The following is a 55,183-nucleotide window of genomic DNA, read 5'->3' on the forward strand; positions in this document are numbered from 1 at the left end:
GTCGGGTGACAGGCTATAAACTGCCTGCTGCTTTGCGGATTACCGTCGGGGATGAGACCGCCTGCAACGCGTTGGTTGCGGCGGTGAAAGCGTTCAAGGATGGCGCAGCATGAGCGCGCCGATCTACAACCGCATCGCGCTGATTGGTCTTGGCCTGATTGCCTCGTCCATGGCGCATGCCATTCGCCGTGGCGGGCTGGCAAGCGAGATCACCGGCTATGCCCGCAGCGCTGAGACCCGCGACACCGCCCGCCGGATCAACTTGTGTGATCGTATCTGCGATACGGCTGCGGAGGCGGCGCAGGACGCTGATCTGGTCGTGCTCTGCGTACCCGTGGGGGCGATGGATGCTGTGATGGCGGACATTGCGCCGGTGCTGAAACCCGGTGCCACGGTTTCCGACGTGGGGTCGGTCAAACGCCATGTGATCGACGCGGTGCAGCCCCATATCCCTGAGGGCGTGCATTTTGTGCCCGCGCACCCATTGGCCGGGACGGAACATTCCGGACCCGAGGCGGGATTTGCCGAGCTTTATGACAATCGCTGGTGCTTACTGGTGCCGGTCGAAGGCAGCGATCGCCCGCCGGTGGATCGCTTACGGCAGCTCTGGGAGGGGATGGGCGCCAATGTTGATGAGATGGATGCCGATCACCATGATCTGGTTCTGGCTGTCACCTCCCACGCGCCGCATCTGATCGCTTATACAATGGTTGGGGTCGCTGACGATCTGCGTCGGGTGACCGACAGTGAGGTGATCAAATATTCGGCTGCGGGGTTTCGGGACTTTACCCGGATTGCGGCCTCCGATCCGACCATGTGGCGCGATGTCTTCCTGACCAACAAGGATGCGACTCTGGAGATTTTGGGCCGTTTCACGGAGGAACTGTTTGCCCTGCAACGGGCGATCCGCACCGGGGACGGCGAACATTTGCATCAATATTTCACCCGCACCCGCGCCATCCGCCGCGGCATTATCGAGGCGGGGCAGGATACGGCCGCACCGAACTTCGGCCGCGAGACCAAGTCATGAGACGCGGCTGGACGGCTGGGCTGAGGGCCCTCTCAATCGCAGGTGGGCTGACCGCTCTGATCGCGGCCAGCGCCGGTGCTACGGCAGCCAATGCACCGGAAACCTCCCTGCGGCCCAATGCGCGCCCCGATCTGGTGTCGGGCGCGACGGTGACAGCTGCTGCGCTCTCCGTTACTGCGGAGCTGCGGCCTCAATCGCGTCCGCAGTCGGAGCAAGCTATCGCCCTGGCCGCGCTGAGCCTGCCGCTTGTGCCCGCAGGGCCCGACGCCTCTCTGCGTCCACATTTGCGGCCCGGTGATCTGGCGGAAAAAATCCTGTTCGGCAAACGCAAACGCCGCAAGACCTCTGTCTGCGGCGATATCGATATTCAGGGCAGCAAGGTTGGTACCGTGCCCGGTCGGCTGAACGGCTGTGGGGCAAAGAATGCCGTGCGCGTTCGCTCGGTCGCCGGGGTGACGCTCAGCCAGCAGTCGGTGATGACCTGCGACACCGCGCGCGCGCTCAAGAAATGGGTCGAACGCGATGTGATCAAAGCCTTTGGCCGCCGCGACAAAGTCGTCTCTCTGCGGGTGGCGGCGCATTATTCCTGCCGCACCCGCAACAATCGGCCAGGCGCCAAGATTTCCGAACACGGTCGCGGCAAGGCGATTGATATCTCAGGCTTTGCACTGGAAAGCGGCAAGGTGATTACCGTGCTGAAAGGCTGGACCGCGCGCGCCACGCGGAAGGGGCTGCGCAAGATGTGGAAAGGTGCCTGTGGTCCGTTTGGCACCGTTCTGGGGCCGCTGTCAGATCGCTACCATCTGGACCATTTCCATCTGGATGTGGCGCGCCATCGCGGCGGCCCATACTGCCGTTAACGCAGGACCAGACGTGGCGCCGGGCCAATTGGCAATGGCCCGAGCGCGACATAGCCGGATTTGAGCGTCAGCGGCAGATCAAGGTCCCGGTGATTTCCGCCAAGACCGGCGAAGATCTGCAGCACCTGTTCGATGCCTGCGCGTGCGCGGGGCGGTAGGTTGCCTGCTGTCTCTGCCAATTGCAGGATGTCCTGCCAGTTCTCGACCTGCAGTGCGAGGTCGCCCTCCGGCAGGCCGGTTTCATCAAGGCTGATTTCACCAGTGGCTTTGATCCGCATTGGTCCCCAGCGGGCTTCGGCGAGATGGAGTTTGATGTGGCGGGGTTGCGGGCGCCGCAGTTCAATCGCATTGCGGTCCCAGCGTGTATCGAAGGTGACCGTCATCTCGGCAATGACTGTGTCCAGCCGTTCGGGCAGCCCCTCTGTTGCGGCAAGACGCTGGCGCAGGAGCGGATGTGGAGCCAGGCCAACCGCATCTGCGCGGATCTGGTAGCGGTTTGACGCGTCGGTCTGGGTCATATCCAGCTGAAAGGCCTGCGCGCCAAGATCGGTGTTGCCATCACTGCGTACCGTCCAGGGGCCGGCGGTGATGTGTAGCTGTTCCAACTCCCGTGCAGATCCGGGGGCCAGCCGCAAATCGGCCTGTAGCCCGTTTGCCTGAAGGATCGCCGTCTCATCGAAATATGACAGCCGCTGTGGTGTCGGTGGCAGATGCAGCGTCAGCGTGCCGGGCCAGAGTGCCAGGCTGCGGATATCCAGCCAGTCGGCGCGCCATGCGGTGCCGGTGCCCGGGTCAGCGAGGGTGGGGGTGGTGATGCGATGATGATGATAAAGCGGAAAGCCCGAGGTGCGCAGCGCCCCGTAGTCGGCCTGCCAGCCCTGTCGCCGCTGCTCGGCAAACCACTCGTTGAGCCCCTGACGCAGGCCCCAGCCCGCGATAGTCCAGTAGAGGCTCCAGCTGCAGACCACGATCAGCAGCAGTTTTGTCCATCGGATCATCATTCGGCCTCTTTTCTGGACGTGGGATTTGATGTTTATAGACCGCGATCGAAAAAGGGCCAGCGTCATGACCATGTGGGTATTTGGATACGGATCTTTGTTGTGGAACCCGGGCTTTCCGGTGGCCCGCCGCGAAGTGGCTACTCTGCCGGGTTATGCCCGGTCCTTCTGCATGAAATCCATCCATCATCGCGGCAGTGAGGAGAAGCCGGGTCTGGTTCTGGCACTGGACGCGATAGATGGTGCCGCCTGCACGGGGATCGCGCTGGCGGTCGAGGCTGGCCACGAAGAACAGACATTGCTGGAACTGCGGGCGCGGGAGCTGATCTCCTCGGCCTATGTGGAAAAAGATCTGACTGTCCAGTTGGCCAGTGGTGGTGAGGTGACGGCCGTCACCTATGTGATCGACCCGGATCATAATCAATACTGTGGTGGCATCAGTCTGGAAACTCAGGCGCGGATCATTGCGGAGGCGGTCGGCGGGCGTGGTCCCAATACCGAATACCTCTTCAATACTGCGGAGCATCTGGCCGAGATCGGGTTGCGCGATGCTGATTTGGATTGGCTGTCGGCGCGTGTGCGGGACCTTGCATCATAAAGCCTTGGCTCTTCTGAGGTTTTGCCTATAGGCTCCGGTTCTGCAAGAACACCAAAAAAGTGTCAGGAGCCACAGCTATGGCGCAGCCAGACCGCGAAAGCAGGCCGCAGTTTTCCCAACCGGTACGCCAGATCATCATGATGCTGATTGCCCTCGGGCTGTCGGGGTTTGGGGCATTCGTGGCGCTGCCGCGGGTCTTGCCGGTGTTCGAGGCCAACCCCTGGCTCAACGGCTTTATCGGCCTGGTGTTTGTCTTTGGTGTGATGGCCTGTTTTTGGCAGGTGCTGCAGCTGATCGGGTCGGTGCGCTGGATCGAGGCGTTCGCTGCCGGGGTCGCCAGAGAGGATGTTCGTCCGCCGTCGATGCTGGCGCCGCTGGCCTCTCTGCTGCGCTCACGCGGGGCGCGGATGCAGCTGGGGTCTTCTTCGACCCGGTCGATCCTGGATTCCGTTGCCACCCGCATCGACGAAGAACGCGAGATCACACGCTACATCGTGAACCTGCTGATTTTCCTTGGCCTTTTGGGGACATTCTACGGCCTGGCCACCACAGTACCTGCGGTGGTGGACACCATTCGCAGCCTTGCTCCGCAGGAGGGAGAAGAGGGTATTGCGGTATTCAATCGCCTGATGACCGGGCTGGAGGCGCAGCTGGGCGGTATGGGCGTTGCCTTTGCCTCCTCATTGCTGGGCTTGGCGGGATCGCTGATCGTTGGCTTGCTGGAGCTGTTTGCGGGCCATGGTCAGAATCGCTTCTACCGGGAACTTGAGGAATGGCTTTCCTCCTTCACCCGGGTCAGTTTTTCCTCTGGTGAGGAAACGGGCGGCGGTGACAATAGCGCCCTCGCCGGGGTGCTGGACAGTATGACCGAGCAAATGGATGCGCTGCAGGCGATGTTTGTGCAATCCTCTGAAGGGCGCGCCGGGGTGGATCAGAAGCTATCCGCACTGGTGGATGCGATCACCGACATGAACCGGCGGCAGGATCAGTCCGAAGGCACGGCGCGCGCGCTTGAGCGGGTGGCCGTCGGGCAGGAGGCCCTGACCGAGCTGATGCGCGCTCAGGGGGATGTCGGTCTGGACGCCGAAAGCCGGATGCGGCTGCGCTCCATCGATGTGCAGATGTTGCGCATTCTTGAGGAAATCTCGGCCGGTCGTCAGGAAAGCCTTGCCGAGTTGCGCAAAGATATCGACCTCTTGGTCAAAGCCTTTGCCAGACCGCGTGGATTGGGCCGCAGCGCGCGCGGATCTGAGGATTAAGCCATGGCCCTGTCACGTCGCACCGGACAGCGTTTTCAGGCCTCAATCTGGCCGGGATTTGTGGATGCGATGACCGGGTTGCTGCTGGTCCTGATGTTCCTCCTGACCATTTTCATGGTGGTCCAATTTGTCCTGCGGGAGACGATTTCCGGGCAGGAAAGCCAGCTGGATGAGCTGGCAGCGGAGGTGGGGGCGCTGGCCGATGCGCTGGGCCTCGAAGAGCGAGCGAACAGCCAGTTACAGGCCCGGCTCGGTGCGCTGTCGGCCACGCTTGGGACCACCCAGGGTGCGTTGGAAACTGCGGAAGCAGAGCTTGCAGCAGCGCAGGGCGAGATCAGTGATTTTGAGGCACAGGTCGCCCAGTTGCTGCTGCAACAGCAGGAAGCCAACGCCACCATCAGTGATCTGACCGCGCAGCGCGCGGCGTTGCAGGCGGCGCAGAGCGATCTGGAAGGGGAGCGGGACGCGCTGTCGCAGGCTCTTGCGGCCAGTCGCGATGAAATCGATGCCCAGACTGAGGTCGCGCGCCTTGCCGCAGCCAGGCGGGAGGCACTGGAAGCGCTTGTCGCCGATCTCGAAGGGCAGGCGTCTGAGGCAACCGCAGCAGTCTCGCAGTTGGAAGCTGACCTAACCGACGCTGAGGCGGCCCGTCTTGCCGAGGCGGCTGCCGCGGAGGCGCTGCGTGATCGGCTGAAGACGGCAGACGCGGAATTGACGGCGATGACACTGGCGCTGGAAGAACAGCGTCAGGCCGCTGAAGATACGCTGACGTTGCTGGCGGCAGCGGAAACCGCCAAGGGGCAACTGGATGCGCAGCTGGCGGACGTGCTGGAAGCGCTGGATGTCGCAAAGGCCGCAAACGCGGACCGCGACGCATTGGCCGAGCGTCTCACGCGTGTTCTGGCGCAGTTGGAAACCACGCAGACCAGCGCCGATGCACAGGTCGCCGCCTTGCAGGCAGAGCTGGATCAGTTGCGTGAGAGCCGGGACGCGGCAACATCTGAGCTGGAAAATACAGCAGCAGCGCAGGCCGAGACAGAACAGCGTCTGCTAGAGGCTTTGTCTAAGCTGGAACAGGCTAATGCCGCCGCCGCCGACCGGGAGGTGCTGCAACAACGTCTGCTGGCAGCGCTGACGGAGGGCGAAGAGCGGGCTGTGGAAGCCGCAGAGCTGGCCAGCCTCGCCGAACAGCGTGCAGCCCTGCTGGCGCAGGCCCGTGCGAGCCTCAGTACGGAGCAGGCGGTTTCGGAGGAAGCGCAGCGACAGACGGCACTGCTGAACCAGCAGGTTGCGGCACTGCGAGAGCAGCTCGGCGGGTTGCAGACGCTGCTGGATGACTACAAGGCCCGTGACGCCGCACAATCGGTGCAGATGCAGAACCTCGGCCAGGATCTGAATGCAGCACTGGCGCGGGCCGCCGCAGAGGAACGCCGCCGCCGTCTGCTTGAAGAGAGCGAGCGCAAGCGACTGGAAGCCGAAGCAGAGCAGCTGAGCAGCAAGGCCCAGGATCTGGAACAATACCGGTCGGAATTCTTCGGCCGCCTGCGGGATGTTCTGGGCAATCAGGAGGGGGTCCGGATCGAGGGGGACCGCTTTGTCTTTGCCTCTGAGGTATTGTTTTCCCCTGGGAGCGCAGATCTGTCACCGGCCGGGCGGGCGGAAATTGGCAAGGTCGCGGGTATCCTGCAGGCTGTTGCGGCGGCGATCCCGCCTGAGATCAACTGGATCATCCGTGTGGATGGTCACACCGACGACACGCCGCTTGGTATCCATCCGAAATTTGCCGACAACTGGGAGCTAAGCCAGGGCCGCGCCTTGTCGGTTGTACGCTACATGGTGCAGGCGCTGGGCATTCCGCCCGAACGCCTGTCTGCCAATGGGTTTGGTGAGTATCAGCCGGTGAACCCTGCGCCGACGGCGGTGGCCCGGGCGCAGAACCGGCGGATTGAGCTGAAGTTCACCGAGCGCTGACCGGGCCTGTATTATCGCTTTGGCGGTCTGCTCACTGGCCGGGCAGCTGTCGGCTCAGGCCGTTGTTTGCGCCGCGCCGACAGGCGGGAGATCAGCGCTTTGGCCTCAGTCGGTGGTTCCTGCTCAATCCGCCTGTAGTTGCTGCCATCCCGCTGACGCGTCAGCAGTCCACAGGAAATCATCGTCCGCCGCAGGGTCGCGGGATCCTTGAAATCATGTTCGGCCAGCAGGATCCTGTTCACCTCCGCCTCGCTTAGCAATGTGTCAGTCGGGAATACCGCCCACAGACCAAAGAGCGCCAGCGTCTGCACCGCCCGCCGGGAGGGCCAGCGCAGCAACCGTCCCGAAGCATCAAATTGGGTGAGCGTGCGTTCGATCAGCCGGTGATCGGCGGGTGCAGCCGTCTTGGCCTGCGCCAGACGACCAGCAGCGGCCTGCACGGCGCGCTGGTGTTGCAGGTTCTGAAATCCGGCGGCGCGTGCCAGCATATTCATCAGCGTCAGATGGGGCGGGCTGGCCTCCCCCAATTGACGGGCCAGAGCACGGGAGAAATGCGACAGGTCATCGACCTGTAAGGGGAGAGATTTGCGGGTCATATTGCATCCAATCGGCGCCCGTCCTGGTCGTTGGTCGCTGGCTTGACGACGCGGCGCCATCTGCAATGGAAACCGTTCGATTGGATGGCAGGTTTAGCTCTCCCTTGCAGGAGCAGCGACGCCTCGGTGTCTGCCGACCGTGGCCTTAGATTAGCGCGTCACCAAGGCGAGGCCAAGAGGGCTTTGCCATGGCCCTCCCTCTATTCAACGGTCATGTCCTGCCGGTGGTCATCAATGACCTCTCCGTCACGCAGCAGCGTCGCAGTGGCGGTGTAGCGACCGGGTTGTAGCCCGACACCGTGGATCCGTTTGCCGGCCGCGCGAAACAATTGTGCTTGGGTCTTTTCCAGCCGTTCAGTCTGCTCCAGAACGGGGCCATCCGGCCCGTCGATCCGCAGCATCAGCTGATCACCACTGCGCGAGCCGAAGGCATAGGCCCAGAACACCACTGCGCCTGATCCGGCGGGCAGGGGGGCCTGATCCGCTGTTCCGGCCTTGATGGCGGCGAATTTCGGGACATGATCGGCAAACCCACTGCCGAGAAAGCCGCCGGCCTGATAGGTGATGTCGTCCGCCCAGAGCGGCGCGCCTATGTCAGTGCCGCAGTTTTGCTCCATGCGGGGTCCAAACGGATCAACAGTTTTGCCATCCTTGCGCACGGAGAGGTGCAGATGCGGGAACTGGGTGTTGCCGGAAAGGCCGATCTGCCCCAGTGGGGTGCCTGCGGTGACCTTGTCGCCTGACTGCACAAGAATGGAGCCGCGTTTCATATGGCAGTACTGGGTTTCCCAACCCTCACCATGGCGCAGCAGAACCCCGTTGCCGCATTCGCGCCCCTTAATGGCTGGATCGCCGGGGCCGGTGGAATAGCGATCCTCCATCCCGTCGCGGCTGCCGACCACGGTGCCATCCGCAGCGGCGAAGACGGTGACGCCAGCATTCATATCGCTGAGATAGGGCAGGGCAATGTCGGTGCCCTTGTGCCCATCGTAGGTAAGTGGGTTGCAGGTGAAGTCCTGTGTTGCCGGTCCCAATGCGCGGTCGACATATTGCTGGATCTGGCAGCTGTCGCCCAAAGTGCAGTCAACGGGCCAATCCAGAACGAGATCGCTCGCCGCGACTGGCGCGGCGAGCGATGAGATAAATGCCAAAGGCAGAAGCCGCATGGGGTTACTCAGCCGTCAGAAGGGGCGGCTTGTCTCCGGAGATGCGCGGTTTGGCTGGGCCTTCAATCCTGAGATCCAGCTTGCCATCCTTGATGCCGACCTTAACAAGGCCCCCTTTGGCGAGTTTGCCGAACAGCAGCTCCTCAGCCAGCGGTTTCTTGATGTGTTCCTGAATAACGCGACCCAAAGGACGTGCGCCCATCCGGTCGTCATAGCCCTTGTCCGCCAGCCATTCGGCTGCCTTGCGGGTCAATTCGATCGAGACATTGCGATCCATCAGCTGGGCTTCCAGCTGCAGGACAAATTTCTCGACCACCTGCAGGATGACATCCTTTGGCAGCGGTGCGAAGGAAATGACTGCGTCCAGACGGTTGCGGAATTCCGGCGTGAAAGTCCGCTCAATCGCAGCAGTGTCCTCTCCCTCGCGCCGGTCACGACCGAACCCGATGGCGGCCTTCGCCTGCTCAGATGCGCCGGCGTTTGAGGTCATGATCAGCACAACATTGCGGAAATTCACCGTACGGCCGTTGTGGTCGGTCAGCTGGCCATTGTCCATCACCTGCAACAGGATGTTGAAGACATCCGGGTGTGCCTTCTCGATTTCATCGAGCAGCAGCACACAATGGGGATGCTGGTCAACGCCATCGGTCAACAGGCCGCCCTGATCAAAGCCGACATAGCCCGGAGGCGCGCCGATCAGACGGGAGACCGCGTGTTTCTCCATATATTCCGACATGTCGAACCGCAGCAGTTCCACGCCGAGCGTATCGGCGAGCTGTTTGGCCACTTCTGTTTTGCCGACACCGGTGGGGCCTGCAAAGAGGTAGTTGCCAATGGGTTTTTCTGGCTCGCGCAGGCCCGCCCGCGCCAGTTTGATGGCGCTGGACAGGGCGTCGATTGCGGCGTCCTGACCAAACACCACGCGTTTCAGCGAGCGTTCCAGATCCTTCAGCACTTCGGCGTCGTCCTTGGAGACGTTCTTCGGCGGGATGCGGGCGATCTTGGCGACAACGGCCTCGATCTCCTTGACGCCGATGGTCTTGCGGCGCTTGCTTTCCACCACCAGATGCTGGGCGGCGCCGGCCTCATCAATGACGTCGATGGCCTTGTCCGGCAGTTTGCGATCATTGATGTAACGGGCCGACAGTTCGACCGCAGATTTGATCGCATCGCTGGTAAAGCGGATGCCGTGATGGTCCTCGAAATAGGGTTTCAGGCCCTTCAGGATTTCAATGGAATCCTCAACCGAAGGCTCATTCACGTCGATTTTCTGGAACCGGCGTGACAGGGCGCGGTCCTTCTCGAAATGCTGACGGAATTCCTTGTAGGTGGTGGACCCCATCGTGCGCAGCTTACCGCCCTGAAGCGCAGGCTTCAGCAGGTTGGAGGCATCCATCGCCCCGCCGGAGGTGGCCCCGGCGCCGATCACAGTGTGGATCTCATCGATGAACAGCACTGCGTCGGGGTGATCCTCCAGCTCGGTCACCACAGCTTTCAGACGTTCCTCAAAGTCGCCGCGATAGCGGGTGCCTGCCAGCAGCGCGCCCATGTCGAGCGAGTAGATGGTGGTTTCCGACAGGACCTCAGGGGTTTCACCGGCGACAATCTTACGTGCCAGACCTTCGGCGATGGCGGTTTTGCCAACGCCGGGATCGCCGACAAGAAGCGGATTGTTTTTGCGGCGGCGGCACAGCACCTGAATGCAGCGCTCAACCTCGTGGCTGCGCCCGATCAGGGGGTCAATGTCACCTTCGCGGGATTTCTCATTGAGATCGACGCAGTATTTCGCCAGCGCGCTCTCTTTCTTGTCACCCTCGGTGGTGGGCTGGGGCTCATCCTCGACCTCCGGGGAGCCGGAGACCGGGCGGGATTCACCGAAGGCCGGATCCTTGGCCACACCATGAGCGATAAAATTCACCGCATCATAGCGGGTCATGTCCTGATCCTGCAGGAAGTAGGCCGCGTCGCTCTCACGCTCTGCGAAGATGGCCACCAGAACATTGGCGCCCGTGACTTCGGTACGGCCGGAGCTTTGAACGTGGATGGCCGCGCGTTGGATCACGCGCTGGAAGGCAGCGGTGGGAACCGCTTCTGAGCCGTCGATATCAGTGACCAGATTGGCGAGATCCTCATCGACAAATTCAACAAGGGTCGCGCGCAACTCGGTGAGGTCCACGCTGCAGGCGCGCATGACGCGCGCCGCCTCAGGCTCGTCCAGCAGGGCAAGCAGCAGGTGTTCCAGGGTTGCAAATTCATGACGCCGTTCGTTTGCCAGCGCAAGCGCGGCGTGAATGGCCTGTTCCAAAGTGCTCGAGAATGAAGGCACGGGCGTGCTCCTCTTGGTCTTGGGTTGGCGGTGAGGCTGCGGGACGGATGCCTAGCCTTCCACAGTCCAACCATGTCCTGATAGTATTAGAGTTTGGTTGATACGTGCCCGGCTTCAAGTTCTTTCTTGCAATTTCTTGTCACATTTATCGTGACTGTGCCGTGAAAAGGGGCCTGGCGCGGTCAAAACTTGTCCTTTCGCGCCCGGATTTCGGCAAACACCTCCGCAGCGGAGGCCCCCGTCATGCCAACCGCCTGTTTGAGGCTGTCGAGATGGGCCCGCAGGAAAGGGTTGGTGTCCAGCTCCTCCTGCAACTGTGAGGGCACGGTTGCTTCTCCTTTGGCACAGGCGGCATCAATAGCTTTGCAGCGGTGTTGCAGCGCGGCGTTGTCCGGCTCGATCGTAAGTGCGAAACGGGCATTGGACTGGGTGTATTCATGGCCGGAATAGACCGTTGTTTCTCCCGGCAGGGCTGCGAGTTTCTGCAGACTCTGCCACATCTGGTCCGGTGTCCCCTCAAACAAGCGACCACATCCCAGCGCCATCAGGCTGTCAGCGGTGAAGACTGCGGCTGCGCTGGGAATGTGAAAGGCGATATGTCCGATCGTATGTCCGGAAACATCCAGCACGCTGACTTCCTCGCCCAGGCAGGTGAAGCTGTCGCCTTCTGCCACTGCCAGATCCAGATCGGGCAGGCGGTGGACATCGGCGCTGGCACCGATGACCTGCGGATCATAGGCCGTTCGCAGATCCGCGACGCCGTCGATATGGTCCCAGTGATGATGCGTGAGCAGGATCTGGTCCAGCCCCCATCCGCGCCGCTCCAGTTCGGATCGGATGGCCGCGGCTTCTGGGGCATCCACAAGCGCAGTGCGACCGGTTTCGGCATTGTGCAGCAAAAAGGCATAGTTGTCGGAGAGACAAGGCAGGGTAACGATCTCAAGGGGCATGGTCATTCGCTTCTCGATAGGTAAACTGACGGCGACTGGCCTCAGATTGGCCCAAGCAACGGACGCCCGCAATGCATCTTGATGTTCAGGATCTGAGGAATTTCTATTATCGCAGCACCCTGGGGCGGGCGGCGCAGGCGTCGATCCGTGGGCGGCTGCTGGAGTTGTGGCCCGAAGCCGCAGGGCAAACGGTTGCCGGTTTTGGCTTTGCCGCACCTTTGTTGCGCCCCTATCTGGCCGAGGCGCGACGGGTGATTGCGCTGATGCCGGGACCACAGGGGGTGATGCAGTGGCCTGCGGGAATGCCCAATGTCTCGGTTCTCTGTGCGGAGACTGCCTGGCCGATTGAAACCGGGCATGTCGACCGGCTGGTGCTGCTGCACGGGCTTGAGACCTCGGACCGGCCGTCGCATCTTCTGGAAGAATGCTGGCGGGTGCTGGGACCGGGCGGGCGCGCCGTCTTTGTGGTGCCCAACCGTGCCGGTCTCTGGGCGCGCTCGGATGTGACCCCGTTCGGGTTTGGGCGGCCCTATACGCTGAGCCAGGTGGAAAATCAGCTGCGCCTGCATCAGTTCACCGTGGAGCGGCATTCTGCGGCGCTCTACCTGCCGCCCAGTCAGCGCCGTTTCTGGCTGAAGTCTGGCCCATTGTTTGAACGTATGGGGGACCGGTTGCCGGCGATGCTGGGGGGCGGAGTGTTTTTGGTTGAGGTCAGCAAGCAGGTGCATTCTCAACGTGGTGAGATGACCCGGCTGCGCCCGCCCAGTCCGATCCGGGTTTTGGAAGGGCTGTCCAACCCGCTTCCGGAACCGGCCTGAGCCTGCGCGATGTCTCGAACGTGATCACCTTGGCCGGTTTCTGCGCCGGTTGACGGTGGGTCGTCAGCGCAGGACGCTGCGTCGCGGGTGCCCTGGGCTGGACAGACGGCGCAAAATCGGGCGGCCTCAAATAGGCAGGTCTTAATCTCGGCGCTGTGGGTGAGGTGACGTGACGGGAGCCCGCCCCGAGCGGTTGGCGGCTTGATTCCCCGCTGATGGTTCAAAATCGCGCTTTCAGCGCTCATTTTCGACGGTTTGGAGGTTTTTTCACCTGCAAGGCGCGTTTTTTGCTGATTTGGAATCGCAAAATTGACCCCTAAAGTTGGTTTTTTTGACGCATGTTCTGTCGTTTCATCGGGTGTTATCGTCTAATCGTTTGAAAACGCTTGGAACTTCCTTTTTCGCCTTGCCGTCCAAGGCAGTTGATAGGTTGCCAACGCTCTGCTACATCCACGCTGATTTTGACGCCCCACCAAATTGTGGGGAGACCTCACGCCCCCGGACGCCGCCTGCACTAGGTCAGCCAACCGGGGCCAATATCGGAAGGGTGGACGTGTCCGAACCAGCTTCGATCTCCGCAGGCATTGCCGCGCGCTATGCCACCGCGATCTTTGAGATCGCCGAAGAGAGCAAGGCGCTTGATAGCCTTGAAACCAGCATCAATGACCTGTCTGCCGCTTTGGCGGATAGCGAAGATCTCCGCGACCTGATCACGTCACCCCTGGTGTCGCGTCAGGAGCAGGGAACAGCGATCACCGCAATTGCCAAGAAAATGGGCCTGGACCCGGTTTTGAGCAATGCGCTGACGCTGATGGCCGAAAAGCGCCGCCTGTTTGTGGTTCCTGCGCTGATTGACGCCCTGCGCGTACGCCTGGCTGAAACCCGTGGTGAGATTACCGCCGATGTCACATCGGCCAAGGCGCTGACCAAGACCCAGAGCGAAAAACTGGCCAAGACATTGGCCGAGCGCACTGGCAAGAAGGTCGTGATCAATGCAACCGTCGATGAAAGCATCATTGGCGGTCTCGTCGTTAAAGTGGGCTCGAAGATGATCGATAACTCGATCCGCTCCAAGCTCAACTCCCTACAGAACGCAATGAAAGAGGTCGGATAAATGGGTATCCAAGCAGCAGAGATTTCTGCGATCCTGAAAGACCAGATCAAGAATTTTGGTCAAGAAGCTGAGGTGGCAGAGATTGGCCGCGTGCTGTCCGTTGGTGACGGTATCGCCCGTGTGTACGGTCTCGACAATGTCCAGGCCGGCGAGATGGTCGAATTCCCCGGCGGCATCATGGGCATGGCGCTGAACCTCGAAGCCGACAATGTCGGTATCGTTATCTTCGGCTCCGACCGTGACATCAAAGAAGGTGACACCGTCAAGCGCACCAACTCCATCGTGGACGTTCCCGCTGGCCCCGAGCTGCTGGGCCGCGTTGTCGATGGTCTGGGCAACCCGCTGGATGGCAAGGGCCCGATCAACGCCAAGGAGCGTAAGGTTGCTGACGTAAAAGCACCGGGCATCATTCCGCGTAAATCGGTTCACGAGCCGATGGCAACCGGCCTCAAGTCCGTTGACGCGATGATCCCGATCGGCCGTGGCCAGCGAGAGCTGATCATTGGTGACCGTCAGACCGGTAAAACTGCCGTTGCTCTGGACGCGATCCTGAACCAGAAAGTCTACAACGACGCCGCTGGTGACGATGAATCCAAGAAACTGTACTGTGTTTATGTCGCGATCGGCCAGAAGCGCTCGACCGTGGCTCAGCTGGTGAAAAAGCTGGAAGAAACCGGTGCGATGGAATACTCGATCGTGGTTGCCGCAACCGCGTCCGAACCGGCTCCTATGCAGTTCCTGGCGCCTTACGCCGCGACCGCGATGGCCGAATACTTCCGCGACAGCGGCAAGCACGCGCTGATCGTTTATGATGACCTCTCCAAGCAGGCCGTGGCCTACCGCCAGATGTCCCTGCTGCTGCGTCGTCCGCCGGGCCGTGAAGCCTATCCTGGTGACGTTTTCTACCTGCACTCCCGTCTGCTGGAGCGTTCCGCAAAGCTGAACGAAGAATTCGGTGCAGGCTCGTTGACCGCGCTGCCCGTGATCGAAACCCAAGGCGGCGACGTGTCCGCGTTTATTCCGACCAACGTGATCTCGATCACCGACGGTCAGATCTTCCTGGAAACCGAACTGTTCTATCAGGGCATCCGTCCTGCTGTGAACACCGGTCTGTCAGTGTCGCGTGTGGGTTCCTCGGCGCAGACCAATGCAATGAAATCCGTTGCTGGTCCGGTTAAGCTGGAACTGGCGCAGTACCGCGAAATGGCAGCCTTTGCACAGTTCGGCTCCGATTTGGACGCCGCGACCCAGCAGCTGCTGAACCGTGGTGCCCGCCTGACCGAGCTGATGAAACAGCCGCAGTACGCACCGCTGACCAACGCCGAGATCGTTTGTGTGATCTTTGCAGGTACCAACGGTTACCTCGACAAAGTCGACGTGAAAGCAGTCGGCCGTTACGAGGCTGGCCTGCTGGCGCATCTGCGCAGCAAGCATCAGGACCTACTTGACTGGATCACCACCGAAGATCCGAAGATCAAGGGTGACGCAGCCGACAAGATCAAAGCAGCTCTGGACGCGTTCGCAGCTGACTTCGCTTAAGGGGGGATCAGGCGTTGCCTAACCTTAAAGACCTTAAAAACAGGATCGCGTCGGTCAAATCGACCCGCAAGATCACCAAGGCCATGCAGATGGTCGCGGCTGCAAAACTGCGCCGCGCCCAAGAGGCTGCCGAGGATGCGCGTCCCTACGCCGAACGGTTCAACGCCGTTATGGCCGGGCTGGCCGCATCTGTTGGTGGCAGCGATTCTGCACCCAAACTGCTTGCCGGCACCGGTAGCGACCAGGTTCATCTCCTGGTCGTGCTGACCGCCGAACGCGGGCTTTGCGGGGGCTTCAATTCCAATATCGCCAAGCTGGCGCGGGCCAAGGCCCAGGCGCTGGTCGCGGCGGGCAAGACTGTCAAGATCCTGACGGTTGGCAAAAAAGGCCGGGACGCAATGAAACGCGACCTTGGCGATTATTTTGTCGGCCACGTGGATCTGAGCGAAGTCAAACGCCTTGGCTACGCCAACGCGCAGGACATCGCCAAGGATGTTCTGGCCCGCTTCGACGCCGGGGATTTCGATGTTGCTACGCTCTTCTACGCGAAGTTCGTGAACGTTGTGACCCAGGTGCCGACTGCCCAGCAGGTGATCCCGGCGTCCTTTGATGCCAAGGAAGACGACGCTGCGACCAGCTCTGCCGTCTACGACTACGAGCCCAGCGAAGAAGCCATTCTGGCCGATCTGCTGCCGCGCGGTGTCGCAACGCAGATCTTTGCAGCGCTGCTGGAAAACGGGGCCTCCGAACAGGGTGCCCGGATGAGCGCGATGGACAACGCCACCCGCAACGCGGGCGAGATGATCGACAAGCTGACCATCGAGTTCAACCGCTCGCGTCAGGCCGTGATCACCAACGAGCTGATTGAAATTATTTCGGGCGCTGAGGCGCTCTAAAAGAAAACCGGAGACGAAACATGGCAAATGCAAAAGGCAAGGTGACCCAGATCATCGGCGCCGTTGTGGACGTGCAATTCGACGGCCACCTGCCGGCGATCTTGAACGCGCTGACCACCGACAACAATGGCAAGACACTGGTTCTGGAAGTTGCCCAGCACCTGGGTGAAAACACTGTCCGTACCATCGCGATGGACGCGACCGAAGGTCTGGTTCGTGGTCAGGCCGTCGCTGACACCGACGCACCGATCTCGATCCCCGTCGGCAACGCAACCCTGGGCCGGATCCTGAACGTTGTGGGTGAGCCCGTTGACGAGCAGGGCCCTGTTGTGGCTGCGGAAACTCGCGCCATTCACCAGCCCGCGCCCGAGTTCAGCGACCAGTCCACCGAATCCGAAGTGCTGGTTACCGGCATCAAGGTGATCGACCTGCTGGCCCCCTACGCCAAGGGTGGTAAAATTGGTCTGTTCGGCGGCGCCGGCGTTGGCAAAACCGTTCTCATCATGGAACTGATCAACAACATTGCAAAAGTGCACTCGGGCTTCTCCGTGTTCGCGGGTGTTGGTGAGCGGACCCGTGAGGGCAACGACCTCTACCACGAGATGATCGAATCCAACGTTATCAAACCCGATAACCTGGAAGAGTCGCAGGTTGCTCTGGTCTATGGCCAGATGAACGAGCCTCCGGGTGCGCGTGCCCGTGTTGCTCTGACCGGTCTGACCCTGGCGGAACAGTTCCGTGACCAGTCCGGTACCGACGTTCTGTTCTTCGTCGACAACATCTTCCGCTTCACTCAGGCGGGTTCCGAGGTTTCGGCTCTGCTTGGGCGTATCCCTTCCGCTGTGGGCTACCAGCCGACACTGGCCACCGACATGGGTGCGATGCAGGAACGCATTACCTCCACCAAGAACGGTTCGATCACCTCGATCCAGGCTGTGTATGTTCCCGCGGACGACCTTACCGACCCGGCACCGGCAACCACCTTTGCCCACCTGGACGCGACCACCGTTCTTAACCGTTCGATCTCGGAACTGGGTATCTACCCGGCTGTTGACCCGCTCGACTCCACTTCGCGTCTGATGGACCCGTCCATCGTTGGCGAAGAGCACTATGCCGTGGCGTCCGATGTTCAGCAGATCCTCCAGCGCTACAAGTCGCTGCAGGACATCATCGCGATCCTGGGCATGGACGAACTGTCCGAAGAGGACAAGCTGACCGTGACCCGTGCGCGTAAGATCCAGCGCTTCCTGTCCCAGCCGTTCGACGTTGCAAAGGTCTTCACCGGCGCAGACGGCAAGCAGGTTCCGCTTGAGGACACCATCAAGTCGTTCAAGGCCGTTGTGGCCGGCGAATACGATCACCTGCCTGAAGGCGCCTTCTACATGGTTGGCGGCATTGATGAAGTGATCGCAAAAGCCGAAAAAATGGCTGCTGACGCGGCCTAAGGAGGGCCCTGATGGCTGATACGATGCAATTCGACCTCGTGAGCCCGGAGCGCCGCCTGGCGTCGCTCCCGGTGACCGCGGTAATGATCCCCGGCGCGGAAGGCGACATGACGGCTATGGCCAATCATGCGCCGACCATCACCACGCTGCGTCCGGGTGTCCTGCGGGTCGAAAGCCCGCAAGGCACATCGGAATATCTGGTCACCGGTGGCTTTGCTGAAATCGGCGCTGACGGTCTGTCTGTCCTTGCTGAGAAGGCAATCCCCATGGACCAGCTGACACGCGCGCAACTGGACGAGCTGATTGAAGAGGCCCGCACGACCTACAAGACCGTGCAGGACACCGATCAACCGCATGGTCTCGTTGAGGATGCGGCCAAGCTGCTCGCCGATATGGAAGCCCTGGGCACCCATATGAGCCTCTGACCTGTCAGAACCATGGCACAAGAAATTGAACCGGCCCCTTGCGGGCCGGTTTTGTTTTTTGGCACTCTTGCGGCGTAGATAATGCAAAGAGCAAAAAACAGGCCGGGCGCAGTCCCGGGGGCAGGCACGCAGTATGAAACGGGTACACAGCCCCAGGCTTGGGGTGGAGCAGGGCGATATTGAGGTTTTCTCGGAGTTCGAGAACGGCGGAACCATGTGGACGGGGGCCGGCCCGCGTGAGCGTCGTCGCAGCGTGCGGTTTTCCGAACCCTTTGCCGAGCTGCCTGTGGTGCATCTTTCCAGTTCGCTGATGGACATCGATTCCGGGGCCGCGCTCCGGGCTGAACTGGTCGCCGATACCATCACGACAGAGGGGTTTGATGTGGTGTTTCGCACCTGGAACGACAGCCGTATCGCGCGCATCCGCGCCTCCTGGCTGGCGATTGGCAGCTTGCCCTTTGCGGATGATTGGGACGTGCCTTAGACGGCTCTAGTCGCCGTCTCTGTCCCTTTCGTAACAGGCTGTGTCCGTGAACTGTGGTAACCAGTGCTCGCGGCGGCGGCACCAGACCTCATAGTCAGGCGTCAAGCCGTCTGTGTTGTCCAGGCTACCCAGATGCACCTCGATTTCATCCCCGGATTGGGCAAAGACTGACGACCCGCAAGTGCTGCAGAAAGAGCGGCCCTGATATTGGTGTGGGCTGCCTTCAATGCGTACCGCCTGCTCGGGAAAGATCGCGGCGGCATAAAACAATGCCCCGTGGTGTCTGCGGCAGTCCCGGCAATGGCAGATGCCAACCCTGAGCGGCGGACCAGATGTGGTGATCCTGACGGCCCCGCACAGGCAGCCACCCTGATAGTGTTTCATGCTGCTCTCTCCGGCTTTGGGATATGTTGTGGCAGCGTAACAATTCTACCGGGGCGATGACAGGGCAGGGGGGTGCCACGAAAAACCCCACGCGCCGGGTGCCGGGCGTGGGGTTCAATTTCTCAGCGTTTGTAGACGAGGCTTAGCCGTTGCGCGACAGCGACTCGTAGATCGGCACCAGTGTCTTGTCCTCAAACAGCGAGGACACCGAGGTGCCGTGCCAGATGTTGAGGATCGCCTGAGTAAACAGGGGTGCGGTCGGCAGGATGCGGATGTTCGGCGCGCCGAGCACCGCATCGGTCGGCTGAATGGTATCGGTCAGCACCAGCGATTTCATCACGGAATTGGTCACACGTTCCACGGCAGGACCGCTCATCACCCCGTGGGTGATATAGGCGTGGACCTCTTTGGCGCCGTTGTCGAGCAGCACCTGCGCCGCCTTGCAGAGGGTGCCGGCGGTGTCGCACATGTCATCGATGATCAGGCAGATCTTGTCGGTCACATCGCCGATCACAGTCATCTCGGCAACTTCACCCGCCTTTTCGCGGCGCTTGTCCACGATCGAGAGCGGTGCGTTGATGCGTTTGGCCAACTCACGCGCGCGGGCCACGCCGCCGACGTCGGGCGAGACCACCATGATTTCGTCCATGCTGTCCTTGAACTGGTTCTTCACATCCAGTGCAAAGATCGGCGACGCATAAAGGTTGTCCACGGGAATATCAAAGAAGCCCTGAATCTGAGCGGCATGCAGATCCATGGTCAGCACCCGTTCGATGCCCGCTCCGGTCAGCATATTGGCAACCAGTTTGGCCGAAATCGGGGTGCGTGCCTTGGTGCGGCGATCCTGACGGGCGTAGCCGAAATACGGAATGACAGCAGTGATACGCTGGGCCGACGAACGGCGCAGTGCGTCAGCGATGATCAGCAGCTCCATCAGGTTGTCATTGGCCGGGTTTGAGGTCGGCTGAATGATGAACATGTCCTCGCCGCGGACGTTCTCATAGACTTCGACGAAGATCTCGCCGTCGTTGAACCGTTCGACTCGGGCATCAACGAGGCCCTGATCGACACCGCGGTGCATCGACATGCGGCGGGTAATGGTTTCGGCAAGCGGAAGATTGGCGTTCCCAGCAATCAGCTTGGGTTCGTTCAAGGTCGGCATTGGCTGTTATCCCCAGGCAGCAATGGCAGTGTGACAGATTCGTGATGTTGAACCCCGCTTAGCATGGGCGTACCCTCGCGCCTAGATTTAATGCGGGAGAACAGGCCCATGGTGGCAAACGACAGAGCAGGGGAAACCTGCTGGGGTTGCAGGGAGGCGCGGGAAACAATGGCGTTGGTTGAGGGTGGCCTCATAGCCACAACGCGGTGGCAATAATGGTGGCGATTTCTACCGGGCTGGCGCAGCCCGTTGCCAGCCATGTTTTTGGATGTGGCCCCAGAAAGGTGGTGGCCGTTCATTGCTCGCTTGCTCACTCGGGTGCCTGGCGTGGATTGGCTACTATTCTGGAAGAACAGGTGACGGTCTCCAGTTTTGACATGTTGTCCCACGGCCGGAGCCCGGACTGGGATGGCAAAGGGTTGCTGCAGCTCCGCAACGCAGAGGCAGGTCTGGCCCTGATTGAGGCCGAGAACCTCGCCAAAGAGGGTCCGCTTGATCTCATCGGTCATTCTTTTGGCGCCACTGTTGTTTTGGCAATGGCCCAGATGCGCCCGGATCTGGTGCGATCACTGGTGATGGTTGAGCCGGTGTTCTTTTCGCTGGCGACCGCAGCGGAGACCAGCGATCCGGAGGCGCTGGAGGCGCTGCGCAGGGATCATATGACGGTGCGCGAAACATATCTGAATGGCGACGTTGAACATGCGACACGGCTGTTCAACCGGGCCTGGGGGGCTGGCCATCCAAAGTGGAACGACCTGCCCGAAAGCGCCCGGGATGCCATGGTGCGCAGTTTTCCAGCGGTGATGGCCTGCGATACACAGGTCTATGAAGATATGCTGGGGGTGCTGACACCGGAAAAGCTGGCGCGCGTGACGATGCCCTGTCTGCTGATTGATGGCGGCAAGAGCCAACCCATCATGCATGAGGTCATTCGTGCGCTGGCAGCACGGCTGCAGGATGTCACCTGCCGCCGGATTGACAGCGCCGGACATATGCTGCCGATCACCCATCCTGCTGAAACCGCAGCGTTGCTGCAGGGTTTCTGGCCGGAGGTGGCGCGGTCTGAGGCGTAAGATATCCATCACGTCCCTTGCAGGGCTGACAGACCATACAAAGCCGAGGCCGCACTGTGCCCCGGCTTTGCATTTTTGAGGGTCATTGGGCGGGATTGTGGGATCAGATATCGTTCACCGTGGTGACGGTTTCGCGAAAATAGTCAATCTTGCCATCCGCTTGATGCGACAGGATGAAGGTGACGCTTTCCACCATGCGGCCGCGAACCGCGTAGTGATAGCGTTGGTGAAAGCGGGTGTTGTACCAGCCATCGCCCAGATCCTGCGAGCTAAGTCCGACGATCTTTGTACCCTGTGGAAACACCTCCGGCCCCAGCCGGGACAGGATCACGCCAAAGCCTTCAATATCCGTGGCCTGTTGCCAGCTGACGTCGACACCATCGCTGTCGCGATAATGATCGATGCGGAAATCAATGTCCGCTGCGATGAAGCCCATCAGCGCCGGATCACCCGCTTCAAACAGCCGGAGGAGCTGCTCGATTGCAGGTTGCGATGTGGTATCGGTGCCGGGGGCGGTGGCCAGATTGGTTGCGGACATGGTGCTCTCCTGTTGGGTGTGGAAACAGGCTCGCAAAGAATTCAGGTATAGGGAATTGCTCTTACCCCTATCCTTGCTATAGTTTTGATCTATGGATGATCTTACACCGCTTCGATATTTCCGTGCCGCCTATGAGCTGGGGACCTTCAGCGCCGCAGCCCGCGCCTGCGATGTACGCCAGCCATCGGTCTCCGCTGCAATTGCCCGGCTTGAAGACCGCTATGACGGGCCGCTGTTTCACCGCAGCAGAGATGGGCTGACGCCAACTGCGCTTGGCCATGAACTGTACAGCCAGGCCGGCGGCGTTCTGGCACAGGTGAGCCAGCTAGAGGCGCGGCTGAAAGGTCATGTGGCGCGTGTGGTGCGGGTGTATTGCGCACCGGATGTGATGATGGCGCCGTTTGATGCCGGACTGGCCCGGATCCGCCGTGCGGTGCCGCGGGCGCAGTTCCAATTCACCGATGATGCGCTTCAGGCTGATCTGCAGTTTGTCGCTGAAAGCTGTCTGCCACGTGGTTGTGGGTTTCACCCGCTTTGGCAGGAGCGTTACGGCCTGGCGCTTCACAGCGCCCATCCGCTGTTGGCGAAGGCGAAGCTGACCCTCGCGGATCTTGCCGGGGAGGCGCTGATTGCACGCCCTTACTGCCCCAGCGCGGATCGCTTTCTGACCGAGCTGGGACAGGAGGAGGCGCCGGTGGCCGGGCTGCGGATGGCGGCCAGCGCGATCCATGATGCCCAGCTGATGGAGCTGGTGGCAGCCGGGTTGGGGGTTGCGCTGATGCCGATCTCTCATGGCGAGGCCCAGCGTGGCATCGTGTTGCGTGAGATTTCGGACGTTGACTCGGTGACGCGCGTGGTTGGTGTCGGTTACCGCAAGACCGGGTTTGCAGGCGACATGGCCCGGCATTTCCTGAACCGTGAGAGCGTCATGGACGCCATGCCTCTGGCCTCAGTGGCGGTAATCTGAAGGCGGCCTTTGGCACTGCCGCCCTCAGGAAATGCGTTAAAGAAGCGCCAGAAACGCGTCGATCTGATCGTCGCCAACAGACCAGTCACAGACAAAGCGAGCTGTGACCGCTTCCTCTGCAGCGCCGTCCAGGGTTCCGTCCCACAGATGATAGACGGCGCCTGCATCGAACAGCCGCTGATGGGTCGCGCGGGGCAGCGCGGCAAAGATCATATTGGCCTGCGGATCGTGACTGAAGTGGGCCCCAGCATCGCGCAAGCCCGCAGCCAGACGCGCGGCTTTTGCATTGGCGGCGCTGGCGTTTCGCAGCCACAAATCATCGGTCAGATAGGCCAGCATCTGCGCCGACAGATAGCGGTGTTTGGAGAACAGATGCGCGCCGCGCTTGCGCCGGTATTCAAACTCCTGGGCCTTTGCCGGATCGAAGAAGATCACCGCCTCGACGCCCATGCAGCCGTTCTTGGTGCCGCCAAAGGACACGACATCGACGCCTGCTTTCCACGTCATCTCCGCCGGGGTGCAGCCAAGAGAGACCAGCGCATTGGTAAAACGGGCCCCGTCCAGATGTACTGGCAGACCATAGGATTTGGACACATCACAGAGCGCGCGCAGCTCATCCAAAGTGTAGACCGTGCCGAATTCCGTCACCTGAGTGATCGAGACCGGACCGCGCTGCGGCCCGTGGACGCCTCGATTTTCCTCGCCCTCAAGGGCTTGGCGCAGATCGGCGGGGGTCATCTTGTCAGCATCGCTCACCAGCGTCAGCTTGGCGCCGCCGGTGTAAAACTCAGGCCCGTTGCATTCATCGACATTGATATGTGCCTGTCGGGTGCAGAACAGTGTCTGCCAGGGCTGCGACAGCGTTGAGAGCGCCAGCACATTGGCGGCAGTGCCGGTTGCGACGAGGTAGACTGCAGCCTGTGGTGCTTCAAAGATCTCGCGAATGCGGGAGGTGACCTTGGCCATCTCCTCATCGGCGCCATAGCCCATGGCATAGCCGGTGTTAGCAGCGCTCAGAGCCGCGAGGATTTCAGGATTGGCCGGGCCGGAGTTGTCAGAGGCAAAATGCATTTAGAGCGGCTCCTCGATAATATGCTCTTCCCAGTCTTCTTCGGGCGTGTCGAATTCGGAGACCGTCCAGCCGCGCACCGAGACACCGGCCTCATGCACACTTGCCGGATCACCGGTGATCAAGGGATGCCAGTCGGGCAGGGGCTTGCCCTCCCAAAGCAGGCGATAGGCGCAGGTCTGTGGCATCCAATAGGCGTGCGTGTCCAGATTGTCCGGTTTCAGCACGATACATTCCGGGACGAACTGGTGACGGTTTTCATAGTGGGCGCAGCGGCAGGTGGCATCATCCAGCAGGCGGCAGGCAACACGGGTCAACGCAACCTCGCCACTGTCTTCGTCTTCCAGCTTGTTGAGACAACACTTGCCGCAGCCGTCACAAAGCGCCTCCCACTCACGGTTGTTCAGCTTCGCCAGCGGTTTCTTTTCCCAGAACCGTTTGGCCAGCCCGTTGCGATCAATACCGTCGCTCATAGGGTCGCCAAAAGGCTGCGTGCCTGTGTGCAATCCGCGTCCATCTGCGCCAGCAACCCGTCCAGCCCGTCGAAAGTCATTTCCGGGCGCAGGTATTCTACCAGACCGACAGACAGCGTTGCGCCATAGAGGTTCCCGGTGAAATCAAACAGAAAGGTTTCAATGTTGGGGTGGCTGCCATCGAACATCGGGCGCACCCCGACGGAGGCCGCCCCGTGATAGCTGCCCTGATGGGGGCCATCGAGCACGTCAACCAGCACGGCATAGACGCCAAAGGCAGGCTGATGCAGCCCGTCGATCGACATGTTTGCGGTGGGATAGCCCAATTCACGACCGCGCTGTTCGCCGCCAATCACTTCACCCTCAATCCGGTGCCAATGGCCCAACATATTGGCCGCATCCCGCGGGCGTCCGTCACTCAATGCACGGCGAATTGCGGTGGAGGACACGGTATCCTCGGAGTATTCCATCAGCGGGGCGATGGTCACACCAAACCCCATATCCTCGCCAAAGCGTTTGAGATCTTCGGCTGTGCCCGCGCGCCCTTTGCCGAAACAGAAGTCGGAGCCGACAACCACATGCCGCAGTCCCAAGCCGTCAGCGATGACTTTGCGCGCAAAAGCTTCGGGTGTGAGGCCAGACAAAGCCGCGTTGAAGTTCAACTGATAGAGGCGCTCGACCCCCAGTTTTTCCAGCCGAGAGGCGCGCGCCTCTGCTGACATTAGCCGGAATGGCTTGGCATCCGGGGCAAAGAACTCTCGTGGGTGCGGCTCAAATGTCATCACTCCCAGCGGTGCTTGCGGCTCCGCCTCGCGAGCCAGGTCGATGACCGATTGATGGCCGCGATGAACCCCGTCGAAATTGCCGATGGCGGCGACGGCTCCACGATCCTTTGGATCTACGAATTGAAAGTCACGGATAATGCGCATGGCCACTGCCTAGCCGCGCCGACGCGCGCTTGCAAGAGCCATGCCGCGGGTTGGTGCCGGTTGCTGCCGGGCAGCCTTGGCTCAATCAAATTTGCGAGAGGGCGCCATCACCATGGCCTCACCGATCAACACCTTCTTGCCGTCGACCATGCAGCGGCAATCCAGCTTGACCCGCCGCTTGTCGATTTCGATGCCGGTCACCTCGACCTCCGCCAGAACCAGATCGCCTGGGCGCACCGGGGCAAGGAACTTCAGCGACTGGCTCATGTAGATGGTGCCGTGGCCGGGCAGCTGCTCTCCGATCACCGCAGAGATCAGCCCGGCTGTGAGCATCCCATGGGCAATGCGCCCCTGAAACATCGTATCCTGGGCGTAATCCTCATCCAGATGTACAGGATTATGATCGGTCGAGACTTCGGCGAACATTTCGATGTCCTTATCGGTTACCTCTTTGCGAAGGTAACGCACCATCCCCATTTCGATGTCTTCGATGCAGATGGTTCCGCGTGGAAAATTGTCCAACATGTGCCTCTCCCGGTTGCCGTAGATTTGCGGCCGATTGTTTCCTGTGCGCAGCTTCAATGCGGGTCGGAAACAATCGGGCAAATATTTACTCGTTACGGCAACTTTATTACTTCGCAACTGCAGAAAATCAAGTGCTTTCTGACTTAGCGCAATTTGCCGATGGAATAGGTCGGCGCAGAATTTTCCTTTTCCAAGTATTGGGTTAGCGCAGTTTCGTCCGGCTGATGATCTGTTTTGGTCTCTTTTGCTGCAAGTCCACCTGTGATGAACAGTGAGTCCAGACCCTCTCCCATGGCGCCGGCGACATCTGTATGCGGCCCATCGCCGATTGCCAGAATGTCGCGATCAGCGATGTCCTGACCCAGTTCCGCCAGACGCCGCCGCGCCAGATCATAGATCGGGGGATGGGGTTTCCCGAAATAGAGGCTCTCACCACCCATTTCGGTATAAAGCCGGGCCAGCGCACCGGCGCACCATTCCCGGGTTTCGCCTCGGTCGACCACGATGTCGGGGTTTGCGCAGAGCAGCTTCAGGCCCATCTGCTTGGCATAAAGAAAGTCGGGCCGGTTCACGTCAGGGTCCGCTTGGGTGTCAAAAGGACCGCAGCAGACGATGCCCTCAGCCTCCCTGAGCGGCACCCGGACAACGTCAAGCGGATCGTCCAGCATTTTCAAGGGTTCGAAGAACCCGGCGTCGCGCTCCCATTCACCCATGAAATAGACTTTGCTTCCGACCGCGCCATTGAACATCGCCGCCCGCGCAGAGTCGCCCGAGGTGGCGATGGTGTCATAGGCATCGCCCGGCACACCAAAGTCGCCCAGCTGGGCCGCAACCCCGGCGCGCGGTTTGGGTGAGTTGGTCAGTAGCACAACAATCCCGCCGTTCTTGCGATAGGTCTGCAGCGCGGCCACCGCTTCGGGGTAGGCGGTGATTCCATTGTGAACGCAGCCCCACAGATCGACGAACAGGGCTTTGTATTGGTTTGAGACCTCTGCGAGTGAGGAAATGATCTGAGTCATGGGGCTGATCTTTCGCATGATTTTCCGGTGCCTAAAGCTATGGCAGAGCGTGCGGTATTTGACCAGATTGGCCCCATTTCCAGTTTTTTAACGACCGAGGCGTAGAACGAGAAAGAGTTTCAACCCTGAGGTGTGCTGTGATGTTTCGAACTATTTCCACAAAAACCCGATTTATGATTTCGGGGGCGGTATCGGTTTTCACGATCTTGGTGCTTGCTTTGATATCTGTTTACAGCCTCTGGCAGAGCGAACTGGAATTGGAACGTCAGATTGATGTGACCAAAACGGTGCGCCATGAGTTGAAAGTCGACCTGCTACACGAAGAGCTGCACGCGGAGGTGCTCTACCTTGTGCTGGCGGGGGATCACGCGACAGCTGCTGAGCGAGAGGAGTTGCGTGCAAGAGTTGTAGAGGTCGGTGAAGAAATACGCGCCAACCTCGAATTGCTGAAACGGGACACGTTGCCACCGAAAGCTCTTGCTCAGGTTGAGGGAATGGTGCCCGAAGTGGATGCGTTTTTGACACAAGGTGTTGCTCTGGCTGAGTTGGCAATGACGGATAGGGTCGCAGCTGAAGCGGGCCTCGATGCGTTCGAGGAGAGCTACAAGGCGCTGAACACAAAGCTACACCCTCTCAGCGATTGGATTGAGCAGGCAGCAATTGAAACAGCCAATTCCGCGCGAGCCCATGATATGATGCTTCTCTATATACTGTTGGGAACGTCCGTCCTGCTGGTCTTGATCAGCATCTACAACGCCCGCAAGATGACCTTGAATATCGTGCGCCCAATCGACCGCATGCGCGAGGCCCTGCGAGAAGTCGCCGAAGGGGATTTTGGCCTGAAGGTCGAAGCCCGCATGCGTGGAGATGACTTTGGTCAGATTGCCCATGACATCGACCGGGTATCTGGACGCGTCATCGACGAGTTGGAAAAACAGAATGCGCTGCGGGGCGAGAGCGAAAAGGTGATCGACCGGTTGCGTCAGGGCTTGCAGCGGCTCGCGGCGGGCGATTTCAGCGATCAGATCAACGAGAGCTTTGGTTCCGACTACGATCCGCTCAGGATCAACTACAACGAAACTGTAGATAAGCTGAACGAGGTTATGGCGCAGGTGGTCAAGGCAAGTGCGGCTATTCAGGCCCAGTCTGACGAAATCCGGAGCGGTGCCGAGGATATGTCTGCCCGCACGGAAAGCCAGGCGGCCACGCTGGAAGAAACGGCAGCTGCGCTGGAAGAGATGACCGTCAGTGTCAGTAACTCCGCGAAAAATGCCAAAGCGGTGGAAGGTGCGGTGGATTCCGCGCGCAAGGATGTTGAAAACAGTGGTCGGGTTGTCGAAGGTGCAATCGAAGCGATGAACGAGATTGAGCGATCCTCGGGTCAGATCTCGCAGATCATCGGCGTCATTGATGATATCGCCTTCCAGACCAATCTGCTCGCCCTGAACGCAGGTGTTGAGGCCGCCCGGGCCGGTGAGGTTGGTCGCGGCTTTGCGGTGGTGGCCTCCGAGGTGCGCGCATTGGCGCAACGGTCCTCGGATGCGGCCAATGAAATCAAAACGCTGATCACAGCCAGCACCAGAACGGTCGAGGAGGGCGTTGAAAAGGTCGATAGCGCTGGCAAGGCCCTCTCGCAGGTTGTCGGCGAAGTGGTCAATATCGCCACCTTGGTTTCCGGAATATCATCGGAGTCCGGTGAGCAGGCGCAGGGGCTGAATGAGATCAATATCGGGGTTGCACAGCTGGACAATGTTACCCAGCAGAATGCTGCAATGGTTGAGGAATCCGGTGCGGCCATTCTGAAGATGAACAGCGAGACCTACGGTCTCAATCAGATCGTCAGTCAATTTATCCTGCTGTCATCCGATGGGGTCGAGGGCGGGTCCTCCTCTACGGCCAAACGCGCGGCGGCGGCGGTCGAGGCGGGTCATCCGGATGAGGAACGTTGGGAAGATTACAACGAGGTCTCCGCACATGGGTCCGTTTCAGGCGACGGCATCGATGACTGGAACAATCACGGTAAGTCATCGCAGAAATCGGCGGCGCCGACAGGCGGTGATGGCTGGGCTGATGACGATGCAGTCGCCAATTTCGCATGACACTGATCGGACCAAGGCGCGCGGCTGACACTGCGCGCCTTGGTTGCGCCCTCCTGGGGTGCAGGCACTTCACATGACGCCGATGTGAAAGTGGACGGGACCCGGTCGGTTCGAATGAGGCCGGTCTATGCGTAGCCTGGGATGGTGGTGTGTGAAAACCTGCGCACCATGGGAAACCCCGGCAGAGGTGTACGTCGCGGCGAGGACAGCTGGCGAGTGCTATGAGTCGATGGCCCCTCTGCGGGGATCGTTCCAAAAAAACGAAAAATGCGAAGCTCGCTACAAGCTCCGCATTCTAAAAATCAGATTGCGGCAGCAGCAGACAGCCGCTTAACCACAGTGCTTTCAGATCCAGCGACCTCAGATTGCCAGATTGGGGATAATCTGTTTCTTACGGCTCATCACGCCGGGCAGAACGACGGTATCGCCTTCGGCTGTGGCATCAAAGCTTTTGGAGGCGAGGGTGCGGACCAGATCATTGGGAACAAGCAACGTGGCCTCTTCCTTCAGGATATCCACGACGAACAGCAGGACCTGATCAACACCGTCCTCTTCGGCCACAGATGTCATGGTCTCCATCAGCGACGCCTTGCGGTCCAGAACCACGGCGGGAGCGGTGGTTTCCAGAACGGAGACGCGGAACTTGGTGCCTTCGACCGCATATTCTTTTGAATCCATCCGCAGGAGTTCCGCGTCGGAAAAGGCCGAAACGTCGGATTTCGCGGCGAACATCTCGGCGGCATAGGCGGCGATATCCACGCCCAGATCTTCGGCCAGGCTATAGGCCACGGCCTTGTCTTCCTGGGTTGTGGTTGGGGAGCGGAACTCCAGCGTGTCGCTCAGGATACAGGTCAGCATCGCGCCTTTGATTTCGCGCGGGGCCTGGGCCAGATCTGCGCCGATCATCTTCCACATGATGGTCGCGGTGCAGGCGACCGGCTCGATGCGGATGTTGATCGGGCCTTTTGTTTCCAGGCCGCCAACCAGTTTATGGTGATCAATGATTGCCTGGATATCGGCGCCGTTGATATTGGCGGGCAGTTCGGCGGGGTTGTTGGTGTCGACGATCACGACAGGCTGATCATCGGCGATGTCTGCGATGATCTCCGGCTTGTCCAGCCCCCAGTGCTGCAGCATGAAGGCCGCCTCGGTGTTGGGTTCGCCCAGCAGTTTCGGCGCCGCTTCGACAGCTTTGATCTGGTTCAGATACCAAGACCAGATGATCGCGGAGCCGGTGGAGTCGGTGTCAGGGGATTTATGGCCGAAGACGAAGGTGGTCATGACATGTGTCCTATGCAAGTGCCGGAATTTTGCGCGTCTTATAGGCACGGGGAGGGGGCTTGTCACCCCGGGCCGGTGTCTGATCAAGGCGGCTATGTTGTTTGTGCAAATCTGCGCCGACGGGTCCCGATCTAAGGCAACAGGCTGGCGATCGTGACCAACTGCTTTTCCTTCGGCGCGGTCGCGGCTACCATCGTGCTATGGACCGCGAAGATCAGCTCTACCCGCCTGTAAAGGCCCTGTTCGAGAGCCAGGGTTACACCGTCAAAGGTGAGGTTGGTGCAGCTGATGTGGTTGCCTGTCGTGGTGATGAGCCGCCGGTCATCGTGGAGCTGAAACTGCGGTTTTCGCTGTCCCTGTTTCATCAGGCGATCACCCGGCTCGCGCTGAGCGATCTGGTCTATGTCGCGGTTCCCAAACCATCGGGACGTCAGGCGCGGCGAATGCTAAAGGACAATCTGTCGATGTGCAGGCGTCTGGGGCTGGGGCTGATTACCGTGCTACCGGACGGGCGAACCGAGGTGCAGTGCGATCCGGGGCCATATGCGCCGCGTAAGTCAGCGAAAAAACAAACGCGCCTGCTGCGCGAGTTTCAGCGCCTTCAGGGCGATCCCAACGCAGGCGGCGCCACACGGCACGGCATTGTCACAGCCTATCGTCAGGATGCCCTGCGCTGTGCCGCCCATCTGGCCGAACACGGGCCAAGCAAAGGCGCGGTTGTGGCCAAGATGGCAAATGTTCCCCAAGCGACGCGGATCATGGCGAGCAATCACTATGGCTGGTTCATGCGGGTGCAGACCGGTGTCTATCAGCTGACGGAAGCAGGCCGGGCAGGGCTGGTCCATTGGGCGCATAGCTGGGAGCCGACGGAGCCGATTGATGCGACGCGCTCAGGTGCGGAGCAGGGCTGACGCGCAGGTCAGAAAATTGCCACAAAATTTCCCAACCAACCTGTTGACAGGCGCGCGTACCCTGCCTAGCTATTCCTTCGTTAGCACTCAGTTGTGTTGAGTGCTAACACCTCCTGCGGGGAGCAGGGGGGCGAGACAACAACCTTTGAGCCTTTAAGGAGCTACAAAGATGGCATTGAAACCGCTTCATGACCGCGTGCTGGTCCGTCGCACCGAAAGCGAAGAAAAAACCGCTGGTGGTCTGATCATCCCTGATTCCGCCAAGGAAAAGCCGAGCGAAGGCCAAGTGGTCGCAACCGGCGAAGGCGCACGCAAGGACAGCGGCGAGCTGATCGCGATGGCTGTTTCCGCAGGCGACAAGATCCTGTTCGGCAAATGGTCGGGTACTGAGGTCACCGTCGATGGCGAAGAGCTGCTGATGATGAAAGAAAGCGACATCATGGGTATCATCGAGTAAATCTCCAGGATTTTCCTGAGCTCTACTCTGAATCCCATTCCTCGCTTAAACACACGAATTTCTCTAGGAGAGTAAACAATGGCTGCTAAGGACGTCAAATTCGACACCGATGCCCGCAACCGTATGCTGAACGGCGTCAACATTCTGGCTGATGCTGTGAAAGTGACCCTGGGCCCCAAAGGCCGCAACGTTGTGCTGGACAAATCTTTTGGCGCACCGCGCATCACCAAAGACGGTGTCTCGGTTGCCAAAGAAATCGAACTGGAAGACAAGTTCGAAAACATGGGCGCCCAGATGGTAAAGGAAGTTGCTTCCCGCACCAACGATGAAGCTGGCGACGGCACCACCACTGCGACCGTTCTGGCACAGGCGATCGTTAAAGAAGGCCTGAAGCAGGTTGCTGCTGGCCTGAACCCGATGGATCTGAAGCGCGGCATCGACCTGGCAACGGCCAAAGTGGTCGAAGGCATCAAGGCAATGGCCCGCGAAGTCAAAGATTCCGCAGAAGTTGCACAGGTCGGCACAATTTCCGCCAACGGCGAATCTGAAATCGGTCAGCAGATTGCTGACGCGATGCAGAAAGTCGGCAATGAAGGCGTGATCACCGTCGAAGAAAACAAGGGTCTGGAAACAGAGACCACTGTTGTCGAAGGCATGCAGTTCGACCGCGGCTACCTGTCGCCCTACTTCGTGACCAACGCCGACAAGATGGTTGCAGATCTCGAAGACTGCATGATCCTGCTGCACGAAAAGAAACTCTCCTCGCTGCAGGCGATGGTGCCGCTGCTGGAGCAGGTGATCCAGTCGCAGAAGCCGCTGCTGATCATTGCAGAAGATGTTGAAGGCGAAGCGCTGGCGACCCTCGTGGTCAACAAACTGCGTGGCGGCCTGAAAATTGCTGCTGTTAAGGCACCGGGCTTTGGCGACCGTCGTAAGGCCATGCTGCAGGACATCGCGATCCTGACCGGCGGCCAGGTGATCTCCGAAGATCTGGGCATGAAGCTTGAGTCGGTGACCATGGACATGCTGGGCACCGCCAAGAAGATCGAAATCACCAAGGACGAAACCACCATCGTCGACGGTGCAGGCGAAAAAGCCGAGATCGAAGCACGTGTTGCCCAGATCCGCGCTCAGATCGAAGAGACCACTTCGGACTACGACCGTGAAAAGCTGCAAGAGCGCGTTGCCAAACTGGCAGGCGGTGTTGCCGTGATCCGCGTCGGTGGTATGACCGAAGTTGAAGTGAAAGAGCGCAAAGACCGTGTGGACGATGCTCTGAACGCGACCCGCGCAGCTGTGCAGGAAGGCGTGATCGTCGGCGGTGGTGTTGCTCTGGTTCAGGCCGGCAAAGCGCTGGAAGGCCTCGAAGGCGCCAACGCAGACCAGAACGCTGGTATCGTAATCGTGCGTAAAGCAATCGAAGCGCCTCTGCGCCAGATCGCTGAAAACGCCGGTGTCGACGGTGCTGTTGTGGCCGGCAAGGTCCGCGAAAGCTCCGACAACAACTTTGGCTTCAACGCTCAGACCGAAGAATATGGCGATATGTTCGCCTTTGGTGTGATTGATCCGGCCAAAGTGGCGCGTACCGCTCTGGAAGACGCAGCATCGGTTGCCGGTCTGCTGATCACCACCGAAGCCATGGTTGCCGACAAACCGTCCAAAGACGGTGCAGGCGCCGGCGGCGGCATGCCCGACATGGGCGGCATGGGCGGCATGGGCGGCATGATGTAATCCCAAATCCCATTGGGATTTGGGATGAGGCAAAAGGCGATTGGCCGCATAGGCCAATCTGCCAGACGTCCGTCGCTTATGATGTTGAGAATTGGGGCTGCCTTCGGGCGGTCCCTTTTTGTTTTGCTGGAGAGCGAAGGCCCGCCTTGCGGACCTGCCTGCGGCGCGAGTATTTTAGGAAAGGTGATTGGGGGCAGGTTTGCGATGGTTGTGGGGCCTGATTTTTCGACTAGCGTCAACGAAGAACACTATGAAGAAGTGGATAGGTTGCTGAAGTCGGCATTCCCAACTGATGCCGAAGCGCGGCTCGTGCGGCAGTTGCGGGCCGATGGTGACATGCTTCTAGAGTCCCGTAAGCCTTGGAATGGAAAGACCGGTGGCTATTTTGCGCTGAGCCGGATGTATGCGCCTGAAGGCTGGGCCTGTCTGGCGCCGATGGCGGTGCGGCCTGAATGGCAGGGTGGCAGGCTGGCGGAGCGCAATCCGAATATGGCCGTTGGCGGGCCTAAGGATGAGATGTATCGCAGCCCATGGCGGTTCGGCACCCGGATGCTGCAGGAGTTGGCAGCCATTTATGAAATTCCACTTGAAAGACTACCGGCCAATGTGCCCAAGACCATTGTGGTTCTGGGCAAGCCCTCCTTTTATGGCCGGTATGGTTTCAGCTGGCAGCGGGCTCAGAAGCTCAAGAGCCCCTGTCCACTGGAATCCACGCTAATCTTGCGCTGCGGCGATGACGTGCCAGAAGCAGAGCTGGTTTACCCACGGGCCCTTTCGGACCTTTGACACAAAAATATCAGTGGCCCCGCGCATCCCGGCGGGGTAGCCCTAGCACATGCGCCTGATTGTTCTCGTCTCTCTCACCATGGTGGCCTTTGCTGCGAACTCTATTCTGGGCCGGTTGGCCATTGGTGGGGGCTATATGGAAGCCACGAGCTTTGGTCTGCTGCGGCTGTTTTCCGGCGCGGTAACGCTGATTACGCTTTGCGTTTTCAGCGGACTGTCGTTGCGGCGCGATCTGCGGCAGGCGCTTTGGGGGGCGGCGGCGCTTTCGATCTATATCGTCGGGTTTTCCGTGGCCTATCAAGATCTTGATGCGGGCCTCGGCGCCCTGATCCTGTTTGGTGTTGTGCAGGTTTCAATGTTCCTCTGGGGGGCCTGCAGTGGCAGCCCGGTGTCGGCGGGACAGATCGGCGGGGCAGGGATTGCGCTGGCCGGGCTTGCGTTTGTGGTCTGGCCGACCGATGGCGCATCTGTCGCGCCTCTTGGGGCGTCGCTGCTGATGGCTCTTGGGGGGCTTGGATGGGCGGCGTATAGTTTGCTCGGGCGCGGAGCGAGGGCGCCGCTTGCGGCAACGGCGGTGAACTTTGCTGTTGCAACTTTGATGATGGTGCCGGGGGTCATGCTGTTTGGTGGTGATATCGTGTTCACGCGGGCGGGGGTTTTTCTGGCGGTCCTATCTGGGGCGGTGACCTCGGGACTTGGCTATGCGCTTTGGTATCATGTGCTTCCCCAGCTGTCGCCTGCGGTGGCGGCGACGGTGCAATTGTCCGTGCCGGTGATTGCAATCCTCGCAGGCGCTGCATTGCTGGGAGAGGATATCGCCGTTGCGCTGGTGATCGGATCGGCAGCTGTCCTCGGCGGTATTGCCGTTGTTGTCTTGTCTGCGCCCGGTCGCAGGGCGGCTGCGCGCAGCAAGACGGTGGCGGAGCGCTGACACGTCGCGTCACAGCAGAACCCCTTTGCGGTCCACCCTTCCCGTTGCAGCGCTTTGGCCCTATGTGCAGTGTTCCATGATCCCAGTGAGGTCGCGAGACACCATGATCCGTTCCTTTATCTCCTCTGCGCTGGCGGGCGCTGTTTTGTGTTTCTCCACAGTCGTGGCGCGTGCGGATTGCGCGATCCTGCTGCATGGGCTGGCCCGCAGTGAAATATCGCTGGCGGTGATGGGGCAGGTGCTTGGGGCGCGCGGTGTCAAGGTTGTTATCCCCGGCTACCCCTCGACTGACAAAGCGGTGGCGGATCTTGCGGCGCAGACGCTGCCCGCTGCAGTGGATCAATGCACGGCTCTAATCTCAGAAGGCGAGCGTATCCATTTTGTCACCCATTCTATGGGAGCCATCCTGCTGCGTCACTGGCTTCAGGGCCACCGGCCAGAGGCGCTGGGTCGCACGGTCATGCTGGCCCCGCCCAACCATGGCAGTGAGCTGGTGGATGAGCTGGGCGATTGGGAGGTGTTTGGCCTTTTGAACGGGCCCGCTGGCCTGCAGCTGGGGACGAATGCAAACAGCCTGCCCAACCGGTTGCCGCCGGCCAGTTTCCCGGTGGGTGTGATTGCCGGGGATCTTTCGCTCAACCCGATTTTCTCTGCGATTATTCCGGGAGCAGATGATGGCAAAGTCTCCGTGCAGAGCACTTATCTGGACGGTATGGCGGATCATATCGTACTGCCCGTCACCCATACGTTCATGATGAACAACCCGCAGGTCATCGCACAGGCGCTGCATTTCCTCGACGCCGGGCGCTTTGATCCCGATATCACATGGCTCGACTCGATCACGGGACAGATTGAGGAGGCCTGTGCGCAAGGCCAGTGCAGTGATGATGGGAACCAGCCGCAAGAAGAGGGGCAGCCATGACCATGCTCGAACTGACATTGACCGGGGCAGATGTGCTGCGCCCGGATGGAATGGAGCGCGGCGGCGCGCTGACCTTCGCAGGAGGTGAGATTCAGACAGCACGGGCTGGGAGGGCGATTGATCTATCAGGCTACCGTATACTGCCCGGCATCGTGGATTTGCACGGCGATGGGTTTGAGCGCCATCTCGCGCCGCGCCGTGGCGCTATGAAACAGATGGGCGAAGGGGTGATTGCAGCCGAGGCTGAACTGGCCGCAAATGGCATCACCACGGCTGTGTTGGCACAGTTCTATTCCTGGGAAGGCGGGCTGCGTGGCCCGGAATTTGCAGACCAGGTGTTTGAAGGGATCAAAGCGGCGCGACCCCGGGTGGTGACGGATCTGATTCCGCAACTGCGGTTCGAGATCCATCTGTTGGATGCCTATGATGATCTGCCCTCTCAGATTGCGCAATGGCAGGTGCCTTATGTGGTGTTCAACGACCATCTGCCGCATGACCGGCTGGCACAGGGAAAAAAACCGCCGCGCCTCACCGGGCAGGCGCTGAAAGCCGGACGCAATCCGGACGTCCATTGGCAGATGCTGAAGGATATGCATGCCCGGAGGCCAGAGGTGCCCGCAGCACTTGATAAACTGGCAGCAACGCTGGGGGCTGCGGGGATCTGTCTTGGCAGTCATGATGACCACAGCGCAGGGGACCGGATCACCTGGCGCAATCGCGGCGCACGAATTTCGGAATTCCCGGAAACGATGGAGGCCGCAGAGGCGGCCAAAGCCGCAGGCGACGCTGTCATTCTTGGCTCGCCCAATGTGGTGCGGGGCGGCTCGCATAAGGGCAATGCCTCAGCATTGGACCTGATTGCCATGGGGCTGTGCGATGCGCTGGCGTCGGATTACCACTATCCCAGCCCGCGCCGGGCGGCTTTGATGCTGGAACGCTCTGGTTTGCTGGATCTGGCAGGCGCCTGGAGGTTGGTGTCGGAGGGGCCCGCGCAGATCCTCGGCCTTGAGGATCGGGGGCGCTTGGCGGCAGGGCTACGGGCCGATCTGGTGGTCCTTGATGCCAATGGTCAGATTGCGGCGACTTTTTCAGGCGGGCGGGTCAGCTATATGAGTGGTGATGTGGCCGCTCGTTTTCTCACCTGACAGCGGAAGATAAAGCGGGAGCGCAGCCCATCAGGCCGGATGGCCCTCTGTGCCGCGCGTAAAACCGGCGGGGTCGCTTTTACCGCCCTGTCGCGCCTTTTGGTGTATTTTCTTTCTGAAAATATCCCGGGGTTTGGGGCAGCGCCCCGATACCTAAGCTCCGCAGCTCAAGTCTGCGGTTTTTGCACCCGGTTCACATGGCCCATCTTGCGTCCCGGCTTTGCCTCTGCCTTGCCGTAGAGATGGAGTGCGGCGTTTGGTTCGCGCGCGAGCTCCGGTACCCGGTCCATATCGGCGCCAATCAGGTTTTCCATCACAACATCGCTATGCCGCTGCCCGTCACCAAGACTCCAGCCCGCAACCGCACGAATATGCTGCTCGAACTGATCAATGGCGCAACCGTTCTGGGTCCAATGGCCGGAGTTATGGACGCGCGGGGCGATCTCGTTCACGATCAACCCTTGAGGTGTGACAAACAGCTCGACGCCGAGGACGCCGACATATTCCAGCGCATTCAGGATTTTGCCTGCCATCAACACCGCATCCATGCGCTGCCCCGCGCTGAGCCGGGCAGGAACGGTTGTGGTATGCAGGATACCGTCGCGGTGGATGTTCTCGCCTGGGTCGAAGCAGGCGATTTCACCGCTGACGCCACGGGCTGCGATGACTGAGACTTCATGGCTGAAATTCACGAACCCTTCAAGGATCGAGGGCGCACCTGCCATGGCAGCCAAGGCTTCGGCTGCGTCATCAGGTGTCTTGATCCGGGCTTGCCCCTTGCCGTCATAGCCAAAACGGCGGGTTTTCAGGATCGACGGGGCGCCAATCTGTGTCAGCGCCGCGTCGAGGCTGGCCTGATCAGAGATATCGGCAAAAGCGGCAGTTTGCAGACCCAGATCCTGCAGAAAAGTCTTCTCGGTCAGGCGATCCTGACTGATGCGCAGTGCCTCGCGGCCCGGGCGGATCGGCTTCAGTGTTTCAAGCAGATCAAGGGCCGAGGTCGGGATGTTTTCAAACTCATAGGTGATCACATCGACGGAGGCGGCGAATGCAGCCAGTGCTTCGGCATCTTCGTAGCTGGCGGTGGTGATCCGGTCGGCAACATGGGCTGCGGGCGGCGTGGCGCTGGGCTCAAAGATATGGGTTCTGAACCCGAGGCGCGAGGCCGCGACCGAGAGCATCCGCCCCAGCTGACCACCACCGAGGATGCCGATGATTGCGCCGGGCTTCAGAGCGTTTTCAGACAGATCAGTCATCGACAGGTTCCTCCGGGATGGAGGCTGAGAGGGCCGCGCGCCAATCGTCGAGGCGCTGGGCGAGGTCTGTGTCCTGCAGCGCCAGAATACCAGCCGCCATCAGACCTGCATTGGCCGCCCCGGCGGCACCGATGGCCATGGTGGCAACGGGAAACCCCTTGGGCATCTGCACGATGGAATAGAGCGAATCCACACCGGAGAGGGCGCGGGTCTGGACCGGTACGCCAACAACGGGCACACGGGTTTTGGAGGCGACCATGCCGGGGAGGTGAGCGGCCCCGCCGGCGCCGGCGATAATCACCTGCAAGCCGCGTTCGGCAGCGGATTTTCCGTAGTTCCACAGCCGGTCGGGGGTACGGTGGGCCGAGACAATCTTGGCCTCATAGGGGACGCCCAGGTCATCCAGAAGGGTGGCGGCCTCTTTCATAGTGGGCCAATCCGACTGGCTGCCCATGATGATGCCCACTTTGATGTCGGCGGTATGCTCTGGCATAGGCTCAGATCCTGTCATGCCGCGGGCCTGCGAACCCGCTGGGTTGGAGGAAGCGCGCACTATAGAGAACCCTGTGCATCACGCAATGCGGCAATGAACCCTTTTGGGGCGCAGTGTTTGGAGGTCTAGATCAGGCGATGATATCCGGTGTCAGCCGGTCTTCGATCAGCGCGATCTTATCCTTCAGGATCAGCTTCTGCTTTTTCAGCCGCTGAATGGTCAGCTGATCGCTGGTGCCACGGTCCTGCAGGGCGGTGATTGCCTCGTCCAGATCGCGGTGTTGCCTGCGAAACACCTCCAGCTCCACCTGTAAAACATCGTCGGTTTTCATGGAGATATCGGTTGGTGCGTTCATTGGCGACTCGGCTTCTGGCGGGTTAAGACTTGGCGAATATTACGCTTTTAGGGGCTTTTGCGCCAGCGCTGCGGTGCCTTGGGCTTGTGAAAACGCATAAAACACCCATATTCTTAGGAAAGCGGTCGCCATAATGGGGCCGCCACCATACGTCGCTTTAGAATCAAGGACGAAACCCGTGTCTAAACTCACACTCGGCTCGTATCCGCATATGTTGGGATTTGAGCAATTGGAACGCCTTCTGGAACGCTCGGCCAAATCCGGGAATGAAGGCTACCCCCCTTATAACATTGAACAAACCTCAGATCATTCCTATCGTATCACGCTGGCCGTAGCCGGTTTTGCCGAGGCAGATCTGGCGATCACCGTAGAGGACCGGCAATTGGTCATCCGGGGTCGGCAGAGCGATGACAGCGACGGGCGCGTGTTTTTGCACCGGGGCATTGCCGCGCGCCAGTTTCAGCGCATGTTTGTATTGGCAGATGGTGTCGAAGTGGGCGAGGCGATTATGGAAAATGGCTTGTTACACGTCGACCTGACCCGCTCGCGGCCGGAAACCGTGGTTCAGACAATCAACATCAAGAAGGGGTAAGACAGATGCATACAGCCTACCAGTTCAACGATGCGGACAGCCGTATTGTCTACGTGAAGGCAGTTGATGTGGCCGATCTCCCTGCTGAGGTTCAGGCCGGCGCTGACGGGCGCACACAGCTTTATGCGGTGCATGATGCGGCGGGGGAGCAGTTGGCCTTGGTCAGTGACCGCAAGATGGCCTTCGTGCTGGCGCGGCAACATGATTATGCGCCGGTGCCTGTGCACTGACAACATTGCTGACGGCTAAGGGGTGCGAGCGGTATCGCTGTTGCCAATCTTGCCGCAGTTCAAGGATCGGGCGCCCTCGTGGCGCCCTTTTTCGTGCTGACGACAGGGGCTCGGATCTGGCTATGATGCCAGAACCCAGGGCGTTCTCATGGGCCGTGCTATGTCGGAACCCGCAACCAAATGCCCCTTGCGATGCCGCCATCGGCGTGGTTTTGCTTGGGCGTGACGGGATTGATTGCGGGAGAGAGGCATGCGCTACGATTTCGATTGGGTTGATGCGTTTTCGGCGCGGGCCTTTGGCGGCAATGGCTGTGCGGTCGTGCATGGTGGCGCGGAGCTGAGCGATGAGACCTGCATGGCCTACGTGCGTGAAACCTCGCTGGTGGAATGTACGTTTACCGGGCCATCTGAGGTTGCCGACGTGCGAGTGCGCTATTTCCTGGCCAGTCGGGAGATTCCCTTTGCCGGTCATCCGACCATCGCGACCGTTGCAGCGCTGCGGGATCGCGGCCTTATGACCGAGGATACGATTACGCTGGAAACCGGCGCTGGCCTCGTACGCGTAACCGTTGTGGATGGTCTGATTGAAATGACACAGGTCGCGCCTGAGTTCGGTGCCTTTGCCGATCCGGAGTTGGTAGCAGCGGCCGTCTCTTTGCCGGTGGACGCTATTGTCGGACAGCCACAGCGAGTGTCCACCGGGTTGCCCTTCTGCATCACGGTGCTGCGGGACCGGGCCTCTCTGGAGGCGGCGCAGCTGGATATCCCGGCGCTTACCCGGTTGGGGGAGGCGATGGGGGCTGAGGGCATCGACATGATGGAGCCGTTTCTGGTGACCCTGGACGGCGCCACGGCGGAGGGCGATACGTTTTCACGGCTGCTGATGACGCCGCCCAGTCCGCCGGAGGATCCGTTCACCGGTTCGGCAACCGGGGCGATGGCTGCCTACCTGTGGCGGCATGGTCTGATGGCTTCGGATCAGTTCATCGCCGAGCAGGGGCATGGGCTGGGGCGGCCAGGGCAAGCCGTCGTAACCCGGGTGGGTCCGGCAGAGGCGCCCAGCGGTATCCGGGTTGCGGGGCGGGGCTATGTGCTGATGCGCGGCACCGTCGATTTGCGCGACGCCAGCTAAGCAGGGGGCGGCAGCGCCATGAATGTCACGCGAGAACCCGCCGTTGCGGTGGTGCCTTATGGTGTCAGACTCAATCGTGATTTCGCCAATCGCAAGCTGGCCTCGCTGCATTGGCCGCTTGGCTGCCCTGCGGATCTGATCAGCGGGTGTGTTGCGGACCTGACAGCGCGGGACCATCTGATCCTATGGGCCAAAACGGCGATGCATTTTCAACCTCGCTGGCCCTGCGCTGCGCGGATCTCCATGATGGTGATGGAGCCGAAAATCATGTCGGCGCTGCATCATCGGTTGTTGCCCTGGACCGGGCGGCGATTTTACCGGGTGTTCAGCTATGACGATGATCTTCTGGGCCGGATCGGCAATGGTGTGTTTCTGCCTTTTGGCACCACCTGGGTGCCGGAGTGGCGGGATCTGGCCGTTGAGAAATGCGCGGATCTGTCCTTGATCGCCTCGGCCAAGCGGGATCATCCGGGGCATAGGCTGCGCCACGAGATCGCCGAACATCTGAACACCAGTCAGCGCGAGGTGGCCATTCTGGGGCGCGGATACCAACCTTTCGATGCGAAGTCCGACGGGCTGGCGCCCTATCGATATAGTGTGGTGATCGAGAATGTGCGTGAGCGGAATTACTTCTCTGAAAAACTCATCGATGCGATCCTGTGTGAAACGGTGCCGATTTATTGGGGGTGTCCCAACATCAGCGACTTCTTTGATCCGGCTGGCATGATGGTCTGTACCTCGGCGGAGGAACTGCGCGCTTCCATTGCGATGATCTCCCACGGGGACTATGCCACGCGGCTGTCAGCGCTTCGGGCGATCAAACCGGCGGCTGCATACTATGGAGAGATCGAGCGGCGCGCGGCGGAGGCGCTGTTGGCAAGCCTCTGATACAGCTTTGGCGCATATGAGAAAGGCCGCCCGGACAGGCGGCCTTTGTCGTGTTTATTCGGGGGGGCGCAATCAGCCTGCGATCAGCCCCATGTTTTCCAGTTTCAGCAGAACCTGATGGGCGCAGTTGTCGACGTCGACATTCTCGGTCTCGACGCGCAATTCAGGATCTGTTGGCACATCATAGGGATCCGAGATCCCGGTGAATTCCTTGATCTTGCCTTCGCGTGCCAGTTTATACAGACCCTTTCGGTCCCTGCGTTCGCATTCCTCGATCGAGGTGGCGACATGCACCTCAAGGAAGGCACCGAACTGTTCCACATCTTCGCGCACGGCGCGGCGGGTGGTGGCGTAGGGTGCGATGGGCGCGCAGATGGCGATGCCACCGTTCTTGGTGATCTCAGACGCCACATAGCCGATACGACGGATGTTCAGATCGCGGTGCTCTTTCGAGAAACCCAGCTCGGAGCTGAGGTTTTTCCGCACGATGTCGCCATCCAGAAGGGTCACCGGGCGACCGCCCATCTCCATCAGCTTGACCATCAGCGCGTTGGCAATGGTGGATTTGCCGGAGCCGGAGAAGCCGGTGAAGAAGACGGTGAAGCCCTGCTTGGAGCGCGGCGGCTTGGTCTTGCGCAGCTCATTTACCACCTCGGGGAAGGAGAACCACTCGGGGATTTCCAGACCTTCGGCCAGACGGCGGCGCAGTTCAGTGCCGGAGATGTTCAGGATGGTGACGTTGTCGCGATCTTCGATCTCGTCATTCGGCTCATACTGGGCGCGCTCCTGCACATAGACCATGTGCTTGAAGTCGACCATTTCGATGCCGATTTCTTCCTGATGCTCGCGGAACAGGTCCTGCGCGTCATAGGCACCATAAAAATCCTCACCGGCGGAGTTCTTGCCGGGGCCTGCGTGATCACGACCGACGATGAAATGGGTGCAGCCGTGGTTCTTGCGGATCAGGCCGTGCCAGACCGCCTCGCGCGGGCCGGCCATGCGCATTGCCAGATTGAGCAGCGACATGGAGGTGGTTGCCGCCGGGTATTTGTCCAGCACTGCCTCATAGCAGCGCACGCGGGTGAAGTGATCAACATCGCCCGGTTTGGTCATGCCAACAACCGGGTGGATCAGCAGGTTGGCCTGGGCTTCGCGCGCGGCGCGGAAGGTCAGTTCCTGATGGGCACGGTGCAGCGGGTTGCGGGTCTGGAAGGCCACGATACGGCGCCAGCCCAGCTTGCGGAAATAGGCGCGCAGCTCGTTCGGGGTGTCGCGACGCCCGCGGAAATCATAGTGGACGGGCTGCTGGATGCCGGTCACCGGGCCACCGAGATAGATCTTGCCTGCGGTATTGTGCAGATAGTTCACTGCCGGATGGGCGTCATCATCGGCACCGAATACTTTTTCCGCTTCGTGCGATTTATTGGGCTCCCAGCGATCGGTCACAGTCATTGTGCCCAGGATCACGCCTTCCTGATCGCGCAGCGCGATGTCTTCGCCAATCTCAAGCGATGCGGCAAAATCCTCGGACACATCCAGCGTGATCGGCATCGGCCAGAGGGTGCCGTCCGCAAGGCGCATGTTTTCGACGACGCCGTTGTAGTCTGCTTCGTTCAGAAAACCCTTCAGCGGGTTGAAGCCACCGTTCATCAGCAGCTCCAGATCACAGATCTGGCGCGGGCTCAGGTCGTGGCTTTTCAGCTCTGCGGCTTCGACCTTCAGCTTTTGTGCGGAGTCATAGGAGACGTAAAGCTCCGGGATGGGGGCGAGATTATTTTGCATCAACTTGGTCCTGTACTTAAATGGGACGAGGCCACTGGTGGTTCCGGTGAGTTCCGCATGCAGCGCGTCATATTCAGCGAACTTGCGGGCGAGAAACTGATCGGTGAGCCGGATCTTCTCGGCGGCACCGCGGGTGGTGAGGGCGTAGGCAAAGCGTTGGCGCTTGTCCGGGCCGGCGCGTTCGCTGACCTTGACCAGCCCCGCCTCAGCAGCTGCGCGCAGCTGCGCATTGAGGCGACCCAGAGAGGTGCCCACTGCCGCCGCCGTTGCCCGCTGCGAGGCGTCTGGCGCCTTGTCGAGCTGGCTGAGGATACGAAAGAGCAAATCTTCGTCCTCATGGCTTGGGGTGGTGGGGGTAGCTGGCATCGGGTCGACTCAAAGTGTGTTCACGCGTGAACGCATCTCATGGTTTGCAGTCGCAGCAAAGGCAAAACCACTATGCTTTGAGTGAAAAAGACCGCCGTTCCCAAATTGCAACGCAAGCGGAACGGGCGGTCTCATGCGATCTCTGCTCGGGAACAGGGATCTGATTGTCTGAGGCGGGCAGGGGGTTAGCCCTCTGCAAATCCCCAACCATCGGGCCGAAAGCCATGATCGATTGCTACGCGGGTTGCAACCTCTTCGACCATCCAGATTGCGGAAGCTGACAGGATCTGATCCGGCATTGTCGCAATGAGCGTTGCAGGTTCGTCCCCTTCTGCCTCGGCCCATTGGGTGTGAAACCCAATGTCGGCCAGCGCTTCGGCGAGTGGCATCCATTCTTTGTCGGCTTCGCCAGACACAAAGAACAGGTCCAGATCAGCCTCAAACGGCAGATCGCCCTCCGCCTGCAGATCTGAAAAGGCCGAGAATGTCTCGGCCTTCTGGGTGTCAAAATCATGCGCCACGGCGCTCACTCCTGTTCTGCCAGAAAGCGTTCGGCGTCCAGCGCAGCCATGCAGCCCATGCCAGCCGAGGTGACAGCCTGGCGATACTTGTGATCGGTCAGGTCTCCGGCGGCAAAAATACCGGGGATTGAGGTTTCGGTGGTGCCGGGCGTCACCTTTACATAGCCGCCGTTGTGGGTTTCCAGCACATCCTTCACCAGTTCGGTGGCCGGGGCATGGCCAATAGCGACAAAGACGCCTTTACAGGGGATCTCGGTGATCTCGTCAGTTTTCACGTTCTTCACACGGACGGCTTCGACGCCCAGCGGATTTTCGGTGCCGACCACTTCTTCCAGCTGGTGGAACCACAGGGGTTCGATCTTCGGATTCTTCATCAGGCGGTCTTGCAGGATCTTTTCCGCGCGCAGCTCATCGCGGCGGTGGATCAGGGTCACCTTGGAGGCAAAGTTGGTCAGGAACAGCGCCTCTTCCACGGCGGTGTTGCCGCCACCGATCACGACGATTTCCTGACCGCGATAGAAGAAGCCATCGCAAGTGGCGCAGGCGGAGACGCCGAAGCCTTTAAATTTCTCCTCAGACGGCAGACCCAACCATTTTGCGCGCGCGCCGGTCGCGAGGATTACCGCATCCGCAGTATAGATGGTGCCGCTGTCGCCCTTGGCCACGAATGGGCGCGAGGTGGTGTCGAGGTCGGTGATGATGTCCCCAATGATTTCACAGCCCATGGCCTTTGCGTGGTCCTGCATCCGCACCATCAGATCCGGACCCTGAACCTCGGTATCGCCGGGCCAGTTCTCAACCTCGGTGGTGGTGGTCAGCTGGCCACCCGGTTCGATGCCCTGGACCAGGATCGGCTCCAGCATGGCGCGGCTGGCATAGACACCGGCAGTATAGCCTGCCGGGCCGGACCCGATGATCAGAACCTTGGTGTGGCGCGTGTCGCTCATCTCATTTCCCCAATAGATGAAAAGGGCGGTCTTGCCGCCGTCAGGCAATGCATATAACTGCACCCGGCGGCGTCTTAAAGCCCCGGCTTGGCCGAAGTCGGGCGCCCTTGATCTTGGCAGGTATAATAAGATGCTGAGGTCTCATCTTATCATTGGCAAATATTGTTGCGCGCAACTGAAATAATATTGCGTGCGCTTTGGATGCTGGTATAACAAACGGAAATTTCAACAGGAGCTTCCAGATGGTCACAACACGCCTTGATCCGATTGATCGCAAGATTTTGTCGGAATTACAGGCCGACGGTCGCATGACCAATGTTGAGCTGGCCAAGCGTGTCGGTATTTCCGCACCACCCTGCCTGCGCCGGGTGCGCTCGCTTGAGGAGGCGGGGTTGATCCGGGGCTATCATGCCGAAGTCAATGCGCGCGAACTGGGGTTCGAGGTGCAGGTTTTCGCCATGGTGGGGCTGGAGAGCCAAGCGGAGGCTGAGCTAAGCGCCTTTGAAGCGAAATGCCGCGACTGGCCGCTGGTGCGGGAGTGCCATATGCTGAACGGCGAGGTGGATTTCATCCTGAAATGCGTCGCGCCCGATCTCAGCACCTTCCAGAGTTTTCTGACCAGTGATCTGCTGACCACTCCGAATGTGGCCAGCGTCAAGACATCGCTGGTCATCCGGGGTGCCAAGGATGAGCCGGGTGTGCCGTTTGACGTTCTCGAGCAGCGTCTTGCGCGTGAGGCCTGACCAAGGCCGGTAGCCCTGGCCGCGACGATGAAAAAGGCGCCCCGCAAGCGGGCGCCTTTTGCGTCGGGTTGACTACCCCCTTGCTGCGCGCAGGCGGACCTCAGACCATATCAGGATCTGAGGGTTCGACGCGCGGATAGGCCAGCGAACCAAAGCCCGCAATCGACTCAACATGGGAAAACAGGTTGAGATAGAGTGTGCGGATTGCGTGGCTCACCAGTTTCAGCGCCTCGGGACCCGGGTGATAGGTCTCAAACGGCAGGCCGCCGACATTGATCACCGCATGCCGTGGAAGGCAGATATGGTATAGATCCACTGCCGTCGGGGGAGCGGTTTCGACGATGCTCATGCCGTCGTGGTACTGCTGTACCGGGACCAGTGAGGCGCCGTTTTCCAGCTGAATACCGGGTAGCGGTGCGCGCTGCAGCAGCCGCGCAGCTGGGCCAGTGACAACCGTTGACATTGGTTTCGCCTCGCCCAGGCTATCGGCAGTGAAGCTGGTCAGGCGATGGCTGCGCCCGTTCTGGCCGCTGCGGGAGGGAATCAGGCTGGTGCAGCCTTTCCACAGGAGCGGCTGCCTATCGCCGTCAAAGGTCATCAGCTCATCGCCTGGCAACAGATCTTCGATTGCGATGGGGCCTTGGGAGGTCTCAATCAGCGAGCCGCGGCAAAAGGCGGTAAAGGCCTCCTCAAAAAGCGGCAGAGAGGGGGCCACGTGGCGGGTTTCGGCGATGGAGCCATTGGGCAACAGGCTGCAGACGTCATAACGGCGCAGCTGAGGCCGCGCACCGCCGCGCTGGGCAGCCGGATCTTTCAACAGGGCGTTTGCTTCGACCGCATTGGCAGCTGCGCGTCGCAGCGACTGAGGTATGGTCATGGCTAACTTGCCTCTCTCATGACTGTACAGACATCGACTTTGGCAGCGCGATGAGCAGAAAGCGCGTCAAAGCCGCTTGATCCCTGCCGGGCATCCTATCCGCAATACGCGCGGTTCGGTGTATGCGCCCAGCAGGGCAGGTAATCGCGGCGGGGCTCGCTTGGGCAGAGGCCGCCGCCTGACCTGAACATTGGTGGACGATGTCAGGCCGGTATTCATGGCTCCCGGCTTGCTATGAGCCGTGGCGCGGTTCAGGCGCTTTTGGCAGCTGCCTGTTGCGATGTGGTTTGATGACGGCGTTCAATCGCGGCTTGCCGGTTGGCGCCACGGGTCCAGGGAAGGCGGACCTCTTCGGTCTTGGCGGCGGCCACAATGGATTTGATGAAGCGCGATTTCGGTTTCATGAGGCGTCTCCTGTCGGGGCGGGGCAACCTCCTGTCGCCCGCGCGCTGTATTCCCGACATTTGTCGCCTGCCAATGCGCCAGCAATGTGGCCGATCTGTGGAATTCACCGGAACTCCGCGAGATCTGCGTATGCTACCACGCCAAGTCCCGGCGCTGTTTTGCAACGGAATTCAATGCCGCGTCAGACTATGAAGGCCGCTGTGATTACAGACGGATACAGGAAATGAGACGACCGTAGTCGGCTTCCTTCCGATGGGTCGCCCGGCGGTAGGAGAAGAATCGCTCAGGATCGGAATAGGTGCAATGACCGGTCCAGGCCGCCTCCGCCACACCAGCGCTGCGCAGTTTGTGCAGGCCCAGAGACGGCAGATCAAAGAGATAGCGATCACCCTCGCCGTTGGCAAAAAAACGGGCGTTGTCTGCATCCTGCATCATGAAGTCATCAAAGAACTCTGGGCCGACCTCATAGGCGCGCTGCGAGATCGACGGGCCAATGACCGCGCGGGTGTTTTGACGACTCGCCCCCAGCTGTTCCATTGCATCCAATGTAGCTTCCAGCACACCGTCCAGCGTGCCGCGCCAGCCGGCATGGGCGGCGCCCACCACTTTTGCTTCTGGGTCATGGAACAGCACCGGCTGACAATCGGCAGTCAGGATCGACAGCACCACGCCGGGCACATTCGTGACCATCGCGTCGGCCTGAATATCGCCCTGAATATTGTCTTGCCGCACATCGGAGATGGTCAGGACATTTGCCGAATGTACCTGATTGACCCGGCCGAGCGCCTCTGGCGGGGCTTCCATGGCTGCGGCGGCTCGCGTCCGGTTGATCTGCACCGCTTCCCGCTGATCGGAGGAGCCAAGCCCGCAGTTCAGCCCGGCGAAAATGCCCGAAGACGCTCCACCGCGACGGGTGAAGAACCCGTGTTTCGTGCCATTCAACAGGTCGGAGATAAGAATTTCCAGCGTCATGCGTTCAATCCCGGTGGAGGTGAGGCCTGCATGGGGAAAATCCCCAGTACCTTGAACAGGTTTCCCATTTCCTCAGGGTGCGTCAACCGCCGATGTGCTACAATCAACGATTGCAGGGAGTCCCCCTCCAGCCGCGCGGCCAAGGCCTGCGCGCGGTCGGTGATGCCCAGACGCTCCAGAAACACACCTTGTGGGGTCAGTCGGCTATGGGTGCAACCTGCAGCCTTGGCGGCCAGTGCCAGCGCCTCAAAATCAACATGGGTGGTCAGATCGGCGCTGCCGGGATCCTTCAGCGGGTCACTTGGCGCATGGGCGCGCAGGGCCTGCAACGTATCCCCCAGCGAACGCCAATCGCCGTAGTCCACGATCAGAGCGGCTCCGCCATGGGTGGCAATCCGGGCGGCGATGGTTTGCACCATGGGCTGCGCTGCTTCGCAGAGTTCCACCAGATCGTCATCGCGGGTGTCCTCAAGACGATGCGCCAGCGCCGACTGCGGGGCCGCCGCACCAAGGCCAAAACTTAGCTTACCGTCCTGCAGCCCGACGGATTTCTCGCGCCAGCCGTCGCCATCCCGCAGAAACTGGCGCACCGGCAGCGCGTCGAAGAATTCATTTGCGATCAGAAACAGCGGCTGCTCCGGCAGTGCCTCCAGCGTGTCGAGCCAAAGAGGTGTGTGACCACTCAAGGTTTCGGCCTGCCGGCTGCGTAGGGTGGGGGAGGCCTCCAGGAGCGCGATCTGCATTGCGTCATGGAACCCTGGCACCTGTTTGGTGGCCCGCAGCAGATCGGCCATCAATGTGCCGCGACCGGGGCCAAGCTCAGCCAGAGTAAACGGTTTGGGGCTGCCCTGATCCAGCCAGCATTGCGCCAGTGCCAACCCGATCACCTCTCCGAACATCTGGCTGATCTCCGGCGCGGTGATGAAATCGCCCGCGCGGCCCAGCGGGTCGCGGGTCGTGTAATAGCCATAGGTCGGGTGCAGCAGCGCCTCCGCCATGTAGTCCGCGACCGAGATCGGCCCCTCGGTGCGGATGCGGCTCGCGATGCGCTCGCTCAGGCTCATGCGGGAACCTCAGCGGTGGAGCGGCGGCGCAGCACCAGAAAGACACCGATCGCGATCATCGGCAGTGACAGCAACTGCCCCATAGTGAGCCCATACCCGCCAATCTGCCAGGCCAGGCCAAGCGGGTTCTCGATCGTCACAAATAGAGCGTCCGGTTGGCGCGCAAACTCGACCACAAACCGCGCCGCGCCATAACCTGCGAGAAACACACCAGTGATCCAGCCCGGCTGGCGCAGCGCACCGCGCCGATAGACCAGCCACAGGAGAGCCGCGCCAAGGATGAGCCCTTCCAGCAGCGCTTCATAGAGTTGCGAGGGATGGCGCGCGCAGATCTCCCCTAGCGCCTGACCGCAGGACTGCGCTGCGCGCCCGGGAAAGGCCACGCCCCAGGGCAGATCAGTCGCCCGCCCCCAGAGTTCAGCGTTGTTGAAATTCGCAAGCCGCCCAAGCAGCAGCCCGGGTGGCACCGTATGGGCCACCAGATCGGCAATCTGCAGGCGCGGGATGTTGTGGCGCAATGCATAAAGCCAAGTTGCCAGAATCACGCCGAGCAAACCGCCATGAAACGCCATGCCCCCCTGCCAGATCCGCAGGATCTCGGCCGGATTCGCAAGGTAATAGCCGGGCTGATAAAACAGCACATAGCCCAGCCGTCCGCCCAAGATGACACCGAGGATGATCCAGGTCAGCAAGTCCTCAACCTGCGCTGCTTTCATTGGCGGTTGGGCGCCAGGCCACAAGGCCGGGCGTCGCAGCGCTGCCACCGCCAGCCGCCAGGCAATGACAATGCCGACGATATAGGCGAGCGCATACCAGCGCAGGGCGAACTGGCTGCCAAACAGCTCAATTGTGAAGATTTCTGGGGTTAAATCGGGGAACTGGAGGAAGAATACGTGCATATGGCGTCAATGCCTTTACGGGGGCTGGGGTGTCAACGGCTTGCCGCCGCCGATGTTGATGCCCATATAGGGGGCAAGGCAGACATGGAGAAGACAATGCAGACGCGCAACAAGATCATGGATGATATTTCTCAGCTGATGACCAATGCCATGGGCGTGGCCCATGGCGCGCGGGAAGAGGCAGAGACCGCAATGAAAGGGCTGATCGACCGTTGGCTTGCGGATCGCGATTTCGTGACCCGGGAGGAGTTCGACGCAGTGCGCGCCATGGCGCAGAAAGCCCGCGAGGAAAATGAAGCATTGAAAGCGCGGCTTGATGCGCTGGAAGCGGGTAAATCCGACTGACGCGATCCCGGTGTCGTAGCTGTGGGTGACGCCCAGGCCATGGCTGCAATATCCGATCTGCAACATTCATTGGCGCACGGCCCCATCTGGGCTGTGCGCCATTCTTCTGCGGGCGTGCGGGGCGCAGTGCGCGGTCTTGATGCCTGCAACGGGGGCACATCTCACACTCACGACTGTGTCACGATATTTTGAGTGCATGGGCCGTTCGTCCACAACTTATTGCAGTTATCCCCAAATAAAGGGTTGCCAGACTCTCTCGCTGCCTCCACCATATCTAGTAGGAGAAGAGGCAAGTCTCCTCTCCTTATTGAGCAGGCCGCTAGCAATTGGGGGTGCCCCGCATCGCTTTTGCTAGAGATCAGAGAGGTGGCAACATGGCTCTTTCCGAACATTTTCTGGAAGACGAAATTCACCCTATCGACATCGTCGAACACTTGGCCTCGGACCACGATTGGGACTTCGACCGCATCGGCGACGATCAGATCGCAATGGCGGTGGAGGGTCAGTGGCGAACCTATTCGCTGACACTGGCGTGGTCCGGCTATGAAGAAACCCTGCGGATGGTGTGCAGCTTTGAGATGGAGCCGCCAAAGGACCAGCTGCCAAGGCTTTATGAGCTGATCAACGAGATGAACGATCAGTGCTGGGCGGGCGGTTTTACCTTCTGGCCCGACCATAAGCTGATGCTTTATCGTTATGGGTTGGTGCTGACCGGGGGGCAGGTGGCCAGCCCGGAGCAGATCGATACGATGATCAACTCCGCCGTCGCCAATTGCGAACGCTATTACCCGGCCATCCAGCTGATGGTCTGGGGCGGGCAGTCGCCGCGTGACGCGCTTCAGGTCGCCATTGCAGAGGCTTACGGGCGCGCGTAAACCTTTCCCCGAACCGGTCCCGCATGGGGCCGGAGATCCGATTAGGGGAGGGGAAAGATGCAGGTATCAGAGATCGCAGCGCGCGGTATCGCGCTTTTGGGCTGCGGCAAGATGGGCTCGGCCATGTTGGCGGGCTGGCTTGACCGAGGGGTATCTCCGCAGGCTGTCTGGGTCATCGACCCCAACCCGTCCGAATGGCTGCGTCAGACAGGTGTCCACATCAACGCGCCGCTGCCAGAGGCCGGTGAACAGGCCCCTGGCATTGTGCTGATTGCGGTCAAGCCGCAGATGATGGGCGAGGCCCTGCCGCAGCTGCAGCAGCTGGGTAACGGCGAGACGCTGTTCATTTCTGTGGCTGCGGGGACCTCAATCGCGACCTACGAGAGCCTGCTTGGGGCCGAGACGCCGATTGTGCGGGTGATGCCGAATACACCGGCTGCGGTCGGGCGCGGCATCACCGCGATCATCGGCAACGCCTCTGCATCTGCGGACGACGTGATCCGCGCGGATACGTTGCTACAGGCAATTGGCCAGACTGTCCGGCTGCAGAGTGAGGCGCAGATGGACGCTGTCACCGGGGTCAGTGGCTCCGGCCCGGCCTATGTCTTTCACCTGATTGAAACCCTTGCAGCAGCCGGTGAGGCCGAAGGGCTGCCCGCAGAGCTGGCCATGCAGCTGGCCAAGGCCACGGTGGCGGGCGCAGGCGCGCTGGCCGAAGCAGCGGAGGAAACCCCTGCAGAGCTGCGTGTCAATGTGACCAGCCCCAATGGCACCACGCAGGCTGCACTTGAGGTGCTGATGGACGAGGACAACGGCTTCCCGCCCTTGCTGCGGCGCGCGGTGGCGGCGGCCTCCAACCGGTCAAAGGAGCTGTCTCGTGGATAACATCAGTTTTGACGATTTTCTGAAGGTCGATATCCGCGTCGGCGAGGTTGTGCGTGCTGAGGACTACCCCGAGGCCCGCAAGCCCGCGATTAAGATGTGGGTAGATTTTGGCGATGAAATCGGCGTCAAAAAAACCTCGGCGCAGGTCACGGCACATTACACCCCGGAAAAACTCTTGGGTAAACAGGTGATGGCAGTGGTCAATTTCCCGCCCCGTCAAATTGGCAAATTCATGTCAGAAGTGCTGGTTCTGGGGCTGCCGGATGAGGCTGGCGAGATCATGCTGATTGGCCCGGATGGGGCTGTACCACTCGGAGGGCGGATGCATTGAGTGGGAAACTCTGGATCACTCGCCCGATGACCGCTGCCGTTGAGGCACGCGCCCGGTCTGAGTTTGACGCTGAAATCCGGCAGGAGACAACGCCACTAACCGCCGGGGAACGCCAGCGGGCGCTGCGCGAGTTTGATGTCGTGGTGCCCACCCTCGGCGATCAGTTCGACGCGGCGAGCTTTGCCGGCGTCTCCGCACCGCGGTGTAGGCTGTTGGCCAATTTTGGCGTTGGCTACAATCACATAGACGTAGAGGCCGCGAAAACTGCGGGCATTGCTGTCAGCAATACACCGGGGGCCGTCACTGACGCCACCGCCGACACCGCGATGACATTGATGCTGATGACCGCGCGCCGGGCAGGTGAGGGGGAGCGACTGGTCCGCTCAGGTCAGTGGCAGGGCTGGCACCCGACCCAGATGCTGGGGCTGCACCTCACCGGCAAACATGTCGGCATCGTCGGTTTTGGCCGTATTGGTGAGGCGATCGCGCGGCGCTGCCATTTTGGTTTTGGCATGTCGGTGAGCTATCTGGCGCGCAGTGAGAAATCACCGGGCTTCCCGGTGACCCGAGCCGACAGCCTGATCGACCTCGCGGCAAATGTTGATGTTCTGGTACTGGCGGTGCCGGGCGGTGCCGGGACACGGCATCTGATCAATGCAGACGTTCTGGCGGCGATGCAGCCTGAGGCACTGCTGATCAATATCGCCCGTGGCGAGGTGGTTGATGAGGCGGCGCTGATCGCGGCCCTTCGGGCACGGAGGCTCGCAGGGGCCGGTCTCGACGTCTACGAATTTGAACCAGAGGTGCCGTTGGCGCTACGTCAGATGGAACAGGTTACGCTCCTGCCACATCTGGGCACAGCCACGGAGGAGGTGCGCAGCGACATGGGGCATCTGGCGCTGGACAATGTAGCGGCCTTCCTTGCGGGAAACGCCCTGATTTCGCCGGTTTAGTCGCGTGATAAGGTGAGGGCACGGACCATGCGTGCCCCACCCGCACTGACTAAACCGCGCACGTCAGTCAGACTTCTCCGAAGGCAGGTCGCCTGTGGCCTGACGCCAATGCCGCCTGCAGAGCGACAGATAGGTCTCGTTGCCGCCGATCTGCACCTGCGCGCCCTCGGTGATGGTCTGGCCATTTTCGTCCTGCCGGATCACCATAGTGGCCTTCTTGCCGCAGTGGCAGATGGTGCGGACCTCACGCATTTCATCGGCGAGCGCCAGCAGCGTCGCCGACCCCGGAAACAGCTTACCCTGAAAATCGACCCGCAGCCCGTAGCACAGCACCGGCACCCGCAGATCATCCACCACCCGTGCCAGATCCCAGACCTGATCCGGTGACAGAAACTGCGCCTCATCGACAAAGATACTGGCGACCGCGCCCCTGGCTAGACGGTTACTGACCTTGTCATACAGGTTCTCGCCGGGGCGAAACATATCCGCCTCCGCGCCAATCCCGATGCGCGAGGCGATCCGTCCCTGACCGGCGCGATCATCCAGCGCCGCGGTCAGCAGATAGGTGTCCATATCGTTCTCGCGGTAGTTATGCGAGGCTTGCAAGAGCACCGTCGATTTGCCGGCATTCATGGTGGAGTAGTGAAAGTAGAGCTTGGCCATGAGGGTGATTTAGCCGCAGTGTCCGCTGGAGGAAACGGTTTTCTGCACCATACGACAGTATGTCAGAGCAGGTTTTGGGGGGGCGCCCATGAAGCACCCTGCACGCAGATGTCGGTCCGAGGCGAAACAACCCGAGAAACGAACCACACGACACCCGCGGCAGGGTGCAAACTGGACGGAAATTGCCCACCAGCGAAGGCAAACGAAACACGCCTCCGCCCCCAACACGTTTCCCTGCCGTAAGGCCTGAATCAGCGCTGTAAGTCCCTTAAAACCTTAGGGATAGAAATAGGTTCGCATTTCCTTTAAGTGTCGTGAATGGGAAATTAACGCGTTTCTTCCCCAATGGGGTCGCGGTCATATGCAGGTAGAATTTATATGGCAGATATAGGTACTTATCTAAAAAAACACACCGAGGCGCTGGTCAAGGATGTGGGGATCGAGGCGGCCTGCCAGATCACTGGGAAATCCAAGGCGACGCTTGGCCGGTATTACTCGGATAATGCCGAACATGCCGATCGCTTCATGCCGGTTGATGCGGTGGCCAAGCTTGAGGCGGCTGCCTCCTTTCCGCATGTGACCTCCGGTCTGGCGGATCTGAAAAACATCACGCTGTCGTATTGCGAGGCGAGCCCGGCGTCAGAGGCGCGCAGCGGCGGCGTCAATGCGGATGTGATCGCATTGAGCCAGCGCTTCGCCACCTTGATGAGCGAATATCAGGAGGCGATGGCC

60 protein-coding genes (2 of these 60 only partly in view) are annotated in these 55,183 nt (G+C 60.4%); 34 read left to right on the forward strand and 26 right to left on the reverse strand.

From position 1 onward, the window contains the following. The 3 genes in view from hisC to J4721_RS14480 are tightly spaced (each overlapping or abutting the next) and all read left to right on the forward strand, a layout consistent with a single transcriptional unit that may run on beyond the window. On the forward strand, positions 1-113 hold the end of the coding sequence (gene hisC, locus J4721_RS14470; RefSeq protein WP_211003000.1) for a histidinol-phosphate transaminase. The gene continues 973 nt to the left of window position 1, outside the view; only the last 113 of its 1,086 coding nucleotides appear in the window; its start codon lies off the left edge, out of view; it ends in the stop codon at positions 111-113. Continuing rightward, positions 110-1,030, forward strand: coding sequence for a prephenate/arogenate dehydrogenase family protein (locus J4721_RS14475; RefSeq protein ID WP_211002999.1), 921 nt, complete (start codon positions 110-112; stop codon positions 1,028-1,030). The genes hisC and J4721_RS14475 overlap by 4 nt, the downstream gene beginning before the upstream one ends. Continuing rightward, positions 1,027-1,890 (forward strand): extensin family protein, encoded by an 864-nt coding sequence (locus tag J4721_RS14480; protein WP_211002998.1) that lies wholly within the window; start codon positions 1,027-1,029, stop codon positions 1,888-1,890. The genes J4721_RS14475 and J4721_RS14480 overlap by 4 nt, the downstream gene beginning before the upstream one ends. On the opposite strand, the gene J4721_RS14485 is transcribed toward J4721_RS14480, so the two are convergent. Next, on the reverse strand, positions 1,887-2,888 hold the full coding sequence (locus J4721_RS14485; protein WP_247656135.1) for a DUF2125 domain-containing protein: 1,002 nt from the start codon (positions 2,886-2,888) through the stop codon (positions 1,887-1,889). The genes J4721_RS14480 and J4721_RS14485 overlap by 4 nt on opposite strands. Positions 2,889-2,955: 67 nt before the next feature. Between J4721_RS14485 and J4721_RS14490 the strand changes: the two genes are divergently transcribed. The 3 genes from J4721_RS14490 to J4721_RS14500 all read left to right on the forward strand — a co-directional run bounded on the left by J4721_RS14490 (position 2,956) and on the right by J4721_RS14500 (position 6,716). Then, entirely contained in the window at positions 2,956-3,486 is a 531-nt protein-coding gene (locus J4721_RS14490) for a gamma-glutamylcyclotransferase (RefSeq protein WP_102873803.1), read from the forward strand. Between the two features lie 77 nt (positions 3,487-3,563). Continuing rightward, a complete protein-coding gene (locus J4721_RS14495; protein ID WP_014875423.1) occupies positions 3,564-4,745 on the forward strand; it encodes a hypothetical protein in 1,182 nt (393 codons plus the stop codon). Positions 4,746-4,748: 3 nt separating this feature from the next. After that, positions 4,749-6,716: a peptidoglycan -binding protein gene (locus J4721_RS14500; protein ID WP_102883818.1), complete on the forward strand. Its 1,968-nt coding sequence runs from the start codon at positions 4,749-4,751 to the stop codon at positions 6,714-6,716. Between the two features lie 11 nt (positions 6,717-6,727). On the opposite strand, the gene J4721_RS14505 is transcribed toward J4721_RS14500, so the two are convergent. From J4721_RS14505 to gloB, 4 genes are all read right to left on the reverse strand, one after another. Beyond that, the gene (locus tag J4721_RS14505) at positions 6,728-7,312 is read right to left on the reverse strand and encodes a DUF2087 domain-containing protein (RefSeq protein ID WP_102859000.1); all 585 of its coding nucleotides are present in this window, start codon (positions 7,310-7,312) and stop codon (positions 6,728-6,730) included. Positions 7,313-7,512: 200 nt separating this feature from the next. Beyond that, a complete protein-coding gene (locus tag J4721_RS14510) occupies positions 7,513-8,478 on the reverse strand; it encodes a M23 family metallopeptidase (protein ID WP_102873805.1) in 966 nt (321 codons plus the stop codon). Positions 8,479-8,482: 4 nt separating this feature from the next. Then, positions 8,483-10,804, reverse strand: coding sequence for an ATP-dependent Clp protease ATP-binding subunit ClpA (gene clpA / locus J4721_RS14515; RefSeq protein ID WP_014875419.1), 2,322 nt, complete (start codon positions 10,802-10,804; stop codon positions 8,483-8,485). A gap of 182 nt (positions 10,805-10,986) precedes the next feature. Then, on the reverse strand, positions 10,987-11,760 hold the full coding sequence (gene gloB, locus J4721_RS14520; RefSeq protein ID WP_211002997.1) for a hydroxyacylglutathione hydrolase: 774 nt from the start codon (positions 11,758-11,760) through the stop codon (positions 10,987-10,989). A gap of 65 nt (positions 11,761-11,825) precedes the next feature. Between gloB and J4721_RS14525 the strand changes: the two genes are divergently transcribed. The 7 genes from J4721_RS14525 to J4721_RS14555 all read left to right on the forward strand — a co-directional run bounded on the left by J4721_RS14525 (position 11,826) and on the right by J4721_RS14555 (position 18,475). After that, positions 11,826-12,572: a class I SAM-dependent methyltransferase gene (locus J4721_RS14525; RefSeq protein WP_014880758.1), complete on the forward strand. Its 747-nt coding sequence runs from the start codon at positions 11,826-11,828 to the stop codon at positions 12,570-12,572. A gap of 553 nt (positions 12,573-13,125) precedes the next feature. Beyond that, positions 13,126-13,686 (forward strand): F0F1 ATP synthase subunit delta, encoded by a 561-nt coding sequence (locus J4721_RS14530; RefSeq protein ID WP_076616570.1) that lies wholly within the window; start codon positions 13,126-13,128, stop codon positions 13,684-13,686. Further along, the gene (atpA, locus tag J4721_RS14535; protein WP_014875415.1) at positions 13,687-15,225 is read left to right on the forward strand and encodes a F0F1 ATP synthase subunit alpha; all 1,539 of its coding nucleotides are present in this window, start codon (positions 13,687-13,689) and stop codon (positions 15,223-15,225) included. A 14-nt stretch (positions 15,226-15,239) separates the two neighbouring features. Beyond that, positions 15,240-16,121 carry a F0F1 ATP synthase subunit gamma gene (locus tag J4721_RS14540; protein ID WP_014875414.1) on the forward strand — a complete coding sequence of 294 codons (882 nt, stop codon included), beginning with the start codon at positions 15,240-15,242 and terminating at the stop codon, positions 16,119-16,121. Positions 16,122-16,141: 20 nt separating this feature from the next. Next, a complete protein-coding gene (gene atpD / locus J4721_RS14545; protein WP_014875413.1) occupies positions 16,142-17,566 on the forward strand; it encodes a F0F1 ATP synthase subunit beta in 1,425 nt (474 codons plus the stop codon). 11 nt (positions 17,567-17,577) lie between these two features. Beyond that, positions 17,578-17,991 carry a F0F1 ATP synthase subunit epsilon gene (locus J4721_RS14550; RefSeq protein WP_014875412.1) on the forward strand — a complete coding sequence of 138 codons (414 nt, stop codon included), beginning with the start codon at positions 17,578-17,580 and terminating at the stop codon, positions 17,989-17,991. A gap of 133 nt (positions 17,992-18,124) precedes the next feature. Next, positions 18,125-18,475, forward strand: coding sequence for an H-type lectin domain-containing protein (locus J4721_RS14555; RefSeq protein ID WP_014875411.1), 351 nt, complete (start codon positions 18,125-18,127; stop codon positions 18,473-18,475). A 6-nt stretch (positions 18,476-18,481) separates the two neighbouring features. Here the strand turns inward: J4721_RS14555 and J4721_RS14560 are convergent, their stop codons facing one another. Together J4721_RS14560 and J4721_RS14565 are read right to left on the reverse strand one after the other, a co-directional pair. Continuing rightward, positions 18,482-18,859 (reverse strand): GFA family protein, encoded by a 378-nt coding sequence (locus J4721_RS14560; protein ID WP_102873808.1) that lies wholly within the window; start codon positions 18,857-18,859, stop codon positions 18,482-18,484. A gap of 142 nt (positions 18,860-19,001) precedes the next feature. Next, positions 19,002-20,021, reverse strand: a complete 1,020-nt coding sequence (locus J4721_RS14565; RefSeq protein ID WP_014875409.1) for a ribose-phosphate pyrophosphokinase — start codon at positions 20,019-20,021, stop codon at positions 19,002-19,004. Between the two features lie 215 nt (positions 20,022-20,236). On the opposite strand from J4721_RS14565, the gene J4721_RS14570 reads away from it, so the two are divergent. Continuing rightward, positions 20,237-21,094, forward strand: coding sequence for an alpha/beta fold hydrolase (locus J4721_RS14570; RefSeq protein ID WP_102849474.1), 858 nt, complete (start codon positions 20,237-20,239; stop codon positions 21,092-21,094). A gap of 103 nt (positions 21,095-21,197) precedes the next feature. On the opposite strand, the gene J4721_RS14575 is transcribed toward J4721_RS14570, so the two are convergent. Next, the gene (locus tag J4721_RS14575) at positions 21,198-21,632 is read right to left on the reverse strand and encodes a hypothetical protein (protein ID WP_014875407.1); all 435 of its coding nucleotides are present in this window, start codon (positions 21,630-21,632) and stop codon (positions 21,198-21,200) included. 91 nt (positions 21,633-21,723) lie between these two features. On the opposite strand from J4721_RS14575, the gene J4721_RS14580 reads away from it, so the two are divergent. Next, entirely contained in the window at positions 21,724-22,599 is an 876-nt protein-coding gene (locus tag J4721_RS14580; protein ID WP_102873809.1) for a LysR family transcriptional regulator, read from the forward strand. 36 nt (positions 22,600-22,635) lie between these two features. Here the strand turns inward: J4721_RS14580 and J4721_RS14585 are convergent, their stop codons facing one another. The 5 genes from J4721_RS14585 to J4721_RS14605 form a co-directional block, all read right to left on the reverse strand. Further along, a complete protein-coding gene (locus tag J4721_RS14585; protein ID WP_102873810.1) occupies positions 22,636-23,670 on the reverse strand; it encodes a low specificity L-threonine aldolase in 1,035 nt (344 codons plus the stop codon). Then, positions 23,671-24,141 (reverse strand): YcgN family cysteine cluster protein, encoded by a 471-nt coding sequence (locus J4721_RS14590; RefSeq protein ID WP_014875404.1) that lies wholly within the window; start codon positions 24,139-24,141, stop codon positions 23,671-23,673. Then, entirely contained in the window at positions 24,138-25,070 is a 933-nt protein-coding gene (locus J4721_RS14595) for a bifunctional riboflavin kinase/FAD synthetase (RefSeq protein ID WP_014875403.1), read from the reverse strand. Before J4721_RS14595 ends, J4721_RS14590 begins: the two co-directional genes overlap by 4 nt. An 81-nt stretch (positions 25,071-25,151) precedes the next feature. Beyond that, positions 25,152-25,595 (reverse strand): MaoC family dehydratase, encoded by a 444-nt coding sequence (locus J4721_RS14600; protein WP_014875402.1) that lies wholly within the window; start codon positions 25,593-25,595, stop codon positions 25,152-25,154. Between the two features lie 143 nt (positions 25,596-25,738). Next, a complete protein-coding gene (locus J4721_RS14605; RefSeq protein ID WP_211002996.1) occupies positions 25,739-26,614 on the reverse strand; it encodes a TIGR01459 family HAD-type hydrolase in 876 nt (291 codons plus the stop codon). 209 nt (positions 26,615-26,823) lie between these two features. Here J4721_RS14605 and J4721_RS14610 point away from each other — a divergent pair, with 209 nt between their 5' ends. Next, positions 26,824-28,713, forward strand: a complete 1,890-nt coding sequence (locus J4721_RS14610) for a methyl-accepting chemotaxis protein (RefSeq protein ID WP_371816081.1) — start codon at positions 26,824-26,826, stop codon at positions 28,711-28,713. A 360-nt stretch (positions 28,714-29,073) separates the two neighbouring features. Here the strand turns inward: J4721_RS14610 and J4721_RS14615 are convergent, their stop codons facing one another. Beyond that, on the reverse strand, positions 29,074-29,994 hold the full coding sequence (locus J4721_RS14615; protein WP_014875399.1) for a manganese-dependent inorganic pyrophosphatase: 921 nt from the start codon (positions 29,992-29,994) through the stop codon (positions 29,074-29,076). A 200-nt stretch (positions 29,995-30,194) separates the two neighbouring features. On the opposite strand from J4721_RS14615, the gene J4721_RS14620 reads away from it, so the two are divergent. The 7 genes from J4721_RS14620 (at position 30,195) to J4721_RS14650 (ending at position 36,877) form a co-directional block, all read left to right on the forward strand. Then, positions 30,195-30,905, forward strand: a complete 711-nt coding sequence (locus tag J4721_RS14620) for a DUF2161 domain-containing phosphodiesterase (protein ID WP_014875398.1) — start codon at positions 30,195-30,197, stop codon at positions 30,903-30,905. A gap of 169 nt (positions 30,906-31,074) precedes the next feature. Continuing rightward, a complete protein-coding gene (locus tag J4721_RS14625; protein ID WP_014875397.1) occupies positions 31,075-31,362 on the forward strand; it encodes a co-chaperone GroES in 288 nt (95 codons plus the stop codon). Between the two features lie 78 nt (positions 31,363-31,440). Beyond that, the gene (gene groL / locus J4721_RS14630; protein WP_014875396.1) at positions 31,441-33,093 is read left to right on the forward strand and encodes a chaperonin GroEL; all 1,653 of its coding nucleotides are present in this window, start codon (positions 31,441-31,443) and stop codon (positions 33,091-33,093) included. A gap of 258 nt (positions 33,094-33,351) precedes the next feature. Further along, positions 33,352-33,879, forward strand: coding sequence for a GNAT family N-acetyltransferase (locus tag J4721_RS14635; protein ID WP_254658595.1), 528 nt, complete (start codon positions 33,352-33,354; stop codon positions 33,877-33,879). 49 nt (positions 33,880-33,928) lie between these two features. After that, on the forward strand, positions 33,929-34,810 hold the full coding sequence (locus J4721_RS14640) for a DMT family transporter (protein WP_014880747.1): 882 nt from the start codon (positions 33,929-33,931) through the stop codon (positions 34,808-34,810). Between the two features lie 103 nt (positions 34,811-34,913). Next, entirely contained in the window at positions 34,914-35,732 is an 819-nt protein-coding gene (locus J4721_RS14645) for an alpha/beta hydrolase (RefSeq protein ID WP_211002994.1), read from the forward strand. Next, the gene (locus J4721_RS14650) at positions 35,729-36,877 is read left to right on the forward strand and encodes an alpha-D-ribose 1-methylphosphonate 5-triphosphate diphosphatase (RefSeq protein WP_211002993.1); all 1,149 of its coding nucleotides are present in this window, start codon (positions 35,729-35,731) and stop codon (positions 36,875-36,877) included. The genes J4721_RS14645 and J4721_RS14650 overlap by 4 nt, the downstream gene beginning before the upstream one ends. A gap of 167 nt (positions 36,878-37,044) precedes the next feature. Here the strand turns inward: J4721_RS14650 and J4721_RS14655 are convergent, their stop codons facing one another. From J4721_RS14655 to J4721_RS14665, 3 genes are all read right to left on the reverse strand, one after another. Further along, on the reverse strand, positions 37,045-38,133 hold the full coding sequence (locus tag J4721_RS14655) for a 5-(carboxyamino)imidazole ribonucleotide synthase (protein WP_211002992.1): 1,089 nt from the start codon (positions 38,131-38,133) through the stop codon (positions 37,045-37,047). Then, entirely contained in the window at positions 38,126-38,626 is a 501-nt protein-coding gene (gene purE, locus J4721_RS14660; RefSeq protein WP_211002991.1) for a 5-(carboxyamino)imidazole ribonucleotide mutase, read from the reverse strand. Before purE ends, J4721_RS14655 begins: the two co-directional genes overlap by 8 nt. Positions 38,627-38,756: 130 nt before the next feature. Further along, positions 38,757-38,981, reverse strand: a complete 225-nt coding sequence (locus J4721_RS14665; RefSeq protein WP_014875389.1) for a YdcH family protein — start codon at positions 38,979-38,981, stop codon at positions 38,757-38,759. Between the two features lie 178 nt (positions 38,982-39,159). On the opposite strand from J4721_RS14665, the gene J4721_RS14670 reads away from it, so the two are divergent. From J4721_RS14670 to J4721_RS14685, 4 genes are all read left to right on the forward strand, one after another. Then, positions 39,160-39,573, forward strand: coding sequence for an Hsp20 family protein (locus tag J4721_RS14670; protein WP_014880742.1), 414 nt, complete (start codon positions 39,160-39,162; stop codon positions 39,571-39,573). Positions 39,574-39,578: 5 nt separating this feature from the next. Further along, a complete protein-coding gene (locus tag J4721_RS14675) occupies positions 39,579-39,803 on the forward strand; it encodes a DUF1150 family protein (RefSeq protein ID WP_014875387.1) in 225 nt (74 codons plus the stop codon). 250 nt (positions 39,804-40,053) lie between these two features. Beyond that, positions 40,054-40,935, forward strand: a complete 882-nt coding sequence (locus tag J4721_RS14680) for a PhzF family phenazine biosynthesis protein (RefSeq protein WP_211002990.1) — start codon at positions 40,054-40,056, stop codon at positions 40,933-40,935. 18 nt (positions 40,936-40,953) lie between these two features. After that, on the forward strand, positions 40,954-41,823 hold the full coding sequence (locus J4721_RS14685) for a hypothetical protein (RefSeq protein WP_211002989.1): 870 nt from the start codon (positions 40,954-40,956) through the stop codon (positions 41,821-41,823). Between the two features lie 72 nt (positions 41,824-41,895). Here the strand turns inward: J4721_RS14685 and J4721_RS14690 are convergent, their stop codons facing one another. From J4721_RS14690 to trxB, 3 genes are all read right to left on the reverse strand, one after another. Further along, entirely contained in the window at positions 41,896-43,971 is a 2,076-nt protein-coding gene (locus J4721_RS14690; RefSeq protein ID WP_014875384.1) for a bifunctional sulfate adenylyltransferase/adenylylsulfate kinase, read from the reverse strand. A gap of 185 nt (positions 43,972-44,156) precedes the next feature. Next, positions 44,157-44,492, reverse strand: a complete 336-nt coding sequence (locus tag J4721_RS14695; RefSeq protein ID WP_014880738.1) for a ribonuclease E inhibitor RraB — start codon at positions 44,490-44,492, stop codon at positions 44,157-44,159. Between the two features lie 5 nt (positions 44,493-44,497). Continuing rightward, a complete protein-coding gene (gene trxB, locus J4721_RS14700) occupies positions 44,498-45,439 on the reverse strand; it encodes a thioredoxin-disulfide reductase (RefSeq protein ID WP_014880737.1) in 942 nt (313 codons plus the stop codon). Between the two features lie 242 nt (positions 45,440-45,681). On the opposite strand from trxB, the gene J4721_RS14705 reads away from it, so the two are divergent. Then, complete coding sequence (locus J4721_RS14705) at positions 45,682-46,182, forward strand: Lrp/AsnC family transcriptional regulator (protein ID WP_014875381.1); 501 nt, start codon at positions 45,682-45,684, stop codon at positions 46,180-46,182. Positions 46,183-46,282: 100 nt separating this feature from the next. Here J4721_RS14705 and J4721_RS14710 read toward each other — a convergent pair whose 3' ends face one another. The 5 genes from J4721_RS14710 to lgt all read right to left on the reverse strand — a co-directional run bounded on the left by J4721_RS14710 (position 46,283) and on the right by lgt (position 50,399). After that, positions 46,283-47,059 carry a Hint domain-containing protein gene (locus J4721_RS14710; protein ID WP_014875380.1) on the reverse strand — a complete coding sequence of 259 codons (777 nt, stop codon included), beginning with the start codon at positions 47,057-47,059 and terminating at the stop codon, positions 46,283-46,285. Between the two features lie 251 nt (positions 47,060-47,310). After that, a complete protein-coding gene (locus tag J4721_RS14715; RefSeq protein WP_162893390.1) occupies positions 47,311-47,463 on the reverse strand; it encodes a hypothetical protein in 153 nt (50 codons plus the stop codon). Between the two features lie 205 nt (positions 47,464-47,668). Continuing rightward, positions 47,669-48,436, reverse strand: coding sequence for a peptidoglycan editing factor PgeF (gene pgeF, locus J4721_RS14720; protein WP_014875379.1), 768 nt, complete (start codon positions 48,434-48,436; stop codon positions 47,669-47,671). Continuing rightward, positions 48,433-49,500, reverse strand: coding sequence for a class I SAM-dependent methyltransferase (locus J4721_RS14725; protein ID WP_211002988.1), 1,068 nt, complete (start codon positions 49,498-49,500; stop codon positions 48,433-48,435). The genes pgeF and J4721_RS14725 overlap by 4 nt, the downstream gene beginning before the upstream one ends. Beyond that, positions 49,497-50,399: a prolipoprotein diacylglyceryl transferase gene (gene lgt, locus J4721_RS14730; protein ID WP_211002987.1), complete on the reverse strand. Its 903-nt coding sequence runs from the start codon at positions 50,397-50,399 to the stop codon at positions 49,497-49,499. Before lgt ends, J4721_RS14725 begins: the two co-directional genes overlap by 4 nt. A gap of 96 nt (positions 50,400-50,495) precedes the next feature. On the opposite strand from lgt, the gene J4721_RS14735 reads away from it, so the two are divergent. From J4721_RS14735 to J4721_RS14755, 5 genes are all read left to right on the forward strand, one after another. After that, positions 50,496-50,744, forward strand: a complete 249-nt coding sequence (locus J4721_RS14735) for an accessory factor UbiK family protein (protein ID WP_014875376.1) — start codon at positions 50,496-50,498, stop codon at positions 50,742-50,744. 374 nt (positions 50,745-51,118) lie between these two features. Next, positions 51,119-51,619, forward strand: a complete 501-nt coding sequence (locus J4721_RS14740) for a YbjN domain-containing protein (RefSeq protein ID WP_014880732.1) — start codon at positions 51,119-51,121, stop codon at positions 51,617-51,619. Positions 51,620-51,676: 57 nt separating this feature from the next. After that, positions 51,677-52,504 (forward strand): pyrroline-5-carboxylate reductase, encoded by an 828-nt coding sequence (gene proC, locus J4721_RS14745; RefSeq protein WP_211002986.1) that lies wholly within the window; start codon positions 51,677-51,679, stop codon positions 52,502-52,504. Further along, positions 52,497-52,835: a tRNA-binding protein gene (locus J4721_RS14750; protein WP_014875373.1), complete on the forward strand. Its 339-nt coding sequence runs from the start codon at positions 52,497-52,499 to the stop codon at positions 52,833-52,835. The genes proC and J4721_RS14750 overlap by 8 nt, the downstream gene beginning before the upstream one ends. 26 nt (positions 52,836-52,861) lie before the next feature. Beyond that, complete coding sequence (locus J4721_RS14755) at positions 52,862-53,788, forward strand: D-glycerate dehydrogenase (protein WP_211002985.1); 927 nt, start codon at positions 52,862-52,864, stop codon at positions 53,786-53,788. A 63-nt stretch (positions 53,789-53,851) separates the two neighbouring features. On the opposite strand, the gene J4721_RS14760 is transcribed toward J4721_RS14755, so the two are convergent. Beyond that, on the reverse strand, positions 53,852-54,451 hold the full coding sequence (locus tag J4721_RS14760; RefSeq protein WP_211002984.1) for a thymidine kinase: 600 nt from the start codon (positions 54,449-54,451) through the stop codon (positions 53,852-53,854). 378 nt (positions 54,452-54,829) lie between these two features. On the opposite strand from J4721_RS14760, the gene J4721_RS14765 reads away from it, so the two are divergent. Then, positions 54,830-55,183: the 5' portion of a hypothetical protein gene (locus tag J4721_RS14765; protein ID WP_014875370.1), read on the forward strand. Its footprint extends 108 nt past the window's final position; 354 of the gene's 462 nt are visible here — the first part of the coding sequence; its start codon is at positions 54,830-54,832; its stop codon lies beyond the right edge, outside the window.

The sequence above is a fragment of the Phaeobacter sp. HS011 genome (assembly GCF_018101215.1).
GTDB classification, from domain to species: Bacteria; Pseudomonadota; Alphaproteobacteria; order Rhodobacterales; family Rhodobacteraceae; genus Phaeobacter; species Phaeobacter inhibens.

Bases quoted from the DNA above. Each gene is read 5' to 3' on its own strand.
- J4721_RS14475 (WP_211002999.1), top strand. From the start codon at position 110: ATGAGCGCGCCGATCTACAACCGCATCGCGCTGATTGGTCTTGGCCTG.
- J4721_RS14480 (WP_211002998.1), top strand. From the start codon at position 1,027: ATGAGACGCGGCTGGACGGCTGGGCTGAGGGCCCTCTCAATCGCAGGT.
- J4721_RS14485 (WP_247656135.1), bottom strand. From the start codon at position 2,888: ATGATCCGATGGACAAAACTGCTGCTGATCGTGGTCTGCAGCTGGAGC.
- J4721_RS14490 (WP_102873803.1), top strand. From the start codon at position 2,956: ATGACCATGTGGGTATTTGGATACGGATCTTTGTTGTGGAACCCGGGC.
- J4721_RS14495 (WP_014875423.1), top strand. From the start codon at position 3,564: ATGGCGCAGCCAGACCGCGAAAGCAGGCCGCAGTTTTCCCAACCGGTA.
- J4721_RS14500 (WP_102883818.1), top strand. From the start codon at position 4,749: ATGGCCCTGTCACGTCGCACCGGACAGCGTTTTCAGGCCTCAATCTGG.
- J4721_RS14505 (WP_102859000.1), bottom strand. From the start codon at position 7,312: ATGACCCGCAAATCTCTCCCCTTACAGGTCGATGACCTGTCGCATTTC.
- J4721_RS14510 (WP_102873805.1), bottom strand. From the start codon at position 8,478: ATGCGGCTTCTGCCTTTGGCATTTATCTCATCGCTCGCCGCGCCAGTC.
- gloB (WP_211002997.1), bottom strand. From the start codon at position 11,760: ATGACCATGCCCCTTGAGATCGTTACCCTGCCTTGTCTCTCCGACAAC.
- J4721_RS14525 (WP_014880758.1), top strand. From the start codon at position 11,826: ATGCATCTTGATGTTCAGGATCTGAGGAATTTCTATTATCGCAGCACC.
- atpA (WP_014875415.1), top strand. From the start codon at position 13,687: ATGGGTATCCAAGCAGCAGAGATTTCTGCGATCCTGAAAGACCAGATC.
- atpD (WP_014875413.1), top strand. From the start codon at position 16,142: ATGGCAAATGCAAAAGGCAAGGTGACCCAGATCATCGGCGCCGTTGTG.
- J4721_RS14550 (WP_014875412.1), top strand. From the start codon at position 17,578: ATGGCTGATACGATGCAATTCGACCTCGTGAGCCCGGAGCGCCGCCTG.
- J4721_RS14555 (WP_014875411.1), top strand. From the start codon at position 18,125: ATGAAACGGGTACACAGCCCCAGGCTTGGGGTGGAGCAGGGCGATATT.
- J4721_RS14560 (WP_102873808.1), bottom strand. From the start codon at position 18,859: ATGAAACACTATCAGGGTGGCTGCCTGTGCGGGGCCGTCAGGATCACC.
- J4721_RS14565 (WP_014875409.1), bottom strand. From the start codon at position 20,021: ATGCCGACCTTGAACGAACCCAAGCTGATTGCTGGGAACGCCAATCTT.
- J4721_RS14570 (WP_102849474.1), top strand. From the start codon at position 20,237: ATGGTGGCGATTTCTACCGGGCTGGCGCAGCCCGTTGCCAGCCATGTT.
- J4721_RS14575 (WP_014875407.1), bottom strand. From the start codon at position 21,632: ATGTCCGCAACCAATCTGGCCACCGCCCCCGGCACCGATACCACATCG.
- J4721_RS14580 (WP_102873809.1), top strand. From the start codon at position 21,724: ATGGATGATCTTACACCGCTTCGATATTTCCGTGCCGCCTATGAGCTG.
- J4721_RS14585 (WP_102873810.1), bottom strand. From the start codon at position 23,670: ATGCATTTTGCCTCTGACAACTCCGGCCCGGCCAATCCTGAAATCCTC.
- J4721_RS14590 (WP_014875404.1), bottom strand. From the start codon at position 24,141: ATGAGCGACGGTATTGATCGCAACGGGCTGGCCAAACGGTTCTGGGAA.
- J4721_RS14595 (WP_014875403.1), bottom strand. From the start codon at position 25,070: ATGCGCATTATCCGTGACTTTCAATTCGTAGATCCAAAGGATCGTGGA.
- J4721_RS14600 (WP_014875402.1), bottom strand. From the start codon at position 25,595: ATGTTGGACAATTTTCCACGCGGAACCATCTGCATCGAAGACATCGAA.
- J4721_RS14605 (WP_211002996.1), bottom strand. From the start codon at position 26,614: ATGACTCAGATCATTTCCTCACTCGCAGAGGTCTCAAACCAATACAAA.
- J4721_RS14615 (WP_014875399.1), bottom strand. From the start codon at position 29,994: ATGACCACCTTCGTCTTCGGCCATAAATCCCCTGACACCGACTCCACC.
- J4721_RS14620 (WP_014875398.1), top strand. From the start codon at position 30,195: ATGGACCGCGAAGATCAGCTCTACCCGCCTGTAAAGGCCCTGTTCGAG.
- J4721_RS14625 (WP_014875397.1), top strand. From the start codon at position 31,075: ATGGCATTGAAACCGCTTCATGACCGCGTGCTGGTCCGTCGCACCGAA.
- groL (WP_014875396.1), top strand. From the start codon at position 31,441: ATGGCTGCTAAGGACGTCAAATTCGACACCGATGCCCGCAACCGTATG.
- J4721_RS14640 (WP_014880747.1), top strand. From the start codon at position 33,929: ATGCGCCTGATTGTTCTCGTCTCTCTCACCATGGTGGCCTTTGCTGCG.
- J4721_RS14645 (WP_211002994.1), top strand. From the start codon at position 34,914: ATGATCCGTTCCTTTATCTCCTCTGCGCTGGCGGGCGCTGTTTTGTGT.
- J4721_RS14650 (WP_211002993.1), top strand. From the start codon at position 35,729: ATGACCATGCTCGAACTGACATTGACCGGGGCAGATGTGCTGCGCCCG.
- J4721_RS14655 (WP_211002992.1), bottom strand. From the start codon at position 38,133: ATGACTGATCTGTCTGAAAACGCTCTGAAGCCCGGCGCAATCATCGGC.
- purE (WP_211002991.1), bottom strand. From the start codon at position 38,626: ATGCCAGAGCATACCGCCGACATCAAAGTGGGCATCATCATGGGCAGC.
- J4721_RS14665 (WP_014875389.1), bottom strand. From the start codon at position 38,981: ATGAACGCACCAACCGATATCTCCATGAAAACCGACGATGTTTTACAG.
- J4721_RS14675 (WP_014875387.1), top strand. From the start codon at position 39,579: ATGCATACAGCCTACCAGTTCAACGATGCGGACAGCCGTATTGTCTAC.
- J4721_RS14680 (WP_211002990.1), top strand. From the start codon at position 40,054: ATGCGCTACGATTTCGATTGGGTTGATGCGTTTTCGGCGCGGGCCTTT.
- J4721_RS14685 (WP_211002989.1), top strand. From the start codon at position 40,954: ATGAATGTCACGCGAGAACCCGCCGTTGCGGTGGTGCCTTATGGTGTC.
- J4721_RS14690 (WP_014875384.1), bottom strand. From the start codon at position 43,971: ATGCCAGCTACCCCCACCACCCCAAGCCATGAGGACGAAGATTTGCTC.
- trxB (WP_014880737.1), bottom strand. From the start codon at position 45,439: ATGAGCGACACGCGCCACACCAAGGTTCTGATCATCGGGTCCGGCCCG.
- J4721_RS14705 (WP_014875381.1), top strand. From the start codon at position 45,682: ATGGTCACAACACGCCTTGATCCGATTGATCGCAAGATTTTGTCGGAA.
- J4721_RS14710 (WP_014875380.1), bottom strand. From the start codon at position 47,059: ATGACCATACCTCAGTCGCTGCGACGCGCAGCTGCCAATGCGGTCGAA.
- J4721_RS14715 (WP_162893390.1), bottom strand. From the start codon at position 47,463: ATGAAACCGAAATCGCGCTTCATCAAATCCATTGTGGCCGCCGCCAAG.
- pgeF (WP_014875379.1), bottom strand. From the start codon at position 48,436: ATGACGCTGGAAATTCTTATCTCCGACCTGTTGAATGGCACGAAACAC.
- J4721_RS14725 (WP_211002988.1), bottom strand. From the start codon at position 49,500: ATGAGCCTGAGCGAGCGCATCGCGAGCCGCATCCGCACCGAGGGGCCG.
- lgt (WP_211002987.1), bottom strand. From the start codon at position 50,399: ATGCACGTATTCTTCCTCCAGTTCCCCGATTTAACCCCAGAAATCTTC.
- J4721_RS14735 (WP_014875376.1), top strand. From the start codon at position 50,496: ATGCAGACGCGCAACAAGATCATGGATGATATTTCTCAGCTGATGACC.
- J4721_RS14740 (WP_014880732.1), top strand. From the start codon at position 51,119: ATGGCTCTTTCCGAACATTTTCTGGAAGACGAAATTCACCCTATCGAC.
- proC (WP_211002986.1), top strand. From the start codon at position 51,677: ATGCAGGTATCAGAGATCGCAGCGCGCGGTATCGCGCTTTTGGGCTGC.
- J4721_RS14755 (WP_211002985.1), top strand. From the start codon at position 52,862: ATGACCGCTGCCGTTGAGGCACGCGCCCGGTCTGAGTTTGACGCTGAA.
- J4721_RS14760 (WP_211002984.1), bottom strand. From the start codon at position 54,451: ATGGCCAAGCTCTACTTTCACTACTCCACCATGAATGCCGGCAAATCG.